The sequence below is a fragment of the Pseudomonadota bacterium genome (assembly GCA_016195085.1).
Classification (GTDB): domain Bacteria; phylum Pseudomonadota; class Alphaproteobacteria; order SHVZ01; family SHVZ01; genus JACQAG01.
The window spans coordinates 1-45423 of record JACQAG010000036.1; the positions used below are offsets into that span (position 1 = coordinate 1).

At 64.7% G+C, this 45423-nt stretch carries 59 protein-coding genes; 25 read left to right on the forward strand and 34 right to left on the reverse strand.

Features of this window, described 5'->3' with window-relative positions; translation table 11 throughout:
* Positions 1–190 precede the first annotated feature (190 nt).
* From HY058_10760 to HY058_10770, 3 genes are all read left to right on the forward strand, one after another.
* Positions 191–541, forward strand: a complete 351-nt coding sequence (locus HY058_10760) for a hypothetical protein (protein ID MBI3497771.1) — start codon at positions 191–193, stop codon at positions 539–541.
* Between the two features lie 51 nt (positions 542–592).
* The gene (locus HY058_10765) at positions 593–748 is read left to right on the forward strand and encodes a hypothetical protein (GenBank protein MBI3497772.1); all 156 of its coding nucleotides are present in this window, start codon (positions 593–595) and stop codon (positions 746–748) included.
* A 391-nt stretch (positions 749–1139) separates the two neighbouring features.
* Entirely contained in the window at positions 1140–1481 is a 342-nt protein-coding gene (locus HY058_10770) for an RNA-binding protein (GenBank protein ID MBI3497773.1), read from the forward strand.
* A gap of 120 nt (positions 1482–1601) precedes the next feature.
* Here HY058_10770 and HY058_10775 read toward each other — a convergent pair whose 3' ends face one another.
* The 5 genes from HY058_10775 to HY058_10795 all read right to left on the reverse strand — a co-directional run bounded on the left by HY058_10775 (position 1602) and on the right by HY058_10795 (position 5205).
* Positions 1602–2027: a hypothetical protein gene (locus HY058_10775; GenBank protein MBI3497774.1), complete on the reverse strand. Its 426-nt coding sequence runs from the start codon at positions 2025–2027 to the stop codon at positions 1602–1604.
* Between the two features lie 124 nt (positions 2028–2151).
* Complete coding sequence (locus tag HY058_10780; GenBank protein ID MBI3497775.1) at positions 2152–3000, reverse strand: fumarylacetoacetate hydrolase family protein; 849 nt, start codon at positions 2998–3000, stop codon at positions 2152–2154.
* A 90-nt stretch (positions 3001–3090) separates the two neighbouring features.
* Positions 3091–3462, reverse strand: a complete 372-nt coding sequence (locus HY058_10785; protein MBI3497776.1) for a Crp/Fnr family transcriptional regulator — start codon at positions 3460–3462, stop codon at positions 3091–3093.
* The gene (locus tag HY058_10790) at positions 3459–4235 is read right to left on the reverse strand and encodes an SAM-dependent chlorinase/fluorinase (protein ID MBI3497777.1); all 777 of its coding nucleotides are present in this window, start codon (positions 4233–4235) and stop codon (positions 3459–3461) included. The genes HY058_10785 and HY058_10790 overlap by 4 nt, the downstream gene beginning before the upstream one ends.
* Before the next feature lie 25 nt (positions 4236–4260).
* A complete protein-coding gene (locus HY058_10795; protein MBI3497778.1) occupies positions 4261–5205 on the reverse strand; it encodes an NAD-dependent epimerase/dehydratase family protein in 945 nt (314 codons plus the stop codon).
* A gap of 79 nt (positions 5206–5284) precedes the next feature.
* Between HY058_10795 and HY058_10800 the strand changes: the two genes are divergently transcribed.
* Both HY058_10800 and HY058_10805 read left to right on the forward strand, forming a co-directional pair.
* Complete coding sequence (locus HY058_10800; protein ID MBI3497779.1) at positions 5285–5575, forward strand: aldehyde dehydrogenase family protein; 291 nt, start codon at positions 5285–5287, stop codon at positions 5573–5575.
* 30 nt (positions 5576–5605) lie between these two features.
* Positions 5606–6364, forward strand: a complete 759-nt coding sequence (locus tag HY058_10805; protein ID MBI3497780.1) for an SDR family oxidoreductase — start codon at positions 5606–5608, stop codon at positions 6362–6364.
* Here HY058_10805 and HY058_10810 read toward each other — a convergent pair.
* The 7 genes from HY058_10810 to HY058_10840 all read right to left on the reverse strand — a co-directional run bounded on the left by HY058_10810 (position 6361) and on the right by HY058_10840 (position 11903).
* The gene (locus tag HY058_10810; GenBank protein ID MBI3497781.1) at positions 6361–7368 is read right to left on the reverse strand and encodes a hypothetical protein; all 1008 of its coding nucleotides are present in this window, start codon (positions 7366–7368) and stop codon (positions 6361–6363) included. The genes HY058_10805 and HY058_10810 overlap by 4 nt on opposite strands.
* 20 nt (positions 7369–7388) lie before the next feature.
* Positions 7389–7715 carry a transcriptional regulator gene (locus tag HY058_10815; protein ID MBI3497782.1) on the reverse strand — a complete coding sequence of 109 codons (327 nt, stop codon included), beginning with the start codon at positions 7713–7715 and terminating at the stop codon, positions 7389–7391.
* Complete coding sequence (locus HY058_10820) at positions 7712–8311, reverse strand: hypothetical protein (protein ID MBI3497783.1); 600 nt, start codon at positions 8309–8311, stop codon at positions 7712–7714. Before HY058_10820 ends, HY058_10815 begins: the two co-directional genes overlap by 4 nt.
* Before the next feature lie 147 nt (positions 8312–8458).
* On the reverse strand, positions 8459–9100 hold the full coding sequence (locus tag HY058_10825; GenBank protein ID MBI3497784.1) for a DedA family protein: 642 nt from the start codon (positions 9098–9100) through the stop codon (positions 8459–8461).
* Positions 9101–9338: 238 nt separating this feature from the next.
* Entirely contained in the window at positions 9339–10043 is a 705-nt protein-coding gene (locus tag HY058_10830; GenBank protein ID MBI3497785.1) for a Bax inhibitor-1/YccA family protein, read from the reverse strand.
* A gap of 158 nt (positions 10044–10201) precedes the next feature.
* Positions 10202–11326: a 23S rRNA (adenine(2503)-C(2))-methyltransferase RlmN gene (rlmN, locus tag HY058_10835; GenBank protein ID MBI3497786.1), complete on the reverse strand. Its 1125-nt coding sequence runs from the start codon at positions 11324–11326 to the stop codon at positions 10202–10204.
* Between the two features lie 49 nt (positions 11327–11375).
* Complete coding sequence (locus tag HY058_10840) at positions 11376–11903, reverse strand: hypothetical protein (GenBank protein MBI3497787.1); 528 nt, start codon at positions 11901–11903, stop codon at positions 11376–11378.
* Positions 11904–12114: 211 nt separating this feature from the next.
* Between HY058_10840 and HY058_10845 the strand changes: the two genes are divergently transcribed.
* The 3 genes from HY058_10845 (at position 12115) to rpmE (ending at position 13736) form a co-directional block, all read left to right on the forward strand.
* A complete protein-coding gene (locus HY058_10845) occupies positions 12115–12696 on the forward strand; it encodes a sigma-70 family RNA polymerase sigma factor (protein ID MBI3497788.1) in 582 nt (193 codons plus the stop codon).
* Positions 12697–13344, forward strand: a complete 648-nt coding sequence (locus HY058_10850; GenBank protein MBI3497789.1) for a cupin domain-containing protein — start codon at positions 12697–12699, stop codon at positions 13342–13344.
* A gap of 167 nt (positions 13345–13511) precedes the next feature.
* Complete coding sequence (gene rpmE / locus HY058_10855) at positions 13512–13736, forward strand: 50S ribosomal protein L31 (protein ID MBI3497790.1); 225 nt, start codon at positions 13512–13514, stop codon at positions 13734–13736.
* Between the two features lie 119 nt (positions 13737–13855).
* On the opposite strand, the gene HY058_10860 is transcribed toward rpmE, so the two are convergent.
* The 4 genes from HY058_10860 to HY058_10875 form a co-directional block, all read right to left on the reverse strand.
* Positions 13856–14296: an acyl-CoA thioesterase gene (locus tag HY058_10860; GenBank protein ID MBI3497791.1), complete on the reverse strand. Its 441-nt coding sequence runs from the start codon at positions 14294–14296 to the stop codon at positions 13856–13858.
* Complete coding sequence (locus HY058_10865) at positions 14293–15111, reverse strand: alpha/beta hydrolase (GenBank protein ID MBI3497792.1); 819 nt, start codon at positions 15109–15111, stop codon at positions 14293–14295. Before HY058_10865 ends, HY058_10860 begins: the two co-directional genes overlap by 4 nt.
* Before the next feature lie 5 nt (positions 15112–15116).
* The gene (locus tag HY058_10870) at positions 15117–16412 is read right to left on the reverse strand and encodes an O-acetylhomoserine aminocarboxypropyltransferase (protein ID MBI3497793.1); all 1296 of its coding nucleotides are present in this window, start codon (positions 16410–16412) and stop codon (positions 15117–15119) included.
* 246 nt (positions 16413–16658) lie between these two features.
* Positions 16659–16841, reverse strand: a complete 183-nt coding sequence (locus HY058_10875; protein ID MBI3497794.1) for a DUF1192 domain-containing protein — start codon at positions 16839–16841, stop codon at positions 16659–16661.
* 102 nt (positions 16842–16943) lie between these two features.
* On the opposite strand from HY058_10875, the gene HY058_10880 reads away from it, so the two are divergent.
* Both HY058_10880 and HY058_10885 read left to right on the forward strand, forming a co-directional pair.
* A complete protein-coding gene (locus tag HY058_10880) occupies positions 16944–17957 on the forward strand; it encodes an NAD(P)H-quinone oxidoreductase (GenBank protein MBI3497795.1) in 1014 nt (337 codons plus the stop codon).
* Positions 17958–18085: 128 nt separating this feature from the next.
* On the forward strand, positions 18086–18718 hold the full coding sequence (locus HY058_10885) for a DUF1013 domain-containing protein (protein MBI3497796.1): 633 nt from the start codon (positions 18086–18088) through the stop codon (positions 18716–18718).
* 27 nt (positions 18719–18745) lie between these two features.
* On the opposite strand, the gene HY058_10890 is transcribed toward HY058_10885, so the two are convergent.
* The 5 genes from HY058_10890 to HY058_10910 form a co-directional block, all read right to left on the reverse strand.
* Positions 18746–19249, reverse strand: coding sequence for a VOC family protein (locus HY058_10890; GenBank protein ID MBI3497797.1), 504 nt, complete (start codon positions 19247–19249; stop codon positions 18746–18748).
* 38 nt (positions 19250–19287) lie between these two features.
* On the reverse strand, positions 19288–20067 hold the full coding sequence (locus HY058_10895) for an SDR family oxidoreductase (GenBank protein MBI3497798.1): 780 nt from the start codon (positions 20065–20067) through the stop codon (positions 19288–19290).
* Positions 20068–20111: 44 nt separating this feature from the next.
* Entirely contained in the window at positions 20112–21017 is a 906-nt protein-coding gene (locus HY058_10900) for a fatty acid desaturase (protein ID MBI3497799.1), read from the reverse strand.
* Positions 21018–21039: 22 nt separating this feature from the next.
* Positions 21040–22950 (reverse strand): propionyl-CoA synthetase, encoded by a 1911-nt coding sequence (locus tag HY058_10905; GenBank protein ID MBI3497800.1) that lies wholly within the window; start codon positions 22948–22950, stop codon positions 21040–21042.
* A gap of 426 nt (positions 22951–23376) precedes the next feature.
* A complete protein-coding gene (locus tag HY058_10910) occupies positions 23377–23628 on the reverse strand; it encodes a hypothetical protein (protein ID MBI3497801.1) in 252 nt (83 codons plus the stop codon).
* Positions 23629–23984: 356 nt separating this feature from the next.
* Here HY058_10910 and HY058_10915 point away from each other — a divergent pair, with 356 nt between their 5' ends.
* The gene (locus tag HY058_10915) at positions 23985–25619 is read left to right on the forward strand and encodes an acyl-CoA synthetase (GenBank protein ID MBI3497802.1); all 1635 of its coding nucleotides are present in this window, start codon (positions 23985–23987) and stop codon (positions 25617–25619) included.
* Positions 25616–26215 carry a DUF488 domain-containing protein gene (locus HY058_10920; GenBank protein MBI3497803.1) on the forward strand — a complete coding sequence of 200 codons (600 nt, stop codon included), beginning with the start codon at positions 25616–25618 and terminating at the stop codon, positions 26213–26215. The genes HY058_10915 and HY058_10920 overlap by 4 nt, the downstream gene beginning before the upstream one ends.
* A gap of 23 nt (positions 26216–26238) precedes the next feature.
* Here HY058_10920 and HY058_10925 read toward each other — a convergent pair whose 3' ends face one another.
* The 5 genes from HY058_10925 to HY058_10945 form a co-directional block, all read right to left on the reverse strand.
* A complete protein-coding gene (locus HY058_10925; protein MBI3497804.1) occupies positions 26239–26571 on the reverse strand; it encodes a cupin domain-containing protein in 333 nt (110 codons plus the stop codon).
* A gap of 166 nt (positions 26572–26737) precedes the next feature.
* Positions 26738–27655: an alpha/beta hydrolase gene (locus HY058_10930; GenBank protein ID MBI3497805.1), complete on the reverse strand. Its 918-nt coding sequence runs from the start codon at positions 27653–27655 to the stop codon at positions 26738–26740.
* 4 nt (positions 27656–27659) lie between these two features.
* Entirely contained in the window at positions 27660–28265 is a 606-nt protein-coding gene (locus tag HY058_10935) for a glutathione S-transferase family protein (GenBank protein MBI3497806.1), read from the reverse strand.
* A gap of 26 nt (positions 28266–28291) precedes the next feature.
* Positions 28292–28720, reverse strand: a complete 429-nt coding sequence (locus tag HY058_10940) for a GFA family protein (protein MBI3497807.1) — start codon at positions 28718–28720, stop codon at positions 28292–28294.
* A 6-nt stretch (positions 28721–28726) separates the two neighbouring features.
* Positions 28727–28957 carry a DUF1127 domain-containing protein gene (locus HY058_10945; GenBank protein MBI3497808.1) on the reverse strand — a complete coding sequence of 77 codons (231 nt, stop codon included), beginning with the start codon at positions 28955–28957 and terminating at the stop codon, positions 28727–28729.
* 127 nt (positions 28958–29084) lie between these two features.
* Here HY058_10945 and HY058_10950 point away from each other — a divergent pair, with 127 nt between their 5' ends.
* Positions 29085–30011, forward strand: a complete 927-nt coding sequence (locus HY058_10950; protein ID MBI3497809.1) for a transcriptional regulator GcvA — start codon at positions 29085–29087, stop codon at positions 30009–30011.
* 264 nt (positions 30012–30275) lie between these two features.
* Here HY058_10950 and HY058_10955 read toward each other — a convergent pair whose 3' ends face one another.
* Entirely contained in the window at positions 30276–30443 is a 168-nt protein-coding gene (locus HY058_10955; protein MBI3497810.1) for a DUF465 domain-containing protein, read from the reverse strand.
* Between the two features lie 139 nt (positions 30444–30582).
* Between HY058_10955 and HY058_10960 the strand changes: the two genes are divergently transcribed.
* Entirely contained in the window at positions 30583–31227 is a 645-nt protein-coding gene (locus HY058_10960; GenBank protein ID MBI3497811.1) for a UbiX family flavin prenyltransferase, read from the forward strand.
* Here the strand turns inward: HY058_10960 and HY058_10965 are convergent.
* Positions 31224–31706, reverse strand: coding sequence for a TIGR02444 family protein (locus HY058_10965; GenBank protein ID MBI3497812.1), 483 nt, complete (start codon positions 31704–31706; stop codon positions 31224–31226). The two genes, HY058_10960 and HY058_10965, sit on opposite strands and share 4 nt — an antisense overlap.
* Positions 31707–31881: 175 nt before the next feature.
* Between HY058_10965 and HY058_10970 the strand changes: the two genes are divergently transcribed.
* The 5 genes from HY058_10970 to motA all read left to right on the forward strand — a co-directional run bounded on the left by HY058_10970 (position 31882) and on the right by motA (position 35898).
* Entirely contained in the window at positions 31882–32082 is a 201-nt protein-coding gene (locus HY058_10970; protein MBI3497813.1) for a DUF465 domain-containing protein, read from the forward strand.
* Between the two features lie 133 nt (positions 32083–32215).
* Positions 32216–33322 carry a hypothetical protein gene (locus HY058_10975; GenBank protein MBI3497814.1) on the forward strand — a complete coding sequence of 369 codons (1107 nt, stop codon included), beginning with the start codon at positions 32216–32218 and terminating at the stop codon, positions 33320–33322.
* An 8-nt stretch (positions 33323–33330) separates the two neighbouring features.
* Entirely contained in the window at positions 33331–33825 is a 495-nt protein-coding gene (purE, locus tag HY058_10980) for a 5-(carboxyamino)imidazole ribonucleotide mutase (GenBank protein ID MBI3497815.1), read from the forward strand.
* Between the two features lie 47 nt (positions 33826–33872).
* Positions 33873–34913 carry a 5-(carboxyamino)imidazole ribonucleotide synthase gene (locus HY058_10985; GenBank protein ID MBI3497816.1) on the forward strand — a complete coding sequence of 347 codons (1041 nt, stop codon included), beginning with the start codon at positions 33873–33875 and terminating at the stop codon, positions 34911–34913.
* A gap of 124 nt (positions 34914–35037) precedes the next feature.
* Positions 35038–35898 (forward strand): flagellar motor stator protein MotA, encoded by an 861-nt coding sequence (motA, locus tag HY058_10990; protein MBI3497817.1) that lies wholly within the window; start codon positions 35038–35040, stop codon positions 35896–35898.
* A 135-nt stretch (positions 35899–36033) separates the two neighbouring features.
* Here the strand turns inward: motA and HY058_10995 are convergent, their stop codons facing one another.
* The 3 genes from HY058_10995 to HY058_11005 are packed head-to-tail and all read right to left on the reverse strand — an operon-like array spanning position 36034 to position 37991.
* Positions 36034–36633 (reverse strand): c-type cytochrome, encoded by a 600-nt coding sequence (locus HY058_10995; protein MBI3497818.1) that lies wholly within the window; start codon positions 36631–36633, stop codon positions 36034–36036.
* Between the two features lie 58 nt (positions 36634–36691).
* Positions 36692–37342, reverse strand: coding sequence for a COQ9 family protein (locus tag HY058_11000; protein MBI3497819.1), 651 nt, complete (start codon positions 37340–37342; stop codon positions 36692–36694).
* A 1-nt stretch (position 37343) separates the two neighbouring features.
* A complete protein-coding gene (locus tag HY058_11005) occupies positions 37344–37991 on the reverse strand; it encodes a peptide deformylase (GenBank protein MBI3497820.1) in 648 nt (215 codons plus the stop codon).
* 214 nt (positions 37992–38205) lie between these two features.
* Between HY058_11005 and HY058_11010 the strand changes: the two genes are divergently transcribed.
* The 4 genes from HY058_11010 (at position 38206) to HY058_11025 (ending at position 41535) form a co-directional block, all read left to right on the forward strand.
* Positions 38206–38409 carry a 30S ribosomal protein S21 gene (locus tag HY058_11010; protein ID MBI3497821.1) on the forward strand — a complete coding sequence of 68 codons (204 nt, stop codon included), beginning with the start codon at positions 38206–38208 and terminating at the stop codon, positions 38407–38409.
* A gap of 70 nt (positions 38410–38479) precedes the next feature.
* Complete coding sequence (locus HY058_11015) at positions 38480–39040, forward strand: GNAT family N-acetyltransferase (protein ID MBI3497822.1); 561 nt, start codon at positions 38480–38482, stop codon at positions 39038–39040.
* A gap of 202 nt (positions 39041–39242) precedes the next feature.
* Positions 39243–40439 carry a DUF3734 domain-containing protein gene (locus HY058_11020; protein ID MBI3497823.1) on the forward strand — a complete coding sequence of 399 codons (1197 nt, stop codon included), beginning with the start codon at positions 39243–39245 and terminating at the stop codon, positions 40437–40439.
* Between the two features lie 133 nt (positions 40440–40572).
* Positions 40573–41535 (forward strand): trypsin-like peptidase domain-containing protein, encoded by a 963-nt coding sequence (locus tag HY058_11025; GenBank protein ID MBI3497824.1) that lies wholly within the window; start codon positions 40573–40575, stop codon positions 41533–41535.
* Between the two features lie 93 nt (positions 41536–41628).
* Here the strand turns inward: HY058_11025 and HY058_11030 are convergent, their stop codons facing one another.
* Positions 41629–42387, reverse strand: a complete 759-nt coding sequence (locus tag HY058_11030) for a hypothetical protein (protein ID MBI3497825.1) — start codon at positions 42385–42387, stop codon at positions 41629–41631.
* 98 nt (positions 42388–42485) lie between these two features.
* Positions 42486–43724 (reverse strand): transposase, encoded by a 1239-nt coding sequence (locus tag HY058_11035; GenBank protein MBI3497826.1) that lies wholly within the window; start codon positions 43722–43724, stop codon positions 42486–42488.
* Between the two features lie 327 nt (positions 43725–44051).
* Between HY058_11035 and HY058_11040 the strand changes: the two genes are divergently transcribed.
* Together HY058_11040 and HY058_11045 are read left to right on the forward strand one after the other, a co-directional pair.
* Positions 44052–44351 carry a hypothetical protein gene (locus HY058_11040; protein ID MBI3497827.1) on the forward strand — a complete coding sequence of 100 codons (300 nt, stop codon included), beginning with the start codon at positions 44052–44054 and terminating at the stop codon, positions 44349–44351.
* A 237-nt stretch (positions 44352–44588) separates the two neighbouring features.
* Positions 44589–45302 (forward strand): sel1 repeat family protein, encoded by a 714-nt coding sequence (locus HY058_11045; GenBank protein ID MBI3497828.1) that lies wholly within the window; start codon positions 44589–44591, stop codon positions 45300–45302.
* Between the two features lie 73 nt (positions 45303–45375).
* Here HY058_11045 and HY058_11050 read toward each other — a convergent pair.
* Positions 45376–45423, reverse strand: a 48-nt coding sequence (locus tag HY058_11050) for an SEC-C domain-containing protein (protein ID MBI3497829.1), incomplete at its 5' end; no start/stop codon positions are given.

A 45423-nucleotide genomic window follows, 5' to 3' on the forward strand; every position in this document is an offset into this window, starting at 1 on the left:
CACCCCTCCCCGACCCTCCCCGGGGGGTGGGATTTGGGAGGGGTGAGGATCACCCCTCCCCGATCCTCCTGGGGGGGTGGGGCCGCGATCTAAACCGGATCGCCTGGCGAATGCAACGCTCCCCGGGCGGGGCCGGAGCGACGCCCAATTCTTGAGCAGACGCCGGTTCCAGTGCTAAGTCTCGCCCCCCATGATCGAGTTCGCCGACACCGAACGCTGGCGCCGTCTTTACCCCGCTCTCGGACCCAAGAACGAGCGCGACCATCAGGTGCTGCAGGCGTTCATGGCCGAGTTCGGTCCCATGCAGGAGGACATGGAAATCCACGGCGTCGACTATGATCGCCGGGTGGTGCTGCTCCGGGTCGCCCGTCGGCGGCCGGATGGGCCGCCGGTCGAAATGTATACCTTCGCCGAATGCAATACCGACGGCTGGATCACGGCGAAGAAGCTCTGGCTCGAGCCCGAGGCGCGCCGGCGCGCCGATCTGAGCCGGGTCTTGATGGCGACCTGGCCGGCACCGCCGGAGACGACCATCTATTAACCATTGCGGGAATGCCGGGTCGAGCCGGGCGAGCAAGGACGGGGCTAACCAATGGCACGTGTGAAGAACCCGGCGGCAAAGGCGGTGCGCTCGGAGCAATTTCGGCCGCGCCGGGTGAAGGCCCGCAAAGGCATCAAGGCCTATCGCCGACGCTCCAAGCACCCCAGCGGGGTCAAAGCGGACGATCCTGACCCCGATTCGCGGTGAGTCGCTCCGCTGCCACAACTGCTTGATCGGGAAGAATTTCCCCCCGCCGCAACTTTCGGCTGGACGGGCCTTGCGGCAATCGCCATCATCGGCGTCCACGAAATGAGTGGCCGGCGGAGGCGCATGCGGCGCGTCCGATCGCCCATTCAAGCAAGCTGTGGTGTGCGCCGTTTTCCTCGGAAGGTTCCGAAAGCTGCAGCGCCGCTCGTCCTGCGTCCTCTCCATGGACGCCGCGGCGGCTCAGAGGCCTCTGATCCTTGCTTCCCGGTCAAGCGAGCGCGGGTACCCTTTTGGGAATCCGCCATCTCTGCCGAAAGCCCCTTCGCCACAGCATCACCAACCCGCGGGGGGCCCTGCCCCATGAGCGGCGGCCAGGCAAGGGACTAAGGCAATGCAAGTGAAGTTATTCGTCGGCAATCTCCCCTACTCGGTCAATTCCGAGGAGTTGAAGGAGATGTTCACACCATTCGGCAGCGTGGTGTCGGCGAAGGTCGTCAGCGACCGCGAGACCGGCCGCAGCCGCGGCTTCGGCTTCGTTGAGATGGACAGCGAGGATGCCTGCGAGCGGGCGATCCGCGAGCTCAACGGCACCGATGTGGGCGGACGGCCGATGACCGTGCGCGCCGCCGAGGATCGCGGCGACATGCGCGGACCGCGCCGCGGCGGTGGCGGTGGCGGTGGCGGCTTCGATCGCGGGCCTCGCGGCGGCGGGGGCGGCGGCGGCCGGTTCTAACCCGCTGGGCTGACGCCTCCATTCCGGCCGGCGGCGTTCGCCGCCGGGCCGAACGAGCTATGATCCGGCGCCGCGGAGCCTTGCTCCCGGCGCCGTTGCTTTTGCGGTGAAGCGAAAAAGCTAGAGCTTGCTGACGAAGCCGACCATATGGCCGGCGGCGAACAGCACGATGGCCCCCACCAGCAGCAAGACGCAGACCAGCATCACGACCTTGGTCAAGGACGAGCCTTGCTTGACCACCGGCTTTCGGGGGCCGCTCCCCTTGAAATCGACCTCGGCCTTCTTCTCCGGCTTCGCCGCCTGCTTGTCTTCCTTGGGTGGCGGCGCCGCGCGCTCGGTCACGGGCTTGGAGGTGTCGTAGATCACGATCTCCTTGCTCGAATTGGTCTTGGGGTCAAACATGTCCTTGACGACCTTGACCCCTTCGAAGCGCTTCTCGCCGTGCAGAGACTTGGCGACCTCGATCGCAGCCTCGCGGTCTGGGTAGGTGGAATCGATCATCCACGTACCACCCTTCAGGGTATGGACCTCGAACAGTGTCGCCATAGTCGTACTCGTTCCCGTTTTGTGCGGAGTATTATCCCCAGGCACCTAACGGATTAGTCGATAATCCAAGGAAAATCCACTCCCGCGGCCATAGGCCGGTATGTCGAGGGCCTCCGGACCGGCCTCAGCCGGGCCAGGCGCGCAGCTCCTGGCGCTGGCTGCCGAGGCCCGCGATGCCGAGCGTGACCACGTCGCCGGGCTTTAGAAACACCGGCGGTTTCTTGCCGGAACCGACCCCGGGGGGCGTGCCGGTCGAAATCACGTCGCCCGGATTCAAGGTCATGAATCGGCTGACATAGCTCACCAGATGGGCGCAGCCGAAGATCATGGTCTTGGTATTGCCGTTCTGGAAGCGGGTGCCGTTGACCTCGAGCCACATGTCGAGATTCTGCGGATCCTTCACTTCGTCCGTGGTCACGAGCCAGGGACCGAGCGGCCCGAAGGTGTCGCAGCCCTTGCCCTTATCCCAGGTGCCGCCGCGCTCGAGCTGGTATTCGCGCTCCGAGACGTCGTTCGCCACGCAATAACCGGCGACGTAGTCGAAGGCCTTCTCCTCGCTCACATACTGCGCCTTGGTGCCGATGATGATGGCGAGCTCGACCTCCCAATCGGTCTTCTTCGAATCCTTGGGGATGATGACGGGATCGTTGGGACCCGAGAGCGCGGTATCGGCCTTGATGAAGATGATCGGCTCTTTGGGCACCGGCATGCCGGCCTCGGCGGCGTGATCGGAATAGTTGAGGCCGATGCAGACGAACTTGCCGATCTGACCGACCGGGGGCCCGAGGCGCGGCGAGCCGGAGACCTCGGGAAGCGATTCCGGCTTCAAGCTGCGAAGCTTCGCCAGACCTGCGGATCCCAGCACATCGCCCTTGATGTCGGCGATGGCGCCGGACAGGTCGCGGATGCGTCCATTGCCGTCGACGAGGCCCGGCTTCTCCCGTCCGGGCTGGCCAAAGCGCAGCAATTTCATGTTCGTTTCCTCAAGGCAAGCTGTTGGAAGTGCGCGACCATACAGGCGAGATCAAGGGCTAGACAAGCGCCGAGCCGGTACCGGCTGGGCCTAAACCTCATCCCCCGGCCGGTGCGTCGTCACAAGCGAGCGGACGTTGCGCACGAGAACCCGAAGGAGTCCGCGCAGGAACGGATCGGCGGCGGCGAGCTTCTCCTGAAATACCAGGTCGGGAATGACGATGAGCTCAGTGGTCTCCAGCGCGGCCGCGCTCGCGACCCGGGACGAGCGGTCGATGAGCGCCATCTCGCCGAAGATGCCGCCTGCCGCGATCGTGCCAAGCACCGTCTTGCGTCCGTCGATTTCCCGGAAGATCTCGACCATGCCGGATTCCACGATGTAGGCATGGTGGCCGGCATCTCCCTCGGTGAAAATGCGGCCGCCTTTCGGGAAGGCCGTGCGGCTGAAATACTCGAAGCTCATCCTCGCCTCTTCGCGTTGCCGCTCCGCCCCGCGCGCGGCGCCGCGCGCATGTGCACGCGCACGCGATCACCGATCCGCAGCCCGTATATCCGCGCGGCGCGCGCCTGGTTGGCGGCGATCTCGACGAGCCCGTTGGAATTCTCGTACCAGAAGCCGCTGCCGGGGTCGACCGATCCGAAGGTGCGGGCGCGCTTGAGCTCATGGCCATTGACCGCGAGCACCGCGCCCGCGTCCAGCATGTCCGCCCGGAGCCCGGTCATGCCATTGCCGTAGCGGTCGATATAGACGATCTCGGCCAAGTCGTCGGGCCAGCGCTGGGCCTTGGGATCGGGGCGGCGGAGCGTCTCGCCCGCCGGCAGCTCGCCCAGCGCCAGGCGCGCTGCGACCGGGGCGAAGAGATCGCGCCCATGAAAGCTGCAGGAGAGCCGCAGCGGGCGCCAGGAAATCGCCATCGCCCGGCGCCGTCGCGAGCGCCGCCACAGGAGCTCGACCAGCCCATTGTCGGGCCCGACGAACCAGCGCCCATCGAGCTCAGCCGCGAGCGCTGGGCGGGCTCCGCCGACCCCGGGGTCGACCACCGCCAAGAGCACGGTACCCGCCGGAAACGCGCTTGCATGAGCGGCCAGGAGATAGGCCGAGCGCTTGGCATCGAAGGCCGGCGCATCGGCAAAGAGATCGATGACCGGCACGCGCGGCGCCAGGCGGAGCAGCACCGCTTTCATCTGCCCGGTGTAGGGCCCCTCCATGCCGAAATCGGTGAACAGCACGATCATGCACGGAACCGAGAGCTCGAAAGGCTCAGCCGGTGGCGGCCAGGCTCGGGCGCCAGGCGAAGGTTTGCCTGAGCCCGTCGGCGAGCTGCGTCTCGGCGCTGAGCCCGAGCTCGCGGCGCGCCAGCGCCGGATCGCCCAAGGAGTGCCTGAGGTCGCCCGGCCGCGACGGTACCGAGATGATCTCGACCGCGCCGCCGGCGATCGTCATCAACGTCGTCGCCAGCTCGCGGATCGTGGTCCCGCGTCCGCTGCAGACATTGTAGACGCCGGGCTCGCTCGGCCGCCGCGCCATTGCGGCCAAGAGAAAGCGCACGACGTCGCCGACATAGATGAAATCGCGGATCTGGCTGCCGTCACCATGGATGGTGATGGCGCGGCCCTGGCGAATGCGATCGGCGAAGATGGAGATGACGCCGGAATAGGGCGAGCTCGGATCCTGCCGCGGTCCATAGACATTGAAGAAGCGCAGGCCCGTGGTCGGCACGCCATGCACCTTGTGGGCGACATAGGCGTGCAGCTCGCTCGCGCGCTTGTCGGCGCCATAGGCGCTCTCCGGCCGCATCGACGCCGATTCCAGGATGGCCCCGGCCGCCCCTTCGCCATAGGTCGCCGCCGAGGAGGCGTAGACGACGGGGATCGGCCGTCCGGCACCGGCGCGCCTGGCGGCATCGAAGACGGCGATCGATCCCGTCGCATTCACCCGGTGCGTTCCGAGCCAGTCCTCGACCGAGCGCTCAACCGAGGCGACCGCGGCCAAGTGGAAGCAGCCCTCGCAGCCGGCCATCGCGGCGGCGAGCAGGGCGGGATCGGCGACGTCGCCCACCACCAGCTCGGCGGCTCCCGGCAGATTGTCCCGTCTGCCCGTCGACAAATCGTCGAGCACGCGCACGCCATCGCCCCGCGCCGTCAGCGCGTCGAGGAGATGCGAGCCGATGAAGCCGGCTCCGCCGGTGACCAAATAGCGCGCCACACGCCCTCCAGGATCGGACGCCTGCAACCTATCGCATTCGCCGGTTTCGGGGAAACTCTCGGTTGGTGTGCCGGTTCCGATGCGTGCCGGCATCGCCGGCGCGCTTCGGAACGGCCGACCCGCGACGGCCGTGACACCTTCGCGGGTCCTTCCGCGGGAGAAACAATCCATGTCGATGGGCGAGGTCTTGATCGGCGGCAAGTGGCGAGAGGCCGCCTCGGGCGCCAGCTTGCCGGCGATCAATCCGAGCGACGGCGGCGGCGAGCGGCCCTTCGGCGGCATGAAGAAGAGCGGCTTCGGCCGCGAGACGGGTTTCGAGGCGCTCCACGGCTTCACCACGCTGAAGACGGTGGCGATCGAGCACGGCTGAAATCATCGAACACGGAGGGCGAGAATCTCCATGCGACTGCAGGACAAGGTGGCGATCGTGACCGGGGCGGGTTCCGGCTTCGGCGAGGGCATCGCCAAGCGCTTCGCTGCCGAGGGCGCCAAGATCGTGGTGAACGACGTCAATCACCAAGCCGGCGACAAGGTCGCCCGCGACATCAAGGCCGCCGGCGGCACCGCAATGTTCCTCAAGGCCGACGTCGCCAACAGCGCCGAGGTCAAGGAGATGGTGGCAAGGACGCTTGCCGGCTACGGCCGCGTCGACTGCATGGTGAACAACGCCGGCATCACCCATCGCAACCGGCCGATGCTGGAGGTGGGCGAGGAGGAGTTCGACCGCATCTTCGCCGTCAATGTGAAGGCGATCTATCTCTCGGCGGTGCATGTCGTGCCGGTGATGCGCGCCCAGGGCGGCGGCAGCATCATCACCACCGCCAGCACCGCCGGCCTGCGCCCGCGTCCGGGCCTGACCTGGTACAACGGCTCCAAGGGCGCGGCGATCACGCTGACCAAGTCGATGGCGGCCGAGCTCGCCAAGGACAATATCCGCGTCAATTGCCTTTGCCCGGTCATCGGCGAGACCGGTCTCACGGAGATGTTCATGGGCGTGCCGGACACGCCGGAGAACCGCCAGCGCTTTCTTTCGACCATTCCCTTGGGCCGCATGAGCAAGCCTTCGGACATCGCCAACGCGGCACTCTACCTAGCCTCAGACGAGGCCTCGTTCATCACCGGCGTGGCGCTCGAAGTCGATGGCGGACGCTGCATCTAGGGCCTGAGCGTCCGCTGGAAGAAGTCGACGATTTCGGCATTGAGCCTGGCGTGGATCGCCGCACGATCGATCCCCGGCGGATCGGTGCAGATCGCAGGCGCTCTTCGCGCCATCTCCTCTGAGCAAGGCGCGATGAAAACGAAATGCCCGGCGCCGGGGAGAACCTGGTATTCGGGCGCATTCGGCATGAGCCGGCCGAGGCGCTCGGCGTTCCACTGCCCCGGCAGCACCTCATCGGCTTGGGCTTGGTAGATGCGCAGCGGCACCTTGATCGAGGCGAGACCGGCTGCGTCGAAGACGAAGCCCAGCGCCGGCGCCATGACGATGGCGGCCTTGACCCTGGGGTCGGCGATGAGTGCCAGATCGGGCCGTCGTTGCACCCCGCCGACCGCTTGGGCCCGACGCATCAACGGATCGTCCGGATTGGCCTTCATGTAGTCGGCGCGGAGAGCGAAATTGGGGCGCCCGCCGATGACGACGATCGTCGTATAGCCGCCGGCGGAGTGCCCGACCATGCCGATGCGCGTCGGATCGATGCGGGGACCGAGCCTGGCATCGGCGATGACGCCGTCGATGAGCGCCACGATGTGATGCGGCCGACCAATCGTCTGCAGATCGGTGCCGAAGCCGGAGTCGTCTCGGTAGTTGTCCCGGGGATGCTGGACCGTGGCGGCGATGAAGCCGGCGCGAGCAAGCGCCGTCAGGCTGTCGTGATGGCCAAGGACGTCGCCGCCGGTGCCATGGGAGACGACGATGAGCGGGAACCGACCTTCGGCCGGAGCCGCATCCTGCGCGGCATCGATCCGATAAGGACCGAGCACAGTGACGCCGGCGCTATCGGCGACGGGATAGGCCGCAACCACCGGCATCTTGCCGCCCTCGACCGGATCGATCAGCGTAAGGAAGGCGAGCCCGGCGGCGTAGCCATCGGCGCCGGCCGGCGGCGGAGCGGCGGCCGATGCCAATGCGAGAAGGACCAAGGCGGCACGGTTCCAGCGGTGCATCTAAGACCTCTTATCCATGTTCAACGCGGCTTCTCGGTGCCGAGGAGCCCGGCGAGCCGCTCGACGTAGCGGCGAAAGGCCTCGCGCCCGGCGGGCGTGAGCGCATAGACCGTCTGCGGCTTGCGGCCGACGAACCGCTTGTCGACCGCGACATAGCCGGCATCTTCGAGCTTGCGCAGATGGACGCTGAGATTGCCGTCGGTGGCGTTCACGACGCGGCGCAGAATAGTGAACTCAGCGCTCTCCACCGAGGCGAGATAGGCAACCGCCGCGAGCCTCACGCGGCCGTGGATCACATCGTCGATGGCGTCGTGATCAAAGGCCGTGCTCGGGTCTTCCTCGATCATGCGGTCGCGGCGGCCGGCATCGGCCGGCGCAAGAGCACGAGACCGGGCAATGCCAAAAGACCGAGATTGAGCGCCGCCACCACCAGCAGGATCGAAGAATCCTGCCTGAGGGACAGCAGAAGCGGCCCCGCGAGCCACCAGCCGAGCGCGATCCAACGGAGCCAGGTATGGCCGCACAGGAAGGAGCTGACGAAGAAGACGAGGCCCATTGTGACCGCCGCCGGCGCCGGCATGACGACGGCGATGGGCGCTTCCAGCAGCCGCGCACCCAAATAGAGCGAGGTCAGACTGATGCCGGCGGCGAGCCAGAGCATCGGCATCAGCCGCGTGGCGAAGGATTTGACCTTGGCACGCTGATCGTCGATGACGCCGAGCGCGATCGAGGCGATCCATCCGATCGCATAGATGCTGCCCCACACCAACCCCGGCTTCGAGGGCAACACACCGGCATAGCCAGCATACTCCGCGAGCGCCGCTAGGCCGACGAGCCCACCCCAGATGACGAGGTGGCCGCCGCCCATGGCGGCGTAGCCCCGTCCCTCGTCGATCACCTGGCGGATGAAGGCGAGATCGCGGCGTGCATCATCGTCGGTCATGGTTTCCTCGCTCGGCTGCTCAAGTGCGATAAAACCCTACCACAGAGTACTTTGTAAAACAAAGTTAAATCCGAACGCGGTCGATTCCGACGTGCGGGAGCACCCGGGCGGACTCTGACCTAGTCCAGAACCCGCTGAAACGCTGAGCTAATCCGCTTTGATCGGGAGTGTGGCGGGGGTCGGCGGCAGGGTTGCGGTCGCCGTCACGGCGGCGGCCTCGGAGAGCGCCTGGCGCCTGGGGGCGAGCCAGTGGCGGAGCCGGTGGGCGACGCAAGAGAGGGCGATGATCGCCACCACCGAGGGTAGCACCACGGTCATGCCGTAATGCTCGACCATGCGCCCGATCGCCTTGCCGAAGAAATAGCCGACCGTGCAGAAGGAGGTGGCCCAGATAGCGGCGGCCACCGTGTTGAGGACGGTGTAGCGCAGCACCCCGATGCCGGCCACGCCGCAGGCGAAGGGCGCGATGTTGCGCACGCCATAGACGAAGCGGAAGCCGAGGATGAACCAGTTGTCGTAGCGGCGCAGCATGCCCAGCGCGGGTTCGCTTCGCTGCTCGAGCCAGGGGAAGCGATGCATGAGCGGCCGGCCGAAGCGGCGGCCGAGCCAGTAGTAGAGCTGATCGCCGACGAGGGTGCCGGTAAAGCCGGCCAGCACCACCAAGGGGAAGCTGAGAAGTCCCTTATGCGCCGCCCAGCCGGCGAAGATCTGGATGGTCTCGCCTTCGAAGAAGGTCGTAACGAAGATCGCTAGATAGCCGTTGTCCGAGATAAGCTGTGAGACATCCATTCCCGTGCTAGCCCTGCTGATCCACGCACCCTACCCAGAAATCATTGCTTTTTTGTGGTTAGCCTCCGCTCAAGCGCGCTCGCCAACGGCTGCGAACGACTGAGGGAAGCAAGACAACACTAGCGACTCTTTTCCCATGGTGCCATGGGGAGGATAAAATAAAGCTTAAAAAAATCGCCCGGGCGGGCGGCCCGGGCGATTGATGTCTCAAGCGGCCTGCTGGTGGCCGGTAAGCGAGCTATTCGCGCTGGCTGCCGAAGAGCTGCAGCAGCATCACAAACAGGTTGATGAAGTCGAGGTAAAGCGCCAACGCACCCATGATGGCGAGCTTGCCCAGCGTGCCGTCGTCATAGAGCTCGCTGTACTGCTCCTTGATGCGCTGGGTGTCATAGGCGGTGAGCCCGACGAAGACCAGGACGCCGATCACGGAGATCGCGAACTGGAGCGCCGAGGAGCCGATGAACATGTTGACCAGGCTTGCCAGCACGATGCCGATCAGCCCCATGAACAGGAAGCCGCCGAAGTTCGTGAGGTCGCGTTTGGTGGCGTAGCCCCAGAGGCTCATGCCGGCGAAGGTGCCGGCGGTGATGAAGAAGACCCTGGCGATGCTCTCCCCGGTGAAGACGAGGAAGATCGACGACAAGGAGAGCCCCATCAGCGCCGCATAGCCCCAGAAGACCGCCTGCGCCGTCCCGAAGGACATGGCCTGAATCCGGGCGGCGAACAGGAAGACGATGGCCACCGGCGCCAGCATGATCACCCACTTCAGGGGCGACACATAGAGCAGCTGCTTGATCGCCGGGTCGCTATTGGCATAGTTCGCGGCCGCATAGGCAACGAGCCCGGTCAGCGCGAGACCGCTCGCCATGTAGTTATAGACGCGCAGCATGTACTGCCTGAGACCGACATCGATGGATGCGGCCTCGGCCTGCGCGGCTGTCATATATCTGCGATCGGTTTCCATAGCATTCCTCTCCAAGCCGACGGTCTCAGTCGACCGCCGGATGTTATTTGAGGGGTTGTGCCGCGACCTTCAATGGGGCCGGGTAAAACATCGCCGCCATTCTAGTCGGGCGAGGACTTGGCGTCGAGGCGGAAAGCCTAACCCGCGGCGACGGCTGCAAGAATTTCACTCCGGCGGCGCTTTTGACTATCGCTCTTTAGTTGACCGCAGGCGGCCTGGATATCGCGTCCCCGGGGGGTGCGGACCGGCGAGGCATAGCCTGCCCTATTGACGATGTCGCCGAAACGCTGGATCGCCGCCTCGCTCGAGCATTCGAACGGCGCCCCCGGCCAGGCATTGAAGGGGATGAGGTTGATCTTGGCCGGGATGCCGGCGATCAGGCGGACCAGCGCGTGGGCGTCGGCCGGCGCGTCGTTGACCCCCTTCAGCATCACATATTCGAAGGTGATCCGCCTGGCGTTGTTGATCCCGGGATAGGCGCGGCAGGCGGCGATCAGGTCCTTCAGCGGATATTTCTTGTTGAGCGGCACGATGCGGTCGCGCACCTCGTCGCTGACCGCATGCAGCGAGACCGCGAGATTGACCCCGAGCTCCTCCCCGCAGCGGCGCATCATCGGCACCACGCCGGCGGTCGACAAGGTGATGCGCCGCTTGGAAATGGCGATGCCCTCGTGATCCATGACGATCTTGAGCGCCTTTGCCACTGCCTCGAAATTATAGAGGGGCTCGCCCATTCCCATCATCACCAGGTTGGAGAGCATGCGGCCATCTTTCGGCGACGGCCATTCGCCGAGCTCATCGCGGGCGAGCAGCACCTGGCCGACGATCTCGGCTGCGGTCAAGTTGCGCACCAGGCGCTGAGTCCCGGTATGGCAGAACCGGCAGCTCAAGGTGCAGCCGACCTGGGAGGAGACGCAGAGCGTGCCGCGATCCTCCTCGGGGATGTGCACGCTCTCGATCTCATTGCCGTCGGCAAAGCGCAGCAGCCATTTGGCGGTGCCGTCCTCGGATTTGAGCGCGCGGGCGATGCCGGGCCGACCGATCCGGTAGCGGGGCTCCAACTCCTCGCGAAGATCGCGGGCAAGCGTGGTCATGGCGGCGAAGGAGACGGCGCCGCGGTGGTAGATCCAATGCCAAATCTGCCGGGCCCGGAACGGCTTCAGGCCGAATTTGGCCAGCTCATCGGCGAGATCCGCGCGCGGCAGACCGACGAGGTCGAGCCGCGCATCGGGGCTCGCGGCCGGGTTCGAATGGGTGGTCATTCGCTTTGATATAGGCCGACCGCACCGGGGGCGCCAGCCGGGAGCGCCGTCAGGACTTGAGCCCGCAGGCCTGACCGATCGCCTGGTAGGCCTTGGCGAAGCCGGCGAGGGAATAGCTGTCCGCGGTCTCGGTGCCGCGGTTGGAGACGCCCTTCACCACCATCGCGCCGCCCCGGGCCATCGCTTGCACCAAGGCCTTGTCGGTCTGGGCATCCTTGGCCCAGGCCCGGTCGCCTTCGGTGAACAGCTTGAAGCTGTCGCGGCCGATCGCGACCTCGACCTCGCTGCCGGGCTTGTAGTCGTAGCCGGCGACGAGGCTGATGACGTCGTTCGCCTTTGCCGCAGGGCGGTGGGTCACGAGGGCGAAGACCTCGCCGCGCTTGCTGTAGTTGCCCTTGGCCTCGGTCGGTTGGCTCGCGGCGTAGCAGACGGGCTTGCCGGCCTCCTGAAACGTGAAGGCATTCCACCGCTCGAAGCTGCCGATCGGGCGCACGTCCTGGGCGGCGGCCGCTCCGGCCGCGGCAAGGAGAGCCAGAATGGCCGCAAGCACGCGAGGCAACGAGATCCCCTTCGGCATCGTCTCCCATATAGCGGCGGCAAGGCCGCTCTGCAAAAGCTTGTTGGCCCGGCGCAATCACGCCCCTTGGGCCATGATCCAACGGGCGGGGCCGTGCGTATCGACTCCCATGGCCGCGACCATCGCCCTTGCCATATCCGGTTTTGTCCCGGAGCCGCGGTTTGCCGCGGCGCTGCTTGCCACGCGCCGGCGCCCGGCCATAGAAAACCCCATGCAAGGCGAGCGCGGTGAGCCGATCAGCGGCCAGACATCGGTCGAGCTGGAGCGGCTGATCCTCGCCGTCGCCCGCCAGCGCGACCGCGGCGCCTTCGCCAGCCTCTATCGGCATTTCGCCCCCCGGCTCAAATCCTATCTGCTCCGGCTCGGCGCCGATGCCGGCACCGCCGAGGAGGTGATGCAGGAATCCATGCTGGTGCTCTGGCGCCGGGCCGACAGCTTCGATCCGAGCCAAGCCTCCGCCAGCACCTGGGTATTCACCATCGCCCGCAACAAGCGCATCGACGGTTTGCGGCGGGGGCGACGGCCCGAATTCGATCCTGAGGATCCGGCGCTGATGCCGAGCGCGCCCGAGCCCGCCGACCGAAGGCTCGAGACCGCGGAGCGCAACCATCGGCTGCGCCAAGCGATCGAGGCCTTGCCCGACGAGCAGGCCCGGCTCCTGCAGCTCGCCTACTACGACGACATGTCCCACAGCGCCATCGCCGAGACCACCAGGCTGCCTCTCGGCACCGTCAAGTCGCGGCTCAGGCTCGCTTTCGGCCGTCTGCGCCAAGCCCTTGGGGAACCCTCCTAGATGCCGCGCCACCACGTCGCCAGCGAGCTCCTGGTCGAGTACGCCGCCGGCGCGCTGCCTGAGGCGGAGGCTTTGGTGGTGGCCACGCACCTGGCCCTCTGTCCGGCGTGCCGGGCCGAGGTCGCCGGGTATGAGGAGGTTGGCGGCGCCCTCCTCGATCGTCTGGAGCCGGCACCCGTCGATGCCGATGCGCTCGATCGCTTGCTGGGATGCCTGGACGAGAGCCAGCCGGCCGCCAAGCCGCTTCCGATACCGTCCCGCCCGCCGGTGCTGCCGGAGCCGCTCAGGAGCTATCTCGGGTGCGATCTCGGCCAAGTCGCATGGCGGCGCCTTGCCCGCGGCATCGAGGAGTATGAGCTGCCGCTCGCCGATGCCACCGGGAGTCGGACGGTGCTGCTGCGGGTAAAGAGCGGCCGCGCGCTTCCCTGGCACACCCATGAGGGGCAGGAGCTGACCTTGGTCTTGGCCGGAGGCTTCACCGACGGGGACGAGCATTTCCGCCGAGGCGATGTGGACTGGGCGGACCCGACCGTCAACCACCGGCCGCTCGCCGACCCGGGCGAGGACTGCATTTGCCTCGCCACCACCCATGGCCGTCTCAGGCTGACCGGCCTCATCGGCCGGATGGCCAACCTGTTCATCCGCTAGGCCCGTGCATCCGCCGGGAACGCCTTGGGCTTGCGCAACCCGGGTCCGTTGGCTATAACCGCGGCCCGGCTGGCACCCCCCTCACCGATAGCGCCGGCCCGGCGTTTGTCGACCGTAAGGCGGCCGACCCAAGCGGGGGAATACCCGGTACGGCGGAGCTGAAGACGATGAAGGCAGAGATCCATCCCAATTACCACGAGATCACCGTGGTGATGACCGACGGCACCGAGTACAAGACCCGCTCGACCTGGGGCAAGCCCGGCGATGTCATGCGTCTGGAGGTCGACTCGAAGTCGCACCCGGCCTGGACCGGCGTACACCGCCTGGTCGATGCCGGCGGCCAGGTGGCGAAGTTCAACAAGCGCTTCAAGAACCTCGGGCTAAAGTCCTAGAGGCCGCGGCGCCAGGCGCACGCGCCTTCCCCCTCCCATCGTCAGGCGCGGACTGGGTCCGCGCATCCCGTCTTCCATCGAACGGCGGCGGGACACGGATGCCCGGGCTTGACCAGCTACTATTTGCCCGTCGCGAGCTGGGCCAAGGCGGAGCGGATCGGCTCGGGGATCGGCGTCGCGGTGCGGCCGGCGCGCTCGACGAAGACATGCACGAAATGTCCTTCCGCCGCCGGCTCGGCCTCGCCTGCTTGGAACAATCCGATCTCGTAGCGGACGCTGGAGCGGCCGAGCTTGCCCACCCTGAGGCCGGCATCGATCACATCGGGGAAGGCGAGCGGCCGCTTGAAGCTGCAGAAGCTTTCGACGCAGAGGCCGATGATCGGGCCTTGGTGGATGTCGAGCTTGCCGGCGCGGATCAGGTACTCGTTGATGACCGTGTCGAAGTAGGAATAGTAGACCACGTTGTTGACGTGGCCGTAGATGTCGTTGTCCATCCAGCGCGTCGGAATGGGGAGGAAGTGCCGGTAGTCGCTGCGCTTCGCCGCCGCTCGCTCGCTCATGCGCCGGTCCTCTGGGTGCCGCTGTCCTTCGCCAGGAATCCCTGGAGCACATCCACGGTCTGATCCGGCTGCTCCAGCATCATCATATGGCCGGCCCCCGGCAGCATCTGAAACTCCGATCCGGCGATGAGGGAAGCGACCGCCCGTCCCTCCTTGGCTGGCGTCATACGGTCCTCGCTGCCGGCGATGACCAAGGTCGGACAGCGGATTTGGGCGGCGGCATCCCCGGGCTGCCAATCCCGGCAGGCCTCGAGGTCGGCGGCCAGGCCCATGCCCAGGCCCCGCTCGATGAGGCGGCGCGTCGCCTCGGTCAGCCACAGGCCGGGGGCCACATGGCCGCCGAATTGCGCCTGGGTGCCCAAGCCCCAGAATGCCATCAGGCCCGCCGCCAGATCGGAGCCGGCGCGGGCGGCCGCCAGGAGATCGGGATGCACGGCATAGCGGGTGGCCGCACCCAAGAGCGCCAATTTGCCGATCGGGCTCTGGGACCGTCCGGCCGCGGTCAGCGCCACCGCCGCCCCCATGCTGTGGCCGACCACCGCCGCCTTGCCGGCGCCGGCGGCTTTGATGACGCTGAGAAGCCAGTCCGCCGCCGCCTCGATGCTGGCGAGCGGCGGCCCCTCGGACCGGCCGTGGCCCGGCAGATCGAGGGCGAGCACGGCGTGGCCGTGATGGGCAAAGAAGCGCGCCTGCAGAACCCAGGTGGTGTGGTCCATGCCGGCGCCATGGAGGAACAGCAACAGCGGGGCATCGGCGCGAAACGGCCTGCCGCCGGTCGCCGCGAATACCGAATGCCCATCGACCAGCAGCTCCAAGAGGCTCAGGCCTTCTGCGAGGCGATGAGCGCCTGATCCAGATCCTGGGTCAGATCCTCGCCATCCTCGAGCCCGACCGAGAGCCGGATCAGATCCTCGCCGACGCCGGCTTGGGCGAGCGCGTCCGCATCCATCTGCTGATGCGTGGTGCTGGCGGGATGGATGACGAGCGACTTGGCATCGCCGACATTGGCGAGGTGGGAGAAGAGCCTGAGGCGCTCGATGAAGCGCCGTCCGCCGCCGCGGCCGCCCTTGATGCCGAAGGTCACCATCGAGCCCGCACCGTTCGGCATCGTCGCCTTGGCGAGGTTATGGTCGGGATGGCTCGGCAGTTCAGGATAGGAGACCCAGCCGACGGCTGGGTGGCCGTCGAGGAACGCAGCCACCCGCCTGGCATTGGCGACGTGCTTGGCCATGCGCAGAGGCAAGGTTTCCACGCCCTGGAGGATGTGGAAGGCGGTGGTCGGGCTCATGCAGGCGCCGAAATCGCGCAAACCCTCCGCCCGCGCCCGCATGAGAAAGGCTTCGGGCCCGTATTCCTCGGCGAAGTCGAGGCCGTGATAGCCGGCATAGGGCTCGGTCAAGGTCGGGAACTTGCCCGATCCCTCCCAGTCGAAGCGGCCGGAATCGACGATTACGCCGCCGATCGCCACGCCATGGCCGCCCAGCCATTTGGTCGCCGAATGCATGATGAGGTCGGCGCCGTACTGGAACGGCTTCAAGAGATAGGGCGTGGCGAAGGTGGAATCGATGAGGAGCGGCAGCTTGGCCCGGTGCGCCACCTCGGCGAGACCGGCGATGTCGAGAACCTCGAGCCCCGGATTGCCCAGGCTCTCGCCGAAGAGGAGCCGTGTCTCCGGCCGGATCGCTCCGCGGAAGCCGGCGAGGTCGCGGGGATCGACGAAGCTGGTGGCGATGCCGAAGCGCGGCAGCGTGTGGGTGAAGAGATTGTGGCTGCCGCCATAGATCGAGCGCGAGGAGACGATATGCCCGCCGGCCCCCATCAAGGTCACGATCGCGAGGTGGAGGGCGGCCTGGCCGCTGGCCGTGCAGATGGCACCCACGCCGCCTTCGAGCGCGGCGATGCGCTCCTCCAGGACCGCCACCGTCGGGTTGGAGATCCTGGAATAGATGTGGCCGGCGCGCTCGAGGTTGAACAGCGAGGCGGCGTGGTCGACGTCGCGGAAGACATAGGAGGTGGTCTGGTAGATCGGGACCGCGCGGGCACCCGTCGCCGGATCGGGATGCTGGCCTGCGTGCAGGCTCAAGGTATCGAAGCGGGGGAACTTGGCCTCGGCCATCAGCGACTTAACCCGACGGGTTGCCACGCGACCTTACACGAGGCCGACACCGCCGCCGAACGACTTCTCCCGGGCAAGCCCGGACATGAAAAAAAGGGCCGTTGAATCGGCCCTTTCTGAAACTCTTTGCAACCCTGTCCAACTTGCCTCGTGAGGCGGGACGCTACCCGCAGACAACCATTCCGTCAAGTCCGAGGTTTCACATTGCGGACGCCTTTTGGGAGCCGTTCCAAGACGCCTTGGAACCTAACGGCGGAACAGCGCGTCGGCCCCGCCGCGATGGGCTTGTTTGGCCGTGATCGCCGCCTCGGCGCGGGCGATCTCCGCCTTCAGGCGCTCGATGTAAAGACCAAGCTCTTCCAAGGAGAAGCCCGAGAGATCCTTGATGGCGGCCGACTTCTTGCGCGGCTCCAGATCTTCCAGATCCATGGTCAATCCACTCCTCGAGCGAGGGTCCCGGCGACGGCCTTGCGGCGGGGTTGGCGGAGATACTAAACCTCACCGGCGCAACCGAGAAAGAGATAGGCCGGAATGACCCTCCCCACGAGCATGACCGCCATCGAGATCAGCCGGCCGGGCGGGCCGGAGGTGCTGGTGCCGGCCACCCGCCCGGTGCCGACGCCCGGCCCGGGCGAGGTCTTGATCAAGGTCGCGGCCGCCGGGGTCAACCGCCCGGATTGCCTGCAGCGCCAAGGGGGCTATCCCCCGCCGCCGGGCGCTTCCGACCTCCCGGGCCTCGAAGTCGCGGGCGAGATCGTGGCCTTGGGTCCGCCTGGACCCGCCGCCGCGCGCGCCGGAAGCCCCCCCTGGAAGCCAGGCGACAAGGTGACCGCGCTTTTGGCCGGCGGCGGCTATGCCGAATACGCCGCGGCACCGGGAGTTCAATGCCTGCCGGTCCCGGGGCGTCTCGGCATGATCGAGGCCGCCTGCCTGCCGGAGACGGTCTTCACGGTGTGGACCAATCTGTTCGAGCGGGGCGGTCTCAAGACGGGCGAGGTCGCCCTCATCCATGGCGGCTCCAGCGGTATCGGCACGACGGCAATCCAGCTCGCCCGCGAGTTCGGCGCCCGGGTGTTCACCACGGCCGGAAGCCCGGAAAAGCTGGCGGCCTGCCTCGAGCTTGGGGCCGAGCAGGCGATCAATCACCGCGAGGAGGACTTCGTCGAGGTCGTAACCAAGGCGGCCGGCGGCGCCGACGTGATTCTCGATATGGTCGGCGGGCCCTATGTCGTTCGCAATCTCAACGTGCTGAAGACCGAGGGAAGGCTCGTCCAGATCGCTTTCCTGCAAGGCAGCAAGGTCCAGCTCGACCTCAGCATCGTCATGCGCAAAAGGCTGATCGTCACCGGCTCCACCTTGCGACCGCGCACGCCCGAACAGAAGGGCGCCATCGCCGCCTCACTCCTCGCCAAGGTCTGGCCTCTGATCGCCGAAGGCCGAGTTAAACCCATAATCCATAAGACTTTTCCGCTGAAGGAAGCGGCCGCCGCGCATGCCCTGATGGAGTCGAACGCGCATATCGGCAAGATCGCGCTCACCATCTAACGAAGCCAACAGCGCCCTTCCCCGGCCGCCTGCCACGGCTTATATATCCGGTTATCCCATCAAGCCCGGAGCTCGCGATGCAGCGTGCCTCGTTCGGCACGGGTACGCGATTGCTTCCAGGAGGAGTCATGGCACATCTGTTGATGCCCAAGGCGACGGCCGTTTGGCTGGTCGAGAACACGGCCCTCACCTTCGATCAGATCGCAGAATTCTGCGGCCTGCATCCCTTGGAGGTGCAGGCGGTCGCCGACGGCGAGGTCGCCGTCGGCATGCAGGGCCTGGATCCGATCGTCAACGGCCAGCTCACCAAGGAAGAGCTCGAGCGTTGCCTCAAGGATCCGAAGTCGCGCCTGAAGCTGACCCAACCCGACCTGCCGCAGCCGGTCGCCCGTCCGAAAGGCCCGCGCTACACCCCCATCGCCAAGCGCCAGGATAAGCCCGATGCGATCGCCTGGCTGTTGAAGTCGCATCCGGAGCTGAGCGATTCGCAAATTTCGAAGCTGCTCGGCACGACCAAGCAGACCATCGCGGCGGTGCGCGATCGCACCCACTGGAACAGCCCGAACATCCGCCAGCGCAACCCGGTGGCGCTCGGCCTGTGCAGCGAGGCTGATCTGAACGAAGCCGTCCAGCGCGCGAGCGCAAAGGCGCCGGCTCCGGCACAGCCGCCGGCGCCGGCACCGTCCGCCGAGGCCGCGAGCCCAGCGCCCGCGAGTCCGTCTCCCGCCGAGCCCAGCAGCGCTCCCGCCGAATCCGCTTAAGGCGCCAAGGCTGCGTCCGCCGAGCGGCTAGCCCTTCCGGACGGCGGTTTGGCGGCGCGCTTTCGCTGGTCGGGGCGCCATGCCTTTGGCCGCGAGTTCGCCCAGCGCCTTCTTGGTCTTGCCCAGCGCCAGGCCCATGCCGCGCAGGACGTGCGGCGCCTTGGTGAATTGGATGTTGGCGTATTCGATCACCTCGATGCGGTTGCCCCAGGGATCGAGGAAATCGAGAAATGGTCCGTCCACCATCTTCGCCCCGGCCGCTTTGGCGAGCTCGACGACCCGAGAGCGATCGTCGACGACGACGCCGAAATGCCGGCTTCGGTCGCGATGCGGGCTCTTCGTCGCCATGAGCGCGATGAACTGATCGCCCATGTCGATGAAGGCCTGAGTGCGGCTCCGGCCGCGCAAGCTGAAATCGAAGATTTTTCCATAGAAGGCGAGCGCTGCGTCCACGTCGCCGACTTCGAGCGCCACGTGGTTCATGCCCACGAGCTTCGGCTTGGCGGTCTCGGCGTCCTTGCTTTGCTTCATCGCGTGCTCCATTCCCGTGACGGGCGATCGGTTGTCAGTCAATCCGGCACGGCCACCGTATAGTTGAGGGCGAGCCGGCCGCCATCGGGATAGATGGTCTGACCGGTAATGTAGCTCGCATCCTGGGAGGCGAGAAATACCGCCACGCTCGCCACCTCGTCGCCGGTGCCGAGCCGCCCCAGGGGTGTCCGCGACAGGATGCGCTTGCGCGCGGCATCATCGGTCAAGACCGCTTGGGCGAGCTCGGTCAGGATGGTGCCGGGGCCGATGGCATTGACGCGAATCCCGTGCGGCGCCAAGGCCAGCGCCATGGCTTTGGTCAGCTGATTGACCCCGCCCTTGGCGGCCACGTAGGCCGGAATGCTCGGGATCGCCAGCACGGCGTTGACCGAGCTCATGGTGATGATGCTGCCGGGGGCGCGTCCTTTGGCGATCTGGCGCACCATTTGCCGGGCGGCCGCCTGGGAGGCGAGGAACACGCCCTTGAGGTTGACCCGGATCACCTTGTCCCAATCGGCCTCGGCCAGCTCCAGGAAGTCGCCCGAATGCACGATGCCGGCATTGGCGACCATGATGTCGATGGCGCCGAAGGCGCGCGCGGTCGCCTGGATCAGCCGATCGACCGCTTTCTTGTCGCCGACATCGCAGAGGACGAATTTGGCGCCGCGCCCGATCGCCCGTGCCGCGGCACGGCCTTCCTTCGCCTTGACGTCCGCCAGCATTACCTTGGCACCTTCGCTGGCGAACCGCTCCGCCACGGCGCGGCCGATGCCGCTCGCCGCACCGGTGACGACGGCAATCTTTCCCTTGAGACGCATGCAAGGCTTCCTTTCCGCAAGCAAAGATCGTCAGACTGGTTCGATCACGCGCGCAAACCGCCGAGCAGCGCGCGGTGGACGGCAATGTATCCCGAGGCGCGCGTCTGCACATGATCGCCGATGAGTCCGTTCAGCGCCGGCAGCGCGTGAAACGGCACCGAGGGATAGGCGTGATGCTCGCCATGGTAGGGCATGTTCCAGGCGAGCCAGCGCAGGAGGGCGTTGGTGGATGTTGTGCGCGAATTGGCCAACATGTCGGCAGTTTCCGGACAGCCCATGTGCTCGGCCAAGAGATAAAGCCTGAGGAAAGGCTGGCCCGCCAGCGCCGGCAGGATCCAGATGAGCAAGACGGCCTCGCTGCCGATGAGGATCGAGACCGCAGCCAGCGCCAGATAGCAGGCCCAGAGGAGGCGCGCCTCGCGAATGACCCTGCGGGCTTTCGCCGGCGCAACGAAGGCCTCCTCGACGCGGCCGGTGACGGCGTGCTTCAGCGTCGTTCTAAGGCCGCTCCACCAATAGGGAAGCCCGGTCACGTGCCACAGATAGGCCCAGAGCGTCGCCGGCTTCGGCGTCGTGAGCTCGGGATCGCTGGTTTGATCCTGAGTGAAACGATGATGGGCGAAATGGAATTGCCGGAAATACTCCGGCGGCAGCAGCAAGAGCGCGCCGGCGAGGAATGCGACACCGTCATTGAGCCAATGGCTGGCGAAGGCTGTGCGGTGGATGGTCTCGTGCAGCGGGCAGAAGAGAAAGACCAGCAGGATTCCCTCGAGAACGATCGCCGGCACGACCAGGACGCTGCCCAGCGCGAGCCACACCAAACCGGAGGCGGCGAATAGACACGCCAGATGCGAGACGAGCCGCAGCAGCGCCTGGGCATTGCCGCGCTTGGAGAGCGCCAGGACCGTGGCGCGGTCGAGGCCCGCCGTCTGGATCGCGTCGACGTCCATTGCAGTCTTCCGACGTCCGCCCTCAGTCCGCCGCTCTGGGCTTGGCATAGCCGACGCTGGCCAAGCTCTGGCTGATCTCGTCCAGGATTGCCGGATCGTCGATGGTGGCGGGAACGCGGTACGCCGTCCCATCGGCGATCTTCTGCATGGTGCCGCGCAGAGTCTTGCCCGAGCGGGTCTTGGGCAGGCGTTTGACCACCACCGCGGTCTTGAATGAGGCGACCGGGCCGATATGCTCGCGCACCATCTGCACGACCTCGCGGGCGACCTTCTCCGGCTCGCGCCCGGCACCGGCCTTGAGCACCAAGAGACCCAAGGGAACCTGTCCCTTGATCTCGTCGGCGACGCCGATGACGGCGCATTCGGCGACGTCGGGATGGTTCGACAGCACCTCTTCCATGCCGCCGGTCGACAAGCGATGCCCGGCGACGTTGATGATGTCGTCGGTGCGGGTCATCACATAGACGTAGCCGTCCGCGTCGATATAGCCGGCATCGCCGGTCTGGTAGTAGCCGGGAAATTCGGCGAGGTAGGACTTGCGATAGCCGTCGTCGTTCTGCCAGAGCGTCGGCAGGCTGCCCGGCGGCAGCGGCAGCTTGATCGCCAAGGCACCGATCTCCCCCGGCTTCGCCTCATGGCCCTCGCCGTCGAGCGTGCGCACGTCCCAGCCCGGCACGGAGCGGCTGGCCGAGCCCGGCTTCACCGTGAGGCGCTCGAGCCCCAAGCAGTTGGCGGCGATCGGCCAGCCGGTCTCGGTCTGCCACCAGTGATCGACCACCGGCACCTTGAGATGCTCTTCGGCCCAGGCGAGCGTGTTCGGATCGCAGCGCTCCCCCGCCAGAAACAGCGCCCGGAAGCGACCGAGATCGTAGCGGCGAATGAGCTGGCCGTCGGGATCCTCGCGCTTGATCGCACGAAAGGCCGTGGGTGCGGTGAACATGGTCACCGCCTTGTGCTCGGCGATCACCCGCCAGAAGACGCCGGCATCAGGCGTGCCCACCGGCTTCCCCTCGTAGAGGATGGTGGTGGCGCCGCGCAAGAGCGGCCCGTAGACGATGTAGGAGTGGCCGACGACCCAGCCGACATCCGAGGCCGTCCAAAACACCTCGCCCGGCTGGATCGCATAGATATTCGCCATGGTCCAGGCGAGCGCCACCGCGTAGCCGCCGGTGTCCCTGACGACACCTTTGGGGATGCCGGTGGTCCCGGAGGTGTAGAGGATGTAAAGCGGGTCCGTCGCCTCGACCTCGACGCAAGCATGCGGCACGGCCTTGGCTTCGAGCTCGCGCCAATCGAGATCGCGGCCGGCGACCGGATCGGTCCGGTGCTCGCCGCGCTGCAGCAGGAGACAGCGCTCGGGCTGCCACTTGGCGATCGCCAGCGCGTGGTCGATCATCGGCATGTAGGGAACGATGCGACCGGGCTCGATGCCGGCCGAGGCGAACAGGATCACCTTGGGCTTGGCGTCGTCGATGCGGGTGGCGAGCTCGGGTCCGGCGAAGCCGCCGAACACCACGGAGTGCACGGCTCCGAGCCTTGCGGCCGCCAGCATGGCGATCACCGCCTCGGGCACCATCGGCATATAGATGAGCACGCGGTCGCCTTTGACCACGCCCAAGCCGGCGAGGGCGCCGGCGAGCCGCGCCACGCGCTGGGTCAGCTCGCGATAGCTGAAGCGCGCCTTGGCCCCGGTGACCGGGCTATCGTAGATGAGTGCTGTGTCATCGCCGCGGCCGGCGGCCACATGCCGGTCAAGCGCATTGTGGCAGATGTTGAGGCGCCCGCCGCGGTACCAGCGGTAGAAGGGCGGGCGGCTCCGATCCAGGATCTGGCGGGGCATCGCCGCCCAATCGATCGCACCCACTGCCTCGCCCCAGAAGCCCTCGGGGTCGGCAAGCGAGCGACGGTGGGCTTCTTCGTGCCGGTTGGCCATGCTGCCCGCACACACCTGTTGGCGATTGAATCGCGGACCTAGATGGATGATCCCGCGGGCTCGACGATTCCGAGGCGGCGCTCGATACGGTCCAAGCGATCGTTTTGGCGACCGATCCGGGTTTGCATCGTTGCGAGTGTCGCATGGATGCTCGCTATCTCGGTACGTAGGCCGGCAACGCTATGTTCGAGAGCGCCGACCCGATCCCTGAGATCGTGCACCTCTCCCCGGAGAAGACGCGTCTCTGCCAGGACCTGCTCGATCATCGACTGGATAGGCTGGAGACTTGGCTCGCCCATGGGCGATCTTAGCGCCACGCTGCCACGTCCACCAGCCTTGGTCGGGCTCACCGCTCGACCCGACTGTCCGTAGTCTTGGCTCCAAATGACGAAAGGGCCGCCCTGCAGCCGCAATTCTCGCGCCGGACTACTCGGCTGCCTGTGCCTTGCCGCTCTGGATCAATTTGAGCGCCGCCGCGATGTGCTCGGGATGCCGCGAGGCGCGCTCAATCTCCCAGGCCCAGGGTCGGCCATCGCGCGCGTAGTGAACGACCAAATCCTCGCCCGCATCCTCGCCGCCGGTGCGCTCCGGGGGACCGGCATCTTCGCCGGGCCACGGCCGCAACTCGATGTGCAGCGTGTCCGTCGATGGCTCGTAGTAGATGGCAGGCGGCTTCATGGGCGAAACCTTCGATCCCAGAACGCATTATGCACCGTTTCCCCATCGGCTTCCAAGATCACGCGAAGCCAACGCCGCCCGGAGTCGATCCAAGCCCACAGTCGGACGCGTCCATCCTCCTGTTTTTGTCGATGGACCGGCTGCGTGATGCATTTGGCGATCATATCTGCGTCAATGTCGGCTCGGTCGACCGCTCGCATCCGTCGTTCAAAATATACGGTTCGCCAGAATGGCGGTGGCGGCAGGCGTGTCCGCGCTGGTTGCATAGCCATACTTTAGCCATGCCAATATTTTCGGCGCGGCAAATGCAAAGCTCACTCTTGCCCCGAGCCGGCCGAAAGCGAGATAAAGCGGCGATGGCCAATCCCTTCGGGACCGATCTCGACCGCAACGCGGCCAACTTCGTGCCGCTCTCGCCGCTCTCCTTCCTCGCGCGGGCGGCCGCGGTCTATCCCACCCGCACCGCTCTCGTGCATGGGTCGGTCCGGCGGAGCTGGGCCGAGACCGCTTCGCGCTGCCGGCGCCTCGCCTCGGCCTTGAAGCGGCGCGGCATCGGCAAGGGCGATACGGTGGCCGTGATGGCGCCCAATGTGCCGGCACTCTATGAGGCGCATTTCGGCGTGCCGATGGCGGGTGCCGTCCTGAACGCGCTCAACATCCGCCTCGATGCCGAGGCTCTCGCCTTCATCCTGGAGCACGGCGAGACCAAGCTCCTCATCACCGATGGCGAGTTCGCGGGCGTGATCGGTGCCGCCCTGAAGCGCCTGGCAAAGCCGCCCGTGGTCGTCGACATCGAGGATGCGCTGGGGCCGAGCGCGCGGCTGGGCGAGGTGACATACGAGGCCCTCCTCGAGGAGGGCGACCCGAATGACGCATGGACGCCGCCCGGCGATGAGTGGGATGCGATCGCGCTCAACTACACCTCGGGCACCACCGGCAATCCCAAGGGTGTGGTCTATCACCATCGCGGCGCCTATCTGAACGCGCTCGGCAATATCCTCGTCTGGCACCTGCAGCCGCATCCGACATATCTGTGGACGCTGCCGATGTTCCACTGCAATGGCTGGTGCTTCCCCTGGACTTTGGCGGCCCTCGCCGGCACCAGCGTGTGCTTGCGCCGGGTCGAGGCCGGCGCCATCTTCGCCGCTCTCGCGGATGAGAGGGTGAGCCATCTCTGCGGTGCTCCCATCGTCATGAACATGCTCCTCAACGCCAAGCCCAACGAGCGCCGCCCGTTCGACCACAAGGTCGAGATGATGACCGCCGCCTCGGCGCCGCCGGCCGCCGTGATCCAGGGCATGGAAAAGCTCGGCTTCGCCATCACCCATGTCTACGGGCTGACCGAGGTCTACGGGCCCGCGGTGGTTTGCGCCTGGCATGACGCATGGAATGCCGAGCCGGCCGAAGAGCAGGCGCGCCTCAAGGCCCGCCAAGGTGTCCGCTATCCCGTGCTCGACGGGCTCATGGTCGCCGATCCCAAGACCTTGGCGCCGGTGCCGGCCGACGGCTTGACCATGGGCGAGGTGTTCATGCGCGGCAACATCGTCATGAAGGGCTACCTCAAGAATGCGCGCGCCAGCGAGGACGCCTTCCGCGACGGCTGGTTCCACACCGGCGATCTCGGCGTGATGCACGAGGACGGCTATATCGAGCTCAAGGACCGCTCGAAGGACATCATCATCTCCGGCGGCGAGAACATCTCGACCATCGAGGTCGAAGGCGTGCTCTACCGGCACCCCGCGGTCTTGGAAGCCGCCGTGGTGGCGCGGCCGGATGCGAGGTGGGGCGAGAGCCCTTGCGCCTTCGTCACCCTCAAAGACGGGGCGAAGGCCGATTCCGAGGAGATCATCCAATTCTGCCGCCAGCACATGGCCCGGTTCAAAGTGCCGAAGACCGTGGTGTTCGGCCTCTTGCCGAAGACCTCCACCGGCAAGATCCAGAAATTCGTGCTGCGCGAGAAGGCGAAGGCGATCGGCACGAGCGATCGATGAGCACCAGCGACAAACCGCCAGTCTTCACCATCGGCCATTCGAATCATTCCTGGGAAGCGTTTCTGGACCTGGTGAACCGGCACGCGATCGAGATGATCGTCGACGTGCGCTCGGTGCCGAGCTCGCGCCGCTATCCCTGGTTCGCCCGCGACGCACTTGCCAAAGCGCTGAAGGAGGCCGGCCACGATTATCACTACCTGGGCGACCGCCTCGGCGGCCGGCCCAAGGATTCGATCTGCTATGCCGGCGGCGCCATCGACTATGGCCGGGTCGCCGCCACGCCGGCCTTCCGCTCCGGCTTGGACGAGCTGGCGGAGCTCGCCGTCAAGCATCGCCTGGCCCTCATGTGCGCTGAGCGCGAGCCCATGGACTGCCATCGCTCGATCCTGGTTTGCCGGCACCTGGCGCCGCTCGGCTTCGCCGTCTGCCACATCCATGGCGACGGCAGGCCGGAGGCCCAGGATGAATTCGAGGAGCGCTTGATCCAAGTGACCAGCTCGGATGACGGCCCGCTCTTGGCCGGGCTCGAAGAGCGCCCGCTTCAGGTGCAGCTCGCCTACAACCGCCGCGGCCGCAAGATGGCGTTCAGGGCGTAGGGCGCGACGACGAGCTCGCCGGCTCAGCCCCCGACCGGCATGAAGTCGTAGACCCCGACGCCCTGCACGATCATGAACTTGGCGGGACCGCCGTCCTGACCGTGCACATAGTGGGCGATCATCGGCGCGACGGTGCAGGTCTGGCCGGGCTGCAATACGTGGGTGGCGCGCGGCGCCCGGGTCTCGACCACCAGCGGTCCCGCCATGCAGAAGAAGCTGTCGGTGATCTCAGTGTGGTAGTACCAGGGGATGCACTGCCCGGCCGCCAGGGTCAGGATGGTGACGCGCAAATCCGCACCTTCGGCCACCGTCTCGCGGCCGGCGATGACATGGTCGCCGCGCGTGCGCTCCTGCATCGGCCGTCGCTCCGTCCCGTCCTTGCCTGGGGCGCACGATCCGGGGCGGCCCGCGGCTTGTCAAGCATGGCGGCCGTCGCAACCTGTCCCTAATGCCGTGTCTCACGCCAAGGGTGCAGTCCAGCGTGCCCGGGACTGGGACAGCGGGACAGGCAGGCGAATACCCCTATGTGGCCGGATTTGAGGCTGTCCCCGTCAGCTCAAGCACCGCCTCGACGACCGCCTCCGGCGCCTCGCGTGGAAAGAAATGCCCGGCCGCGGGCACCACGCGCCGCTGATAGGGGCCGGAGAAATGGCGCGCGTCCGCTTCGGATCCTTCCGGCGGCGTCACGCCATCGGCCGCACCATGCAGCACGATCGTCGGCACCGTGATTGGAGGCTGGGCGGCAAGCGAGCGTTCGATCGCCTCCAGCGCCGGATCGCCCGGCGCGTTGCCGACGCGGTGCCGGTAGGAGTGGATCACCACCTCGACGAAGTCCGGGTTATCGAAGGACGCCGCCGTCCGCTCGTAGCCCGCATCGTCGAGGCTGAGATTCGGCGACCAGAGCTCAAATAGCAGACGGCAGAGCTGGCGTCGGTTGGCCTCGAGACCGGCATGACCGCGTTCGGTTTGGAAGTACCAGTAGTACCAGAGCCGATGCTCTTCACGTGGATCGGCGGGAGCGCCGGAGAGGGCGATGTTCTGGATGTTGTAGCCGGTGATCGAGACCAAGGCGCGGACGCGCTCGGGCCACAAGGCCGCGACAATGCAAGCGGCGCGGCCGCCCCAATCGTAGCCGACCAGAGTGGCGCGCTCGAGCCGGAGCCCATCCATGAAGGCGCGGAGATCATCGCCGAGGGCGGCCTGCTGACCCGAGCGCGGCGTGCGCGCATGGAGAAAACGCGTCGGCCCGTAGCCTCTGAGATAGGGAACGAAGACGCGGTAGCCCGCGGCGGCAAGCGGGGTTGCGATGCCGTCCCAGGTTCGGGGATCATCGGGAAAGCCGTGGAGCAGGATAACGGGCGCACCATCGCCGGGGCCGCTTTCCTCGAAGGCGATCTCCAGCGCGTCGGTGCGAACGCGCTTCAACAACGGCCCCGTCATTGCATCAGCCCTGCGTGATCGGAATGTGTCCCGGCTGTCCTTCGACGCGTTTGAACCAACTCTTGATCGCCGCGAAGCGACCGAGATCGAAGCCGCCTTCCTCCGCCACATGGGTATAGGCGTAGAGCGCCACATCGGCGATGGAATAGCGCCCGCCCACGAAGTACGCGTTGCGGGCGAGATGATCCTCCATCACATCGAGGGCGGCATAACCCTGCTCGCGCTTGGCCGGAAGCTGCGCCTGCTGCGCCTCGCTCAGCTTCGGCAGATGCAGCCAGAAGCGGACCGTGGCGATGTTCGGCTCGTGGCTGTACTGCTCGAAGAACATCCATTGCAGCACCTGGGCGCGGAGGAGCCGGTCTGCCGGCAGCAAGGGCGTGCCGTCGGCCAGGTAGAAGATGATCGCGTTCGATTCGGGGAGGTGGGTCCCGTCATCGAGTGCCAGGGTCGGGATGCGCCCGTTCGGGTTCTTCTTCAGGAATTCCGGCGTCCTCGTCTCGCGCTTGAAGATGTCGAGCTCGACGCGTCGATAGGGAATGGCGAGCTGCGCCAAGACCAGGCGCGCCTTGTAGCCATTGCCCGACGGCATGTTGTCATAGAGCGTCAGCATGTCTCCCCACTTCCCTTGAGCGGCCGTCAAGCGTAGCCCGTCGACCGCGGTCCGCGCTTGGAATGCTGTGGTAAGGAATCGGCCACCGCCAGCCAGCGGATCCGGCTCTGGGTCCAGATGTGCTCCTCCGGCGGCAGCGCATCGGGCTCATCGAAGGCGCCGACGGTGAGGTCGATCCAATTGGGATCCCCCACGCCATGCCACAGGAGCGGCGTGCCGCAGACCGAGCAGAAACCCCGCTGCGCCTGGGCCGAGGATTGATAGATGGTGGGACAGCCCAAGGTGAAGGTCACCTGGCCGCGGGCATAGGTGGCCCAGGTCACGACCGGCGCTCCACTCGCCTTCTGGCACATCCGGCAATGGCAGTAGTTGACCTTGTGGGGCGGGCCGGATGCCTGGAAGCGCACCGCGCCGCACAGGCATCCGCCCTCACGAACCGTGGCGGCTTCGCCCATCGCGGCTCAGCCGCGCCAGAACGGCTTGTTGATCTCGCTCTCGGCCAAGGAGCGGCTGAGGCCGATATCCTTGAGCGCCGCCTCGTCCATCCGGCTCAGCGCATAGCGGCTGCGGGCCCGCTCCTGCCATTGCAGCGCCTTGTCCCAGAGGGTCACGAGCAGATTGCCGATGCCGGTCTGGCGATGGGCGGCGGCGGCGCTGTGAAGGGAGGTCGAGTCGATCCGGGTCATGGCCATTCTCCTCAATTTCTCTCATATGCAGGCTGCGGCAATCCGCTTCCTTGAGACTGAGAATGGTGCTATTTTTCTCGAGCCACAAACGACCATTTCGCATGATATGCATTATATGGAATAATCCATAGCGATGAACCAAAGACTGCCGCCCCTGAATGCGCTCAAGGCCTTCGAGGCCGCGGGCCGGCATTTGAGCTTCACCAAAGCGGCCGAGGAGCTGGGGGTGACCCAGGCGGCCATCAGCCATCAGATCAAGTTCCTGGAAGAGCTCTTGGGCCAGAAGCTGTTTCGGCGCATGACCCGGCGGCTGATGCTGACCGATGCGGGGCAGACGTTGCTCCCCGGCATTCGCGATGGCTTCGAGACCTTGAGTGCCGCGGTCGCCCGGCTCCGCGCCTCGGGCAGCTCCGGTTCGCTCACCGTCAGCCTGATGGCGACGTTGGCGCTGCGCTGGCTGGTACCTCGGCTGGCCCGCTGGCAGCAGGCGCATCCCGACATCGATGTCCGGCTCTCGACCACCGCGCGGCTCGTCGACTTCCAGCGCGAGGATGTGGACGTGGCGATTCGCCATGGCTGGGGCGCGTGGCCGGGCTTGCGCTGCGACAAGCTGTTCGCGCCGCTCTATACGCCCTTGCTCAATCCAGCGCTGCTGCCGCCTGGCGTCAGGCTCACCCGACCGGCCGACCTCTTCCGGCTGCCGCTGTTGCGCGAGCATGACGAAGAGGTGAACTGGAGAGCCTGGTTTGCGGCCGCCGGCGAGACCTATGCGCCGATCCAGCGCGGGCCGGAATTCGATTCGACGGTGATGGCGGGACAGGCAGCGATCCAGGGGCTGGGTGCCGCCTTGGCGCCGCCTGAGTTCTTCGCCGAGGAGCTGTCCGAGGGGCGGTTGATTCAACCCTTCTCCATCATGACCAGCGCCGGCAAAGCCTATTACCTCGTCTGTCCGGAGGCGCGCGGCGAGCAGCCGAAGATCCAGGCCTTCCGGCAATGGCTGATGGACGAGGTTGCCGCCGATGCCGCCAACAGCAACGGGCGGGCGCGAACGGCGGCGTGACCCGGACCGCAGCGTGTCGGCGGCGCAGTCGTCCAACGCAAGCGACGACGACGCACCCCGATCGCGGCCGCGCTCGGATGGACGCGGGGGCGAACGCCCGTCACGACCGGTTTGGATGCGGGGGATGTGCTACCCCAGGGGCCTCGCGGGCCGGGCGCCTCGATCGGCTGGTGGCGGTCCGACCGCCATCGCGGCGGGCCGTCAGCGTCGTCGTCGCGGTCGGCCGAACCCTGGTGCCGGTTCTCCGTTCGCGAATTTCAGGAATCAGTGATGGGTGAGTTTGGCGATCTCGTCTTTGATGCGCAGCTTTTGGCGCTTTAGATCGGCGATGCGGCCGTCGTCGGGCGCCGGCCTGGTATTCTCTTCCTGGATCATATGCTCCAGATTCGCATGCTTGGCCTTGAGTTCCTCAATGCGCTGCATGTCGGCCATCATTGTGCCTCCATCTCCTCTGTTTTGCGCTCCGCCTAGGCTCTCCTGGAGGAAAGGCTACTCCCGCGACGACGGGCTTGCCAATCTCGATTTCGGGATGGCGATGGACGCTTACAAGCCGTCGTCGTAAACATCGGGGATGAAAGAAAAGATTGACTCCCGCCGGCGTCCGCAGCGGCTGATCGTGGCGATCAGCGGCGCATCGGGAGCGATCTATGGCGTGCGGCTCTTGCAGATTCTCCAAGATCAGCCGGTCGAGACCCACCTCGTCATCTCCGATGCGGCGCGGCTGACCTTGGCGGCGGAGACAGGTTACAAGCTGGCTCATGTCGAATCGCTCGCCGCCGTCGTTCATCCCAACAAGGACATCGGGGCTGCGATCGCGTCCGGCTCCTATCCGACCCTGGGCATGGTGGTCGCACCCTGTTCGGTCAAGACATTGGGCGAGATCGCCTCGGGCGTCACCCAGAGCCTCATCAGCCGGGCCGCCGATGTCGTCTTGAAGGAGCGGCGGCGGCTCGTGCTCATGCTGCGCGAAACGCCGCTCCATCTGGGCCACATTCGCAACATGCTGGCGGTGAGCGAGATGGGGGCGGTGGTGGCCCCGCCGGTGCCGGCCTTCTATGGCGCGCCGCATACACTGGAAGAGATGGTCGATCACACGCTCGGGCGAATCCTCGACCTTTTCGGCTTGGATGCCGGCACCGTCCGGCGGTGGGGCGAAGCCGAGGGCGATGGCGGCCGGCCGCTCAGCACCAGGACGCGGCGAACCCGGTCGCGCTAGCGACCTCGCGCCGCCTTGGCCATTCCCGCCAGGAGTGCCGCCAGCGCGTGGTGCTCGCGCCGCTTGGGCAAGACTCCGGCATGGGCGAGATAGACCAGGAGGTTGTGACGGGCCTGGGTCATCGCTGCGTCCGGTCGGATGCGACCGCCTTGCGGCGCATGCTCGGCCAAGGTCACCTGCGCCATCTTCTCGGCGGCGAGCTCCGCCTTGGCGAGTTGTCGCCTGAGGCTCACGACCGCCGCCGGCGCCATGCCGAGCGGGTCGTCCTTGAGATCGCGCCTCAGCCGGCGCAAGGGTGCTATGAGGCGCGTGCGCCAGCGTCGGATGCGGCGATCGGTCAGCGCTATTCGGCGGCGATCGAGAGCCACGCCCCTGCTTCCCAGCCAGCAGCAATAGAGCAGCAGGTTCACATCGAGATGACGGCGATCCTGGAGCTCGAGGCAGGCGGCGGCGACACCGTCGCGGCGATACAGCCTCAACGAAAAACGCCAGAAATTTCCGCTCCTTAGCCTTGCGGGAGGCCGTGCTGTCGGCTTCGGTAGGCTCAAATTGCGCATCCGCCTCGATTGAGCTAGGAGAGTGATGCCCCTGCGCGCGCCCGAGGGCAAGGCGCAAGCGCCGGGGCGCCAAGAACACTATCGTCGGGCGCACCCCATGGATGACCTGGAGCCGTTGCGCCGCAAGCTCGAAGCGCTCAAGACCGAGCATCGCGATCTGGACGACGTCATCGAGCGGATCGGCGCCAAATTGCCGTTCGATCAGCTGCAATTGCAGCGGCTGAAGAAGCGGAAGCTGCAGATCAAGGACCAGATCGCCAAGCTGGAAAGCCAGCTCCTGCCCGATATCATCGCGTGAGTCGCAGCCGCGGCATTTCGCCAAGCTCGCTTGCACGTTTGGATGCTACAGTGCGGCCCCAAGCCGGCGCCAAGGGGGGGCCGGCCGGGAAGGTTGTCGCCTCCGTCGAGGCGGCGGCCCAGACCCGGACCGGATGGCCATCGTCGCAATGACCGACCGCAACCTACGCTACAAACTCGATTCCGGGGCGTCCCGCGTCTTCAACTGCCTCGCCATCACCCAGCAGATTCTGACCGAGAACAAGGACACCCCGGCCGACGAGCTGTTCTTCAAAAACCGCCGACTGAACAACATCGTCCTCATCAAGGAGCCGAACATGGCGGTCGGCGGCGATCCATTCAATGCGCCCTTGCCGATCCGCACCAAGGTGTTCATCCCGTACAATCTGGAGAACCCCTACGAGGGTGGGGAATCGAAGTTCACCGATGAAGAAGGCATCGAGTCGGCGCTCGAATACTTCACCGGCATGAACCGCAAGCTGGACCCGGTCTTCAAGGACGATTTCCGCAAGATCAAGGTCCTGGAGCAGATGCCCTCCCTCGACCCGTTCCTGTTGCGCGACAAGCTCACCCTCGAGCGGATCACCACCAGCCACCGCTACTTCAACTTGAGCGAAGAGGAGTGGAACAACATCCGCGGCCATATCCGCGAAAAGTTCTTCCTCATGTGCCAGTTCGCCACCGACGGCCGGGCCACCGCGGACAAGGTCGACCTGCTCGTCGACAAGATCTGGGATGGCCGCGACCTGCAGGCGCTGGCGCCGATGCTGGCCGCCTTCAACCTGCCGCCTGACCAGGCGCCGGAGCTGTTCTATTCCTGGAAGGGCATCAGCTTCTTCAACTACGAGTTCACCAAGAACACCGCTAATGTCCGCGCCTTCTCCCATTGGCTGAACACGACCACGCCGCGCGGTGCCGCCGACCGCACGATGGGCCAGGAGATCGACCGCGACCGCGACGCAATCAAGGCCAAGCTCCGGGTCGCCTTAAGCGAGACCATCTCGACCTTGAACGAGTTCAACAACAGCTTCGACCTCCTGTTCAAGAAGCGGGAGACGGCGAAGAACTTCGTCGACTTCATGGGCAGCTCGCGCAAGCATTTCTGGCGGCTCGGCAACCATTTGAACGGCATCTACCACGCGGTCTCGCTGTTCAAGGCCTTTACCCGGCGGGCACCCGAGCAGCGGCTCGATGCGCAGAATCTGACCCGGCTGCTCGGGATCATCCACGAGATCTTGTAAGGCAAGCCATGGCCGAGGCCCCGATCGTCGGAATCCTGATGGGCAGCCAGTCGGATTGGGCGACCCTCAAGCATGCGGCCGAGCTGTTGAGCCAGCTCGGCGTCGCCCATGAGCGGCGGATCGTCTCGGCGCATCGCACGCCGAAGCGGCTTTATGCCTATGCCGAAGGGGCGAGAGCGCGCGGCCTCAAGGTGATCGTCGCCGGCGCCGGCGGTGCCGCGCATCTGCCGGGGATGGTGGCGGCGCTCACCACGCTGCCGGTCCTCGGCGTTCCGGTGGAAAGCCAGGCGCTGAAGGGCATGGACAGCCTGTTGTCGATCGTGCAGATGCCGGCGGGCGTGCCGGTGGGCACGCTGGCGATCGGCAAGGCCGGCGCCATCAACGCGGCCCTCCTCGCCGCTTCGATCATCGGGCTCGGCGATGAGCGCATCGCCGCTGCGGTCGAGGCGTGGCGCCGGCAACGCACCGAAGAGGTGGCCGAGGCTCCCCGGGACGACGCTTGAAGAAGCCGCCAGGCTCTAGCCCGCTCCCGCCCGGCTCCACCATCGGCATGCTGGGCGGCGGCCAGCTCGGACGGATGACCGCACTCGCGGCCGCCAGACTCGGCTACAAGCTGCACGTCTTCTCTCCGGAGCCGGACGGTCCCGCAGCGCAGGTCGCCCACCGCTCGACCGTCGCCGCCTATGATGACGAGGACGCGCTGGAGGCATTCGCACGTGCCGTCGATGTGGTGACGCTCGAATTCGAGAATCTGCCGCCAGCCGCCCTCGAGCTCATCCAGCGCATCGTGCCGGTGCACCCCTCGGCCCAGGTGCTGCGGGTGACCCAAGACCGGCTGGAGGAGAAGACCTTCGCCCGCCGCCTCGGCATCGAGACGGCACCGTTCGCCGGCGTCGACAGCCAGGGCGATCTGGAGAAGGCGGTGGCGATGATCGCGCCTCCGGCGATCTTGAAGACCAGGCGCTTCGGCTATGACGGCAAGGGCCAGGCACGGCTCGAGCGACGGGAGGATGCGGCACGGGCTTGGCGCGCCATCGGCGAGGCGCCCGCCATCCTGGAGGGATTCGTCGACTTCGCCCTCGAGCTCTCGGTCATCGTCGCCCGCGGCCAGGACGGCGCCGTCAGGGCCTATCCCGCGGTCGAGAACCGGCACTGCCATCACATCCTGGCGACCACGATCGCGCCTGCCGCCATTCCGGCGGCAGCGGCAAAGGAGGCCGAGCGCATCGCGGTGGCGCTCGCCCAGGGCTTGGATGTGGTCGGCCTCCTCGCGGTCGAGATGTTCATGACCCCAGACGGACGCGTGCTCATGAACGAGATGGCGCCCAGACCGCACAACTCCGGGCATTGGACCATCGATGCCTGCCCCACCAGCCAATTCGAGCAGCTGGTGCGCGTCGCCGCCGGCTTGCCGCTCGGCCCGGTCGAGCCTTACACGCCCGCCCTGATGACCAACCTCATCGGCCACGACGTCGATGCCTGGCCGCGTCTCGTCGCCGATCCCACCGCGCGGCTCCACCTCTACGGCAAGGCCGAAGTGAGGCCGGGCCGCAAGATGGGCCACGTTACCCGGCTGAAGCGGCAGCCTTGAGGGTTCTGGCGCTGCCCGGACGCCACGGCAGATTTGCCGAAATAGCAAAATTCAGGCAAAATTAGCGACCTAGGCGCTGAGCTTACGACGTCGCCGAAGCTGCGCGGCGCCCGGAGGGGGAAACATGCTGGTCATTGTCGGTTGGGTGATCGTGATCATCAGCATCTTGGCCGGCTACCTGGGCGAGGGTGGCCATATGGCCGCGCTGGCTCAGCCCTTCGAGCTCCTGATCATCGGCGGCTCGGCGATCGGCACCTTCATCGTCGCGAACAACGTGTCGATCATCAAGGCGACCGTCGCCTCCGTCAGCGCCGCCTTCAAGGGCAGCAAATACAAGAAAGAGGACTACATCGAGCTGTTGAGCCTGATGTACGCCATCTTCAAGCTCGCCAAGACCAAGGGCATGCTCGCGATCGAGAGCCATGTCGAGCGCCCGGAGGAGAGCTCGCTCTTTCAGCAATTCCCGAATTTCGCCGCCCAGCACCATGCCGTCGAGTTCCTTTGCGATTATCTTCGCATGATGACCTTGGGCACCGACAATCCCAATGAGATGGAGACGCTGATCGACTCCGAGATCGACGCGCACCATTCCGACGCGCTGCTGCCCTCGTCCGCAGTGCAGACGGTGGCCGACGCGGCCCCGGCGCTCGGCATCGTCGCCGCCGTCATGGGCGTCGTCATCACCATGGGTTCGATCACCGAGCCGCCGGAGGTGCTGGGCCACCTCATCGGCAGCGCGCTGGTCGGCACCTTCTTGGGCGTGCTCATCTCCTACGGCTTCCTCGGCCCGCTCTCCGGCGCGATGAAAAACACGACCGACGCCGACTCGCGCTACTTCCATTGCATGAAGGCGGGCTTGATCGCGCATATGCAGGGCTACGCGCCGGCGGTCAGCGTCGAGTTCGCGCGCAAGGTGCTCTCTGAGGTGGTGCGGCCGACCTTCTACGAAGTGGAAGAAGCCGTCGCCGCCCTGCCGCCGGTCTGAAGTCTAGAGCAGCATCTGGCCAGATGGAATCGCTTTGCGATTTCATCTGGCCAGATGCTGCTCTGCTCTTTGAAAGATAGGGCAATTTCATCCACCGGGATCGGACCGTCCGGTTCGATCCCGGTGGATATTGCCCTAGTCGCTTTCAGCCTTGGCGTTGATCGCCGCCTGCGCGGCTCTCGCATCCTCGGGCCAGCGGTTCTTTAAAAAGGCCAGCACCGCCCAGATCTGCCCATTGGTCAGCGTGAATTCGTAGCCAGGCATCTGGCTCTTGGCCCCAGGGGCGGCGAAGGGCTGGCCGCCATATTTGATGACCTCGAAGAGCAAGCGGTCGGTCACGCGCACGCTGGGCCCGCTCTGGTCGAGGGCCGGCGCCGGGCGGCCGCGTTGGGCGTCGAGGCCCTGTCCCTCCCGGTTGACGCCATGGCAAAAGGCGCAGTGCTCCCGGTAGAGGTTGGCGCCCATGGAAACTTGCGCGGGATTCAGCGGATCGGCCGATTTGGCTTTGCCGGCCACGTAACGGTCCCATGCCATCCAGGCCGCCGCGATGGCGACAGAGAACAGGACCGAGATCATCAGAAATTTGGCTTGGCGGCCGAGGAAGCTGCCGGCCTCGTGCTTTGCCTCCACCTCCACCAGGACACGACGCCGGCGCGGCGCATAGCGCCGCCCGCTGCCGGGTTTTTGTCCGCCTGTCGGCGGGTGCTTGCGGAGATCGGGTGGGTCGGCAGGCATCGGCGCGATTATACGTCAAAGGCGGGCTCCGACCGAACCGGTCGCATCACCGGCCCGCTCAGCGCGAGCGTCCAGCGGCGCGGCGAACGCGGCGAAGCGCGTCCGGCAGCTCGGTGAACAGCCGGCCGATGCGCCCGAAGGTCTGCGGTACCTTCATGACATCGGCCAAGCGCCGCTCGAGAAACGCCCAGCTATCGGCTTGGCCCGGCGAGCGATCCTCCAGCCAGTACATGAGCGTCGCCGCATAGACGCCGGCCAGAAGCGCACGCTTGGTGTAGAAGTTGTAGTCGGTCGCGGTGTCGCCGGCGGCGTACCAGATCGCATCGACGGTGCGATAGAGGAGCTTGAAGGCGAGGCCGAGATAGGGCGGCAATGCCAGAAACCCGACCGCCCGCTTCACCGCCTCGCGATGGGGTGCCACCGCCTCGAGGCGGAGCCGGATCGCGGTCTGGATTCGCTCGCGGACCTTGAGGAGGGCGAGGTTGCGGGAGGCCAGCGCCTCCAGCATCCGCCGGTCGGCCAGATCGACGAAATGCCCGACGAGATCGGCGGCACCCTCGGGAAAGGCGTTTTCGGCGATGGCGGCGCTGATCTCGAGCGCGGCCGCCCCCCGGCTGAGCGCGGTCAAGGTCCAGCCATCGAAGGGCACATGGGGCAGCGTCGCCTCGATCAGGCGGTCGCGGAGCGTTTCGCTCGCGGCATCGGTCATTTCAATCCTCTGCCGCCATCTGGCCCGGGGAGGGTCCGGGAGGGGGGGATCCTCCCGTCTGTCCGCTCTTCGCGGCCCCGACCCCAAAGTCCACCCCTGGTCTGGGCGCTGCCATGCCCGCCGCCGCCGCCGCCTGGGCTAGCTCCTCGGTGAAGCCGAAGAGCGACATGTCGGTCATGCGCATGGGATAGAGGATGCCGTCCAAATGGTCGAATTCGTGCTGCACCACCCTTGCGTGCCAGCCCGAGGCGAGGCGCTCGATGCGCTCGCCGGTCAAGAGCCAGCCGGAGTAGCGCACCCTCGCAAAGCGCGGCACCACGCCGCGCATGCCCGGAACCGACAGGCAGCCCTCCCAACCCAGCACCGTCTCCTCGCCCAAGGGCTCGATCGTCGGATTGACGATGGCGGTCAGGCCCTGGGGCTGATCTTCCTCCGCACCGGTCGAGCGGCTGGCGGGCACCGTGTAGAGCACCACCCGTTGGGAGACGTGCACCTGCGGGGCGGCAATGCCGGCACCGCCGACCGCGTACATGGTCTCGGTCATGTCCTGGACCAGGCGGGCGATATCCGGGTGGGTGGGGTCCGGCACGTCGGCGGCGCGGGCGCGCAAGACCGGGCTTCCCATCCGGGCGATCGGTAAAATAGCCATGCGCCCCACTATGTGCGCCAAGGCCGGGCCAGGTCAAAGTGCTGTTCGCGGGCCCCCCGGACGCCGGGCGGGACCGTTGCCCATCGGCCACGGGGCCAGGTGCGATTGCGAACAAATGCGATACTGCCCCTTCACAAGCCCCCGGGCCTATGATAGACCGCCGCCTCCTTCTCCGCCTAAATCCATCGCTTGAGCATTGGAGGTCGCTTCCGCCGTGCAAGTTCTCGTCCGCGACAACAACGTCGACCAGGCGCTGCGCGCCCTTAAGAAGAAAATGCAGCGCGAGGGTATCTTCCGCGAGATGAAGCTGCGCCGGAACTATGAGAAGCCATCGGAGAAGCGGGCACGCGAGCGCGCGGAGTCGGTCCGGCGCTACCGCAAGCTCCTGCGCAAGCGCATGGAGCGCGAAGGTTACTGAGCCGGAGCCTGAGAGAGATGCATTCGGGCCGTCCGCATCGCGGGCGGCCTTTTCGTTTCCGGAGGCACCGATGCCGGGCGTGGTAGGCGGCGCGGGGCAGATCCGCCTGGTGGCGCCGGAACCGCGCCATGCCGAGGCGTGGATGAGCTGGCGCAACGATCCGACGACGCTCCGCTTCATGGCCGGCAAGGTGCAAAGCCTGGAGCGCCTGGTGGCCCGCCTGCAAGCGGTCAAAACCGACCTCGCCGACCGCGGCGGACGCCTCTACCGCTGGATGGCCGTGGTCAAGGACGTGCCCATCGGCACCGTCTCCTTGAGCGACCCCGATTGGACCCACGGCCATGCCGAGATCGGCTATCTCGTTGCCCCGGAGCTGCGCGGCCGCGGTGTCGGCTCGCGCATGGTCAGCCTCGCGATCGAGCGGGCCTTCGCCGGCGGCCTCTACCGGCTGATCGCAATCATCCACGAGGAGAACGGCGCCTCGGAGCGCTTGGTCGAGCGCCTGGGATTTCGGCGCGAAGGCCTCATGCGCCAGCATAATATCTGCGCGGGCGAGCGCGCCGACCACGTGCTTTACGGCTTGCTGAAGCCGGAATTTCGGCCGACCGGCACGCGGCGAATTGACAGTTAAGCGCCCCGGCCAGGCGTGCTCAAATGGCTGTGCGCCCGCTGGCCGACCCACCGGACGCACCCCTACCAACGGCTAGTGTGATGATTCCGAAGTTCGCCTACGAACTTTGGAATCTGAATCACACTAGATTCAATTGATTAGTGGCCCGCTTATCCCCGAAATTCGCTGACGAATTTCAGGGGCGGGACACAAGGGAGCGACTATGCCCGAGGGAATCCACGGCACGCCGAATCCGGACGGCGAGCACATACTGCTCCAGCCGATCCCCCGCCCGCCCTTCGATTGCATCGCCTTGCTGCTGCAGGGGGGCGGCGCCTTGGGCGCCTATCAGGGCGGAGTCTACGAGGCCCTGGCCGAGGCGGCGCTGGAGCCCGATTGGGTCGCCGGCATCTCGATCGGCGCCATCAACGCCGCCATCATCGCCGGCAACGCCCCGGAGCGGCGGCTGGAGCGGCTTCGCCAGTTCTGGCATCTGATCAACACCGACCGTTTCTGGTTCGCCGATAACGGGCTTGCTTCCGTCTTCCTCCAAGGCGATGCCGCCCGCCAGCAGCTGAGCCAGATGCATGCGGCGCTGGCGGTGTTCGATGGTGTCTCCGACTTCTTCGCGCCCCGGCTGCCGCCGCCTTGGCTGCAGCCCTCGGGGACGTTGGAGGCGACCAGCTTCTACGATTGCAAGCCGCTCAAGGCGACGTTGGAGCGCCTGGTCGATTTCGATCGCCTGAATGCCGGCCCGATGCGGCTCAGCATCGGCGCGGTCAACATCCGCAGCGGCAATTTCGTCTATTTCGACACCACCACCCATCGCATCGGCCCCGAGCATGTAATGGCGAGCGGCGCCCTGCCGCCGGGGTTTCCCCCGGTGGAGATCGAGGGCGAGTTCTATTGGGATGGCGGGCTGGTCTCGAACACGCCGTTGCAATGGATGATCGACTCCGGGCCGCGCCAGGACACGCTCGCCTTCCAGGTGGATCTGTGGAGCGCGCTGGGCGAGGTGCCGCGCAACCTGGCCGAGGTTTTCACCCGCGAGAAGGAGATCCGCTATTCCAGCCGCACCCGCGCCGTCACCGACTACGTGAAGAAGCTGCAGGCCGTGCGCTGCGCGCTCGCGGGCTTGCTCAAGGATCTGCCCGACGCGCACAAGGGGAGCCCGGAGGCGGCCCTCCTCGCAGAGTTCGCCGACAACAAGGTCACTAACATCGCGCATCTCATCTACCGGGCGCAGAACTACGAGGGCTACTCGAAGGATTTCGATTTCTCGCGCCTGGCGATGACCGAGCATTGGCGTGCCGGCTACTACGACACGGTGAGGACGCTCCGCCATCCCGAAGTGCTGCAGCGCCCCAAGGATATCCAAGGCGTGCGCACCTTCGATGTCGCCCATGACGGGCAGGGATGAGGGGGAGGAGGTGGCGAAAGCGGCCTTTCTGTCCCTCTCCCTTTGGGGGCTTTGCACATAATGACCATGAATAACCCAATTTCCTGTGCAGCACGCAATTCTGCACAAAAACCCTCTCTGGGTAACATCTAGCATGGGAGTGATTGATACCCCATTCCGTTGGCGGGCAAACTACAGTGCGAAAGGCTTTCTAGCTCGCATCATGGAGTTTCCGATGCCACGGATACCGAATGATTTTCTGGAACTGGTGTTCTTTCTATATCCGTCTAAGGAAGCAGCCAAGAAGGGGGAGGCATTTGGTGGAAGCGGCTTCTTTACAAGTATCCCATCAAATACCGACGCTAACCTGAGCCATGTCTATGCGGTGACCAACAGGCACCTGATCGAAGATGGTCATACGGTTATACGGATCAACACCAATGCCGGCGGACGGAGCTACGTTGAAACTCAGAAGGCAGATTGGAAATTCGACCAGGACGATGATCTGTGCGTGATACCAGTTGCCATCGATGAGCATCATACCTATCGAGCGCTTTCACGGAGCAGCTATCTCGACCAGACCACAATTGATTTGTGGAACATTGGTCCTGGTGATGACGTATTCATGATCGGACGCTTCATCAACCGAGATGGAGCACCACAAAATTCCCCATCTATCCGTTTCGGCAATATCTCAATCATGCACAAGGAAAAAGTGAAGCATCAGCGGCTTGGTCATTGGCAGGAGAATATCTCCGTTGAGATGAGGTCCATTGGCGGTTACAGCGGCTCACCCGTGTTTGTAACTGTTCCTCCGTTTTCGGTGCGACCCGATAAGAATGAGATCTCCCAGGAATCACGTATATGGCTTCTGGGTGTGGATTGGGGGCATGTACGAACGCGCGAGCCAGTGATGTTCAAGGGCAGTGAGACACATCATCCCGAAGGCTTGTATGTCGAATACAACACCGGCATGGCCAATGTGGTGCCTGCATGGCGATTGACGAAATTGCTTGATATACCGCAGTTCTCATTCGGTAGAGATCAATGGGACCAGGACGAGGCAGAGAGACGCAAATATCTTGCACCTGCTGACGTATGCGGCACCACACAATGAAGTTTGATCCTCGCTCACAAAAACACTCCAATCACCCGAAGCCTGGCAGAGGACGCGACCTGCCATGGGCTGGTTAAGCATCAGTGGGGATCTTTACGGCTTTGCTCCGATCAAGACGCGAAGCTTGGAATTCTCACCACCTGGTCCATTATACGAATTAGATGGCTGCTCACCGATTGGGTATGGTTCCCATGGCACTGCATCCAAACCAACTGTATGGAAAGCTGTTACAAGCGTGGATACGGCTGCTTGGATATTGGGAGATGCATCTGTCTCACAACGCACCAAAATTCCACCAAAAACTGCTCCGGCGCCAAATGGAGTTAGAATTCTCACAGTCGCACCGGCTGCTTTTAAGGCATTAGCAATTTCGTGGCTTAATGGTGCTGCATCAGGACTAAGCCCCTCATACACAACTAGGTCGATGCCAATTCCAGCTAAGGCGGTTAATTGGCTGGCCAATTGGTCTGTGCGTGCTGGCCCGAGAGATCGTGGTGCCAGTTTGATTTCTAGTTTAAGCCGCGCAAGACGCTCAGATTCGGCTTTTTCGTTTGCTTCGGCTGCATGCAACTCCGCTTGGGCAATAGCTGCCCGCGCCAGTTCCGCTTCCTTATTCAAAATGGCCGTTTGCAATACCGCGTGGCTCGCGTCGAGTTGTGCCGAGGCGAGATCGCGTTTCAAAAAATCTTCCTTTACGTTGCCCATCCAAACAACAAGGACCGTAACAACGGCAACAGTCGCAAGGCTAATGATGAGCGCAATATTTGCAACATCATATATCCAGATTGCCCAGGCTTCTGATGGCCACATTTTTATATCCCCATGGCTCCCACTCGGTTCGATTGTGGTCATTTTGTTGTCCAGCGGTTTTGTTTTTTGGAAATTGATTGTGAGAATGTGGGGGCGAAATAAAGGTGGTGGTTAGCGAGTGCTACCCCCATCAGCCCATTCTAGGCTGCTTTGGCCCTCGTCTCGAAATTCAGATCCAATCCGAATTCGTAGACGGTCTGGATGAGGCAGCAGATGTTATGGCAGAGGATCTTGCAGAGAACCTCATTGGCCATCGCTGTCTCTGTCTTGCTCCGAACGTCATCCCGGAACTTGCTCTTGATCATCATGACCGTGCTCTCGACATTCGAGCGCTGGTGATAGTGGGAAAGGAATTCAGACCGATTCAAATGGAAAAAATGGAATGCCTTCTCCCACAATCCACCAGCCTTGCCGGTGTGGTTGGATTTGAAAGGGATGTATGCGGTTGCTCCATGGGTAGCGATGGCCTTGTGGTTGTTGACGCTCCCATACGCTTTGTCAGCCATCACCTCACGGACATCGAAATTCTTCGCGGTCGTATCCAGCAAGCTAGGCAAGACCGGAGAGTCCTGGGCATCACGCTCATGGATCTCGATTGCCGTGACGATGTTGGTGTTGACGCCACACATCATGTGCGCCTTGACCCAGTCATGCTCGCGCTTGTCCCACTTCCGGTACTTCTTATCGAACCAGGGAACGAAGCGATTGGTGGTGAAGCCAGTCGAGTCCACGGCGAAGTTGGTTTCCAGAGCCTTCAACGGCAATGCGCTGGTCTGGATCAGGTTGAGGAGGATCGGCGTCAGATCGGGCTTCTCTAGATAGTTGAAAATCGAATTGAAGTGGGGGACCTTGGTCATGTATCCGCGCCCATAGGCATCGCGGAGATCGGACATGAAGCGCCGTCCAGATACGGTCGAGTAGACCTTGAATGTCGTGGCGAACACCATGTCGGCCAATGAGAGCCTGGGGCGTCCCATCTGCTGCTCCGGTTCCTCGATGCCCTGGCACAGATCGAACAAGAGGGATTGGAATTCGTGCTTCTCATTCGTCTGGGCAGCGTTGTAGGCAGCCCAATCCTGTGGATAGGTCTTTCTGGTCGCCTTGGTGACCGTGACCCTCTCTGTGATGGTCGTTGAACCATCGGCATGGGTCTCACGCTGGATCACGTATTGGACCGCGTAGATATGCTTGCACCTGAGTCCGGTCTCTTCATGGTCAGGGCATGTGCAATGGGGGTTCATCGGATCTGGGCAGACGGTATAGCGCCGGTTGCCTGATTGTGATGGGACCAGCCAGATCGATCCCTTCTGGGTGAGCTTGCACATGGCGGCAATTGCCATGCCCAGTTGCTCTCTCGGTTGTCCTTGCCAGTCGTGCATTTTGATCACCTTTCTGTATACCAATATTATATACTACAGAGAGATTGAATTGACAAGAACAATAGTATATAGTGTCCTTATATAATTTGGAGGGATGAGGTTCTCTGATGGGCGATCCTATTGAGCAAGTGATTGGAATGGTTATGCTTCCCGGCTGTAGGTGCCGGTGCGGGCATGAATGGCTATCCAGGGATAAGGGCGAGAAGCCTAGGGTATGCCCTAAGTGCAAGACGCCCAATTGGGACCGGCCGAAGCAGTTCAGCCGACCAGATCTGGTAGATAAATATGAGAAGGAAGGAAATTTATAAGATAATGAAGGATATAAAAATGAACTCTATTGAAGAAGAATCTCATATGTTATCAGATGAAGAGATTGAAAGTCTAGATCTTTCTAAGTTTACACTAGAATATCTTTCCCTTGGCATGCCAGGATGGCCCTCGGCTGATATATCTATTTCTTATCATTTACCGCCAACAGCCGATCCAAAATTGCTGTTATCCCGTTTGAAAAAACAGCAATTAGCTGGTTTGAAACCCGCGTTACCTCCTGTCGAATTGTTACATTCGGATCCTCGTGTTCCAGTACCCCAACAGCGGCGTCGCAAGAAGCACATCGCAAAATCTTAATTGGGAATTTTGCTCCAGCCACTTGTTCGGTGCTGATCGCGAACCCTGTTTCTTTGCAATACGGGCATTTTGGCTTTGCCATGGTTTTCTTTCCTAGATTGTTTACCTATTAGGACTTCTCCCACATTATTCCATTAGGTTTTCAATTCTGCCCTACTGTAGAAAACTGCCATAGCCCTTCAAATCCTACTCCCTTATCGTAGATGACGAGCGTCACGGAATCGACCGGAGGTGGCCATGGGCCAGAGATGGTTGGTTGCTGGCATTGTTGTGCTGGGCGTTCTGATGGTGCCGTCAGCACATGCTCAGCAAAATCCCTTTGGGGCGCTTCTCCAAAACCTGCAGAAGCAATTGGAGGAAGGGCAACCTCAACAGGGAGCACCTAATAAACCTGCGGAAGCGCGGCCTGGCTCACAGACAAATGATTCTTGTGAGGCATCATATGAGGCGCGCCAGTACAAGGCCGCCGTCTCCTGTTGGCGTAATCTGGCCGATAACGGAGATGCGCGTGCGCAAACACGGCTTGGTGAAAGCTACTTTGAAGAAAAGGGAGTCTCATTACCGAGCGAGTGGCAAGAGCATGCTGAGGCGGTTAAATGGTTTAGGAAAGCCGCAGACCAGGGATACGCAAGAGCACAAGGCGATCTCGGTTTAATGCTGAGACATGGGAAAGGGACGGCGCGGGATTATCCGCAAGCATTGATGTGGTTCCAAAAGGCTGCGGACCAGGGATACGCAAGCGCCCAATATAACTTAGGACAGATGTACGAAGATGGTTTGGGAGTTCAAAAAGATGAAGATACTGCTTTGCAATGGTATAAAAAAGCAGCCGACCAAGGATATAAAAATGCAGTTGTAGCGTTTCAGGAATTGCAACATAAACAGCAGAAGGCTCAGCAGGAAAAACAAAAGACGGCATCAAATGTGAAAGTCGCCATAGAAACAAAGTAAGCGGTGTTTTGGCGACGGGTAGATGAAGCTTGCGCAGCCAGCATCATCGCACCGTGCGCTTCCGGTGCTGGGATCAGGGCGGTTTTCCGCAACACTTCTTGAACTTCTTTCCCGAGCCGCA

Bases quoted from the DNA above. Each gene is read 5' to 3' on its own strand.
- HY058_10760 (MBI3497771.1), top strand. From the start codon at position 191: ATGATCGAGTTCGCCGACACCGAACGCTGGCGCCGTCTTTACCCCGCT.
- HY058_10765 (MBI3497772.1), top strand. From the start codon at position 593: ATGGCACGTGTGAAGAACCCGGCGGCAAAGGCGGTGCGCTCGGAGCAA.
- HY058_10770 (MBI3497773.1), top strand. From the start codon at position 1,140: ATGCAAGTGAAGTTATTCGTCGGCAATCTCCCCTACTCGGTCAATTCC.
- HY058_10775 (MBI3497774.1), bottom strand. From the start codon at position 2,027: ATGGCGACACTGTTCGAGGTCCATACCCTGAAGGGTGGTACGTGGATG.
- HY058_10780 (MBI3497775.1), bottom strand. From the start codon at position 3,000: ATGAAATTGCTGCGCTTTGGCCAGCCCGGACGGGAGAAGCCGGGCCTC.
- HY058_10785 (MBI3497776.1), bottom strand. From the start codon at position 3,462: ATGAGCTTCGAGTATTTCAGCCGCACGGCCTTCCCGAAAGGCGGCCGC.
- HY058_10790 (MBI3497777.1), bottom strand. From the start codon at position 4,235: ATGATCGTGCTGTTCACCGATTTCGGCATGGAGGGGCCCTACACCGGG.
- HY058_10800 (MBI3497779.1), top strand. From the start codon at position 5,285: ATGCGTGCCGGCATCGCCGGCGCGCTTCGGAACGGCCGACCCGCGACG.
- HY058_10805 (MBI3497780.1), top strand. From the start codon at position 5,606: ATGCGACTGCAGGACAAGGTGGCGATCGTGACCGGGGCGGGTTCCGGC.
- HY058_10810 (MBI3497781.1), bottom strand. From the start codon at position 7,368: ATGCACCGCTGGAACCGTGCCGCCTTGGTCCTTCTCGCATTGGCATCG.
- HY058_10815 (MBI3497782.1), bottom strand. From the start codon at position 7,715: ATGATCGAGGAAGACCCGAGCACGGCCTTTGATCACGACGCCATCGAC.
- HY058_10820 (MBI3497783.1), bottom strand. From the start codon at position 8,311: ATGACCGACGATGATGCACGCCGCGATCTCGCCTTCATCCGCCAGGTG.
- HY058_10825 (MBI3497784.1), bottom strand. From the start codon at position 9,100: ATGGATGTCTCACAGCTTATCTCGGACAACGGCTATCTAGCGATCTTC.
- HY058_10830 (MBI3497785.1), bottom strand. From the start codon at position 10,043: ATGACAGCCGCGCAGGCCGAGGCCGCATCCATCGATGTCGGTCTCAGG.
- rlmN (MBI3497786.1), bottom strand. From the start codon at position 11,326: ATGACCACCCATTCGAACCCGGCCGCGAGCCCCGATGCGCGGCTCGAC.
- HY058_10840 (MBI3497787.1), bottom strand. From the start codon at position 11,903: ATGCCGAAGGGGATCTCGTTGCCTCGCGTGCTTGCGGCCATTCTGGCT.
- HY058_10845 (MBI3497788.1), top strand. From the start codon at position 12,115: ATGCAAGGCGAGCGCGGTGAGCCGATCAGCGGCCAGACATCGGTCGAG.
- HY058_10850 (MBI3497789.1), top strand. From the start codon at position 12,697: ATGCCGCGCCACCACGTCGCCAGCGAGCTCCTGGTCGAGTACGCCGCC.
- rpmE (MBI3497790.1), top strand. From the start codon at position 13,512: ATGAAGGCAGAGATCCATCCCAATTACCACGAGATCACCGTGGTGATG.
- HY058_10860 (MBI3497791.1), bottom strand. From the start codon at position 14,296: ATGAGCGAGCGAGCGGCGGCGAAGCGCAGCGACTACCGGCACTTCCTC.
- HY058_10870 (MBI3497793.1), bottom strand. From the start codon at position 16,412: ATGGCCGAGGCCAAGTTCCCCCGCTTCGATACCTTGAGCCTGCACGCA.
- HY058_10875 (MBI3497794.1), bottom strand. From the start codon at position 16,841: ATGGATCTGGAAGATCTGGAGCCGCGCAAGAAGTCGGCCGCCATCAAG.
- HY058_10880 (MBI3497795.1), top strand. From the start codon at position 16,944: ATGACCCTCCCCACGAGCATGACCGCCATCGAGATCAGCCGGCCGGGC.
- HY058_10885 (MBI3497796.1), top strand. From the start codon at position 18,086: ATGGCACATCTGTTGATGCCCAAGGCGACGGCCGTTTGGCTGGTCGAG.
- HY058_10890 (MBI3497797.1), bottom strand. From the start codon at position 19,249: ATGAAGCAAAGCAAGGACGCCGAGACCGCCAAGCCGAAGCTCGTGGGC.
- HY058_10895 (MBI3497798.1), bottom strand. From the start codon at position 20,067: ATGCGTCTCAAGGGAAAGATTGCCGTCGTCACCGGTGCGGCGAGCGGC.
- HY058_10900 (MBI3497799.1), bottom strand. From the start codon at position 21,017: ATGGACGTCGACGCGATCCAGACGGCGGGCCTCGACCGCGCCACGGTC.
- HY058_10905 (MBI3497800.1), bottom strand. From the start codon at position 22,950: ATGGCCAACCGGCACGAAGAAGCCCACCGTCGCTCGCTTGCCGACCCC.
- HY058_10910 (MBI3497801.1), bottom strand. From the start codon at position 23,628: ATGAAGCCGCCTGCCATCTACTACGAGCCATCGACGGACACGCTGCAC.
- HY058_10915 (MBI3497802.1), top strand. From the start codon at position 23,985: ATGGCCAATCCCTTCGGGACCGATCTCGACCGCAACGCGGCCAACTTC.
- HY058_10920 (MBI3497803.1), top strand. From the start codon at position 25,616: ATGAGCACCAGCGACAAACCGCCAGTCTTCACCATCGGCCATTCGAAT.
- HY058_10925 (MBI3497804.1), bottom strand. From the start codon at position 26,571: ATGCAGGAGCGCACGCGCGGCGACCATGTCATCGCCGGCCGCGAGACG.
- HY058_10930 (MBI3497805.1), bottom strand. From the start codon at position 27,655: ATGACGGGGCCGTTGTTGAAGCGCGTTCGCACCGACGCGCTGGAGATC.
- HY058_10935 (MBI3497806.1), bottom strand. From the start codon at position 28,265: ATGCTGACGCTCTATGACAACATGCCGTCGGGCAATGGCTACAAGGCG.
- HY058_10940 (MBI3497807.1), bottom strand. From the start codon at position 28,720: ATGGGCGAAGCCGCCACGGTTCGTGAGGGCGGATGCCTGTGCGGCGCG.
- HY058_10945 (MBI3497808.1), bottom strand. From the start codon at position 28,957: ATGGCCATGACCCGGATCGACTCGACCTCCCTTCACAGCGCCGCCGCC.
- HY058_10950 (MBI3497809.1), top strand. From the start codon at position 29,085: ATGAACCAAAGACTGCCGCCCCTGAATGCGCTCAAGGCCTTCGAGGCC.
- HY058_10955 (MBI3497810.1), bottom strand. From the start codon at position 30,443: ATGGCCGACATGCAGCGCATTGAGGAACTCAAGGCCAAGCATGCGAAT.
- HY058_10960 (MBI3497811.1), top strand. From the start codon at position 30,583: ATGAAAGAAAAGATTGACTCCCGCCGGCGTCCGCAGCGGCTGATCGTG.
- HY058_10970 (MBI3497813.1), top strand. From the start codon at position 31,882: ATGGATGACCTGGAGCCGTTGCGCCGCAAGCTCGAAGCGCTCAAGACC.
- HY058_10975 (MBI3497814.1), top strand. From the start codon at position 32,216: ATGGCCATCGTCGCAATGACCGACCGCAACCTACGCTACAAACTCGAT.
- purE (MBI3497815.1), top strand. From the start codon at position 33,331: ATGGCCGAGGCCCCGATCGTCGGAATCCTGATGGGCAGCCAGTCGGAT.
- HY058_10985 (MBI3497816.1), top strand. From the start codon at position 33,873: ATGCTGGGCGGCGGCCAGCTCGGACGGATGACCGCACTCGCGGCCGCC.
- motA (MBI3497817.1), top strand. From the start codon at position 35,038: ATGCTGGTCATTGTCGGTTGGGTGATCGTGATCATCAGCATCTTGGCC.
- HY058_10995 (MBI3497818.1), bottom strand. From the start codon at position 36,633: ATGCCTGCCGACCCACCCGATCTCCGCAAGCACCCGCCGACAGGCGGA.
- HY058_11000 (MBI3497819.1), bottom strand. From the start codon at position 37,342: ATGACCGATGCCGCGAGCGAAACGCTCCGCGACCGCCTGATCGAGGCG.
- HY058_11005 (MBI3497820.1), bottom strand. From the start codon at position 37,991: ATGGCTATTTTACCGATCGCCCGGATGGGAAGCCCGGTCTTGCGCGCC.
- HY058_11015 (MBI3497822.1), top strand. From the start codon at position 38,480: ATGCCGGGCGTGGTAGGCGGCGCGGGGCAGATCCGCCTGGTGGCGCCG.
- HY058_11020 (MBI3497823.1), top strand. From the start codon at position 39,243: ATGCCCGAGGGAATCCACGGCACGCCGAATCCGGACGGCGAGCACATA.
- HY058_11025 (MBI3497824.1), top strand. From the start codon at position 40,573: ATGGGAGTGATTGATACCCCATTCCGTTGGCGGGCAAACTACAGTGCG.
- HY058_11030 (MBI3497825.1), bottom strand. From the start codon at position 42,387: ATGACCACAATCGAACCGAGTGGGAGCCATGGGGATATAAAAATGTGG.
- HY058_11035 (MBI3497826.1), bottom strand. From the start codon at position 43,724: ATGCACGACTGGCAAGGACAACCGAGAGAGCAACTGGGCATGGCAATT.
- HY058_11040 (MBI3497827.1), top strand. From the start codon at position 44,052: ATGAACTCTATTGAAGAAGAATCTCATATGTTATCAGATGAAGAGATT.
- HY058_11045 (MBI3497828.1), top strand. From the start codon at position 44,589: ATGGGCCAGAGATGGTTGGTTGCTGGCATTGTTGTGCTGGGCGTTCTG.